We start from the raw sequence: 47098 nt of genomic DNA, 5'->3' as shown, positions 1-47098 counted from the left end.
CTCATCCGCGCGCAGGCTGCTTCGTTGGAGTCCGAGCACCAGGCCATCGTCCGCGATGTGCTGGCTGCCGGTGACTTCTGGGGTGGCGCCGGTTCGGTGGCTTGCCAGGAGTTCATCACCCAGTTGGGTCGCAACTTCCAGGTGATCTACGAGCAGGCCAACCAGCACGGCTCGAAGGTGCAGTCGGCCGGCAGCAACATGGCCAGCACTGACAGCGCCGTCGGGTCCAGCTGGGCCTAAGACCACACAACAGCGGGGCCGCACACCAAACCGGTGTGCGGCCCCGTTGTTGTGTGGCAGCAGGCCCATGTCTTATCCGGGCCTTTTCTGGCCGCGCTGCCCGGCTACCGGCGAACGCGGAATCAGCGAGGCGCGGAACCCAATTCGCTGAACTGTCCGCACCGCTGCCCGGTCGTCCTCAGTAGTCCGCAGTTGACTCTGCACCTCGTGGAGCTCAATGTTGAACGGTTAGCGGCACCAAGGGGCTCGGCCCCGAACGACCGTTCGGACGCCTCGCCGTCGTGTCGCCGCCTACAATTCCATCCGCCTCGATCCGCCGTTGGAACCAAATCCGGTCAAGGAGCGCGACCCGCCATGTCCCTCGAAGAACAACAGCGAACCTATTCCGGCGCCACCCATCCGCTGGATCCACTGACCGCCGAGGAAATCGTGGGCGCGGTCGCGACGCTGAAACGCAACGAGGCGCACGCCGAGAGTTTCCGCTTCGTGCAAGTCACGCTGAAAGAGCCGCCGAAAAGAGAGTTGCGGGAGGCGCCGGCGTCGGTGGGCCGCCACGCGAGTGCGGTGTTGATCGACCGCGCGACAGGCCACAGCTACGCGGCCACGGTGGACCTGGTAGGCGACACGGTGGTGGCCTGGCAACAGCTGCCGCCGGGCTCACAGCCGCCGATCATGCTCGACGAATTCGACGAATGCGAGGTCAACTGTAAGCGCGATCGCCGCGTGGTGGAAGCGCTCGCCGGGCGTGGCATGACCGATCTCGACCTGGTCTGCATCGAACCGTGGTCGGCGGGCTACTACGGCGGAGACGATCAAGGTCGTCGGCTGATAAGGGCACTGGTGTACGTGCGCAACGACGCCGACGACAACCCCTATGCCCATCCCGCCGAGGGCCTTGTTCTCATCTACGACCTCAACCGGGGTGCAGTCGCTGAAGTCGAGGACAACGGATTCGTGCCTGTGCCTCACCAAACCGGGAACTACCTGCCCAAACATGTCGGGCCAGCGCGCAGCGACATCAAGCCGCTGGAAATCCTGTCACCGCAGGGACGCTCGTTCCATGTAGAGGGCCACCACGTTACGTGGGCCGACTGGAGCTTCCGCGTGGGCTTCACCCCTCGCGAGGGACTGGTGCTGCACCAGCTCGCTTTCCGCGACAAGGGCCGTAGCCGATCGGTGCTCAACCGTGCGTCGCTGGCCGAGATGGTGGTGCCCTATGGCGATCCCTCTCCCGTGCAGTACAAGAAGAACGCGTTCGACGCTGGTGAGTACAACATTGGCGTGCTGGCCAACTCGCTGGCCCTGGGCTGCGACTGCCTGGGCGAGATCCGCTATTTCGATGCGGTGGTCAGTGACAGCCACGGCAATCCGCGGACCATCAAGAACGCGGTCTGCATGCACGAAGAAGACGACTCAATCATGTGGAAGCACTACGACTTCCGTCGGGATACCACTGAGGTACGCCGATCACGCAAGCTGATCATTTCGTTCATCGCGACGGTGGCCAACTACGAGTACGGCTTCTACTGGCACCTTTATCTTGACGGCACCATCGAGTTCCTGGTCAAGGCCACTGGCATTTTGTCCACCGCCGGCCAGGTCCCCGGCACGAAGTCGCTTTACGGGCAGACGCTGAACAACGACGGGTTGTATGCGCCGATCCACCAGCACCTCTTCAATGTACGGCTGGACTTCGAGCTAGACGGTCCGGAAAACGCCGTCTACGAGGTCGACACGCTGATCCCCGAGGACAACCCAACGCGCAGCTGCTTTTACACCGTCGATCGGCTCCTGGAACGCGAGCAAGACGCGGTGCGCCGGGCCGACGCTAGTAAGTACCGCTTCTGGAAGATCGCCAACCGCCACAGCCGCAACCTGGTCGACGAGCCGGTCGCCTACCGGCTGCACCCCAGCGACGCGATTACCTTGTGCGCCAAGCCCGACTCGTGGGTGGCCAAACGAGCCGGTTTCGCGACGAGCAACTTCTGGGTCACCGCCTACGATGAGAACGAACGCCATCCCGCCGGGGATCCCAACCAGTCCCGGGGCGGCGACGGTCTGCCTCGGTGGATTTCGAGAAACCGCAACATCGTCGATGAGGACATCGTCGTCTGGTACACCTTCGGTGTGCATCACGTTGTGCGGCTTGAGGATTGGCCGGTAATGCCCCGCCAGCACGTCGGCTTCACCCTGCAGCCGCATGGCTTTTTCGATCAGAACCCCACACTCAATCTGCCCCGCCCCGAGCCCCACGCCTGTGATGGCACACACTGAAGCATCGCTCGTTTACCTCGGTTAGCGCGACAATCAAGCGCCGGTTACCCGGCGACGGGCGAATGCGGAATCAGCGAGGGGCGAAACCCGATCCGCTGAACTGCACCCCCGGGCTCGCGCCCGACCATGGCCCCCAACGGCAGCTTGGAGACAGTGCCGGTTCCGGCCGACGGCATCGCGCCCCACCCACCCGGCATGACGTTGGCGTCGAGTACGGGCGCCGGTGTAGCCACCGACAGCGCGTCGGCCCAGCTCGGCGGCACCGATAACGTACAAAGCGAGGCCGCTTGACCCAGCCCGGCCGCTGTGTCTCCCAAGCCCGGGGCCCCCTGGGCGCCCAAAATCGAATCCGCGCCCTGGAAGTCCAGCGACAGGCCGTACGCGTCGAAACCGAGGCCACCGGCGTCGGCACCGAAGCCCGTTCCATCAGAGCCCAGGCCGATCACATGGGAGCCCAGGCCGAGCGTGTCGGTCAGGCCGGCCGAATTCCCGCCCTGCGCCGACGCAAGGTTGGTCACCAGGCCGGGTAAGGTCCCCAGCCCAGCGCTGGCGCTCTTGGTCGCGGTTTTGCCGGACGTGCCGGTCAGACTCGACAGGGCACTGATCGGGGCGGAGACCCCTGACGAACCCGGTGACGCCGCGCCGGGGGTTGCCAGACTCTGCAGGGCCTGGGGCATTGAGCAAATCAACTGCGCCGTCGTCGTCTGCACCTTGCTGGCCGCCTCGGCGCCGGCCGCCCGGGCGATGGCACCGGCCTGCGCGACAAGCCCGCTCGGATTCGTCGTTTGCGGCGGCGAGGTAAATACCTTGAAGGCCGAGGCGCTGGCCGCACTGGCGGCATAGTTGTACATCGCCGAGGCATCCTGAGCCCACATCTCGCTGTACTCCGCCTCGGTAGCCGCGATCACCGGCGTGTTCTGCCCCAGAAAGTTGGTCGCGATCAGCGTTGCCAGCCGAACGCGGTTGGCCACGATCGCGGGCGGCGGCACCGTCATCGCAAAGGCCGTTTCGTAGGCGGCCGCGGCGTCGGTGGCCCGGGTGGCGGCCTCCTCACACTTGGCGGCCGCGGTCCTCATCCACTGCAGGTATGGCGTTACCGCGGCCACCATCGACACCGACGAAGGACCGGTCCAGGATTCGTCGGTCAGGCCCGTGATCACTGCCTGATAGCCGCCGGCGGCACTGAGCAGTTCGGCGGCCAGCGAATCCCATCCCGCGGAGGCGGTCAGCAGGGTGGCGGGCCCTGGACCCACATACATCCGGCCGGAGTTGACCTCTGGCGGCAATGCTCCAAAATCCATCGTGCGTCCTTATCTGATGGTGAGTTTGCTGGCCCCGTGACATCGGCGTCGCATCAACGGCATGGGCCGCCGCGGGTCAACACAGAGATCGAAACCGTGGGCGGTTGCGTGCGGCTCCGCGGACCGCGGGTCCCCGGGTGCGGAAAACCGTGACGCGGAACTCACCGAAACCTCATAGACGGCTGTGACCGTCGACCTGCGGAGGGAGATGGAACTCTTACATCTCGGGCGGCGCCCGCGGAGCCGACAGGAACGCGGTGTCGCCACGCGTCATCCGGCCCGCCATCCGCCGCCGCTGACATCCGTGGTTGTGCGCACACAGGTCGTGTTACGAAAACCATTGACTTTCCCGGTAATTCGTAACATCACGTAACGTCGCGTTAACGGGGGGCGGGAAATCCTCGCCCGCAACCGTCCTGCATCGTTTCTGGGCCGCGACGGCGACCGCTGAACTGCGGCCTCTGGCGCTCAATGAAATCCGTTCTTACACTGTCGATTAGAATAAGCAGGTCTCGGAACTGATCGGTTGCCTGGGATCAAATTCACTGTCTTCCAGTATTTTTGGGAATGCCACAGATCTCAACCTGGCAGAGGAAACACATATAAAACGCATATATGTCCAGGCTGCGGAGCGCGGCCGCGATCGGCGGCCAGATTTGAGATTCATATGAACTCTGTGACATGCTCATGTGCGGTTGAAAGAATCGGGAACATGACCGCAATGACGGGATACGCCGGTAGCCAGCGGCCGCGCCAAGCCATTCTTGGGCAGCTGCCCCGGATTTATCGCGCCGACGGTTCTCCGATCCGGGTTTTGCTGGTTGACGACGAGCCGGCATTGACCAACCTGGTGAAGATGGCGCTGCACTATGAGGGTTGGGCCGTCGAAGTCGCCAACAACGGGCGCGAGGCGATCGCCAAGTTCGAAAAGGTCAACCCGGACGTCCTGGTCCTCGACATCATGCTTCCCGACGTGGACGGGCTGCGAATCCTGGAGCGCGTCCGCGAGTCCGACACCTACACCCCCACGCTGTTCCTCACCGCGCGCGATTCGGTGATGGACCGGGTCACCGGCCTGACCGCCGGCGCCGACGACTACATGACCAAGCCGTTCAGCCTGGAGGAGCTGGTCGCGCGACTCCGCGGGTTGCTGCGGCGCTCCACCCAACTCACCCCGCCTGCCGCCGAGGCGCTCAGCGTCGGCGATCTCAAAGTCGACAGCGCCAGCCGCGAAGTCACCCGCAACGGTGAGCCGATTTCGCTGTCCTCGACCGAGTTCGAGCTGCTTCGCTTCCTCATGCGCAATCCGCGCCGGGCCCTGAGCCGCACCGAGATCCTCGACCGGGTCTGGAATTACGACTTCGCCGGGCGCACGAGCATCGTCGACCTATACATCTCGTATCTGAGGAAGAAGATCGACTCCGGCAGGGAGCCGATGATCCATACGGTCCGCGGCGTTGGGTATATGCTGCGGCCACCGGAATGAGCCGCGAGCAACATACCCAGTCCAGGAACATTCCCTGGTGGCTACCCCGTTCATTACGCCACCAGTTGCTGTTAGGCGTGCTGGTTGTCGTCAGCGTGGTGCTGACGGCCGTCGGTGTCGTCTCCGTACTGAGCCTGCGCGGCTATGTCACCGCGATGAACGACGCAGAGGTCGCCAAATCCCTGCACGCGTTCACCCACTCGTACGACCGATACCGCAACGGCGAACATACGTCAGCGCATGCCGGCACTCCGCCGGTGGCCCAGGCGCTGCTGGAGTTCACCGGACAAACGCCGGGAAACTTGATCGCAGTGCTCCACAACGGTGTTGTGGTCGGATCGGCGGTGTTCTCCGAAGACGAACCGCGACCCGCCCCGCCCGACGTGGTGCGCGCCATCGAAGCGCGGTCATGGCCCGACGCCCCGCCGCGCACCGAAAAACTGGGCAGCCTGGGCTCCTACCGGATGGACTGCGGCTTCGAGGGGCCCGACACCCTGGTCGTCGGGGTATCGCTGAACCTCGCCAACCGGATCATCGCGCGCAAGAACATCACCACCACGGCGCTGGTGGCGAGCGCGCTGCTGGTCACCGCGGCCCTGACGGTGTGGGTGGTCGGCTACACCCTTCGGCCACTGCGCCGGCTCGCCGCGACCGCCGCTGAGGTCGCCGCGATGCCGCTCACCGGTGACGACCACCGGATCAGCGCACGAGTGGCCCCGCAGGACACCGACCCGGATAACGAGGTCGGGATCGTCGGAAACACGTTGAATCGGTTGCTGGACAACGTGGATAGCGCGCTGGCCCATCGCGCCGATTCCGACCTGCGCATGCGCCAATTCATCGCCGACGCCAGCCACGAGCTGCGCACCCCGCTGGCCGCGATCCAGGGTTATGCCGAACTCACTCGCCAAGACAGTTCGGCGCTGCCGCCGACCACCGAGTACGCACTGGCCCGCATCGAGTCCGAAGCGCGCCGTATGACCTCACTAGTCGACGAGCTGCTGCTGCTCTCCCGGCTGGGCGAGGGCGAAGATCTGCAGACCGAAGACGTCGACCTCGCCGATGTCGTCATCAACGCGGTAAACGATGCGGCCGTCGCGGCCCCGACCCACCACTGGATCAAAGACCTGCCCGACGAGCCGGTGTGGGTGCGTGGGGATCATGCCCGGCTGCACCAACTCGTCAGCAATCTGCTCAGCAACGCGCGGGTGCACACACCGCCCGGCGTCACGGTAACGACGGGAATCGCCCGGCACCGCAGCGGCCCCGACGCGCCCTACGCGGAACTGACGGTCGATGACGATGGCCCCGACATCGACGCGGACATTCTGCCCCTGCTCTTCGAGCGGTTCGTCCGCGCGGACAAATCCCGAAGCAATGGGTCGGGCAATGGATTGGGCTTGGCGATCGTCAGTTCGATCGTCAAGGCACATCACGGCTCGGTCAGCGCCGAGTCCGGCGACGGCAGAACGGTGTTTCGGGTGCGGATCCCGATGATCGAGAAATCCGATCAAGGATAGCGCGCAGCCCGGGAGGCCGGCACCCATTATGTTCGGCGACTTCCGGAGGATGGCCGCTTTCCATGGTTGGCGCTTTTCTTCCGGCGAGCCCGCTTCTTGTCGGCTCGTTTGGACATCCCGTCGCGTCCTATCTTTATCGGGTCTTGGTCAGCGCAAGCGCTGACTCGACGAGGTGAGCGCTGAGTTTCGCCAGCCGGTTTCGGGCGCGCGGGTTCTCGACGAGCGCCGCGGCCGTGGCGAGCCTCAGGCCGTCGTAGTAGCCACCGTCCACTACGGGATATGTCGGCGACGCGAGCGTGCTCAGGATAGGTGCGGCCTCCTCGGCCGGTCGGCCGACGCGGTCGTAGATGGGCAGCAGCCGGGTTCCGAACACACCGGGATGAACGCTGAGCGCGGTGAACGAAACGCCGCCGGCCTCAGCCAGGGACCTGGTGTACATCGTCAGGGCGAGCTTGGACTGTGCGTAAGCCGCCAGCGGCCAGTACTGGTCACCAGCCAGGTTGTTCCAGTTGATGTTTCCGCCGCGGTGCATCACCGACGACACGTTGATGACTCGTCCCCCGGCGCTGGCGAGCCGCGGGACCAGTTTCGTGGTCAGCAAGTACGGCGCGAGGTAGTTCACCTGGAATGCCAGCTCCGGGCCATCGTGCGTGTAGGTGCGTCGCTCGGGTGCGGCGATCGCCGCGTTGTTGACCAGCACATCCAGCGCCGGCAAGGTCGCGGCGAGCGTGTCGGCGAGTCCGGCGACCTCATCCAGGCGGGTGAAGTCGGCGACGACCAGGTGCAGGCGCAGCGGTTCCGCGCCGCCGTTCACCAGGCGGGCCATCGCCTTTTCACCGCTGTCTTGGTCCGGGGCGTGCAGATACACGGTCGCGCCCTCATCGACAAACCGACGGGCCGTTTCATAACCGATGCCGTCGGTGGCGCCGGTGACGAGAACTGTAGGAGAGGTGGAAACGAGTTCGGACATAATAACTTTCACAACTGGAGGTACGACTGCAGACATCGATACGACGTGGCAGCGAATGCAATCGAAATCGGATAGGAATAACGCGAATCGAGAAGGGTCTGAACCGTCGAGCGGCTAAACAGCCCGGCTCAGAGGCTGATTCGACTGCGCGACGGCGGTTCGTCCGCCCAGCCCACACCGTAAAGCGCTAGCACCGATGGCACTGGCAGAGCAACAACGGTGGTGTGGGTCATGGGACGCATTGCAGCACCCCGCGATCGATGCAGGCAATGCACGCTACGAGTTCTTGACGCGACAGGCGAATTCCTTAACGTTTTTTTGACGCCGCGACGTGCATCGTCATGGCCGTACTAACGTCTCGAACAACTGCTTAGCTGTCGCCCTGTGAGAACCGAAACTTCCCGCCACGACCACGTGGGCGGAACGTCGATCAATATTGCGTCAATTGTAGAAGGATCTGACGTAGGGATTGCGTACCGGCCCGCATGTCTGGACCACATGCGACGTAGGTTCTCCTCGGAGAGGTTGGGTCTGGACTAAGGAGCATTCCCATCGACAATCCATCTCTGTGGGCAACGGCGGCCTGGCTGCAGGTCGCCGCCGTTGCCGCTTTGGTCGTGATCCTGCACGTGCCGCTGGGCGATTACATGGCCAGCGTCTATGCCGATACGCGGCATTGGCGTCTGGAAAGGGTGCTCTACCGGCTGATCGGGGCTCAACCCGACGACCGGCAGCGGTGGATGAAATACAGCACATCGGTGTTGGCGTTCTCCGCAATCAGCGTGCTGTTCCTCTACGGGCTGTTACTAGTGCAGACGCGACTGCCAGAGCCATGGGGGCACAAGGGTATGACGCCTGCGCTCGCGTTCAACACCGCAATCTCGTTCGTCACCAACACCAGTTGGCAGAACTACCCCGGCGAAACCACACTCGGACACGTCGGGTTGCTGGCCGGACTGGGCGTTCAGGCGTTCGCCAGCTGCGCGGTCGGAATGTGTGTCGCTGCGGCATTGATCCGAGGACTTGCGCAGTACGAGAGCGAGCAAATCGGCAACTTCTGGGTCGACCTAGTGCGAATGGTGGTACGCATTCTTGTTCCGCTGTCGATCATCGTCACGCTGATCTTGCTCGCGCTCGGGGTGGTCAACAATTTGCATGGCGCACAGCACATCACGACCCTTGCGGGCGAAGGTCAGACCATTGTTGGCGGCCCCGTGGCCACGTGGGAATCAATCAAGCTGATGTCCGGTGACGGCGGTGGCGCCTTCAACGTCAACAGCGCCCATCCTTTCGAGAACCCGACACCGGTCACCAACGTTGTAGAAATCGTTGCGATGCTGTTGATTCCGGTCGCATTCATCAGAACCTTCGGGGTGATGGTCCGCGACAAGAAACAGGGTTGGGCGCTATTTGCGGCAGCCGCAATCCTGTTCGTGATTGGCACCGCGGCGATCACCGCGGCGGATCTCGTGCCAAACGGCACCGTGATCCACGCCGTCGGAGCCGCGACCGAAGGCACCGAGACCCGCTTTGGCGTCCCCGGCAGCGTCATGTTCGGTCAGGCCGCGACCGCTAGCGCCGACGGCGCCGCAAACTCCTCGTATGACAGCTACGCCAGCGCCGCCGGAGCGGTGCTGATGCTGAACATGATGCTTGGCGAAGTGGCGCCAGGCGGTCCGGGCAGCGGGCTCTACGGTCTGGTGATGATGACCCTGCTCGCGGCCTTCCTCGGCGGCCTGATGATCGGACGAACACCGGAATACCTCAAGCAGCGGCTCCATTCCCGCCACATGAAGCTCATCAGCCTCTACATATTGACCCTCCCCGCGGCGGTTCTCATTGGAACCGCCGTGGCCATGGCGCTGCCTGGTGAACGCGCCGCCATGCTCAACGCCGGCCCCCACGGGCTCTCCGAGGTGCTGTACGCGTTCACCAGTGCCGCGGCCAACAACGGCAGCGCCTTCGCCGGTTTTTCCGGCAACACCACGTGGTACAACATCGCACTCGCACTCGCGATGGTGGCAGGCCGGTTCCTGCCGATCATCGCCGTGCTCGCGATCGCCGGGACATTCGCGGCCCAACGGGCCGGTGTCATCACCGCCGGAACCTTGCGCACGCACAGTCCTACGTTCGTTTTCCTCATCGCCTTTGCGACCCTGATCGTCGTCGGGCTGGAGTATCTGCCCGCGCTGGCGATTGGCCCGGCTGCCGACGCACTGCTGAGGTAAGCGGTTCGCGAACGGATCGGCGCCGAAAGCTATCGCGCTGGGATCAACTGGATTCCACCCAGTCTTCGCCGATGAAAGGCCGATGAAAGGCCGTGGCCTTACCGCGGGTGCGGCAGACGGTGGCGTGGAGTCTGCTGTATTACCTTCGTTTCAACCCCGTGCCATGCGGTGGTCGGCGACCAGGCCAAGATTCTGAGCGGGATCGCCCTTGTCCCTTCCGGCCCAAGTACCAGACGGTCATCAAGGTTGATGCCGCGGCGACGGCTAGGGGAATCTGTGACACCGCGTTAGACATGGGTGCTCCCTTCGAGACGGTCGTAAGCTTCCCGCCAGGTGGCCTCGTGCTCGACTGGCGAAATCGCATCTGTTGTCAATAGGTTGTCGGCGCGGATCAGCATATGGACGAGGGTTTGCCATTCGGTGTACCTGGATAGCTCGTGCGCGTCGGCGGTTTCAGCCATGAGAACGACCGACATGGACCTCACGCGCATGCGGGCAGGCCCGCCCAGCACGAAGAAGAGCGCGCCGACACTCACGTAGGCAACCAGGGCGACTGCCAACACCGCATCGGGTGAGGACACCACGTTGCCGAGCAGCATGACCGCGATGAGTCCGAGCACGGCGCCACCCACCGGCCACCCCCGCCATAGACGCGCCAGCCGCCGCTCGGCAGTGGTGTTTCCAGCCGGGTAGATGATCAACCGACAGCGCCGAACACCGTAGCGGCCGACTGTGGCATCAAACGATCCCCACGGATGGGCGCCGTCGAGCAGCCGAGACCACAGACCCGGTGCCGGCGATCCCTCCGGGGTCAGTTCGGTTACACCCCGTTGAACAGTGCGACGTTGGGTGCTTGGCATGGACTCAGGTGTACGCCGAGTTCGTGATGCCGGATGCAACCCAAACGGCATCCATACGCTTAAGGCACCAACATTTACGCAAACTTATCGCCCCGGCGGCGAACATGCGCCAGTGGGCGGCGTCGATCCCACCCGGGTGGGGCCCGCATCTCCTGGTGCGGTCAGCAGGCACAACTTGCGCTCATCGCGGTTAGTCAGTTGGATATCCGCCGTGGTGGTGAACGCGATGTTGTCCGTTCGGCGGGCGGCTGCACCGAGGTGATGCCACGGCTCGGCGTGGCGTGGCCACAGTGGCAGCGAGAAGAGCTGCGAACCAATTTGTGGTTGGTCCCGTCCACCTTGATACTCGGTGCGCTCGGGCTTTTCGCGCTTACCCTCCGGCTCGACCAAGGTGCTTACCACGGTCAGTTCCGGCCCCCTGCCTGGGTGATCAGCGGCAGCGCCGACGCGGCGCGTCAGGTCCTGAGCTCGATCGCGGCGTCGGTGATCACCGTCATCGGCATCGTCTTTTCCATCACGATCGTCACTTTGACGCTGGCGTCGACGCAGTTTGGTCCGCGGATGCTGCGCAATTTCATCCGGGACCGTGGCACCCAGCTGACGCTGGGAACGTTCGTGGCAACGTTTGTGTATTGCATCGTGGTGCTGGTGTCGATCGGACCCGGCGATCGGGGCGAGTTCGTCCCCCCCATATCTCGATCACGACCGCTTTCGGTCTGGTGCTAGTCGATCTCGCGGTGCTGATCTATTTCATTCACCACATCGCCACCCAGATCCAGCTGCCACAGGTGATCGCCGGAATCGCCAAAGACCTGGCCCACGCCGTTGCGCTGCAGAGCGCCGACCAGCCGCGGTTCGCGACGCGAAAGCCTGCGCAAGGTCCCGCACTTGACGAGCTGCTCGCCAAGATCGAAACCTCCGGCAGCGTCATTCGCACCCCCAAAAGCGGCTACCTGCAATTCATCCGCCACCAGACGCTGATCCGCATTGCCACCAAGGCGGACGCGGTGATCCGGCTGCCCTATCGCCCCGGGCACTTCCTCGTCGAAGGCCGTGAACTGGCCAGCGTGTGGCCCCCCGACGCCGCCGAGCAGGTGGCCGAATATCTGGCCCGCGCTCAGGCGACCGGACCGCACCGCACCCTGACCCAGGACGTCGCGTTCGGCGTCGATCAGCTCGTCGAAATCGCCATCCGAGCGCTATCCCCGGCCGTCAACGACACCTTCACAGCACTAACGTGCATCGACTGGCTCGGCGACTGCCTGTGCAAGATCGCACCGGTATGGACGCCCACCCAGGTTCATCGCGACAATCGCGGAGTAGTCCGCGTCATCTCCGATCAGGTCAGCTACGAGGGACTGGTGCAGCGAGCCTTTGAAAAGATTCGCCAAGCCAGCCGGGGGATGCCGGCGGTGATGATCCGCCAACTCGACGCGTTGACGACAATCATGGAACAAACGACCGACCCGCAACGCGCGCAAGTCCTGATGGATCAAGCGGCCATGATCTTGCGCGCGAACGTTGAATCGGTTCCCGATGAATCCGATCGCGCCGACGTCGGTCGCCGATACGTCGCATTGCGAGCCGTGCACGAACTCCTCAACGAATAACATCCCCTGTCGTGCGCGCTGTGCTACTGCGTGTCACGGCGCCCCGTTAAGAAAACGTAAAGGTGCACTGCGACGCCGTTAGGAAAGTGTCAACCAAAGGCCCTACCGACCCGGCCCCAACTAATTTCAAGCTGACCTTGCCTCCGAGGCTGCGCTGTGGCTGACTCGATGAGGTTTTTTCGTATGCACGTGACTGGCGCCGAACGGAGACAAGATGGGCGTGTTCGTATATATCGTGCTGACGGTGGCGGTGTTCGCCGTGCTCGGCCTGACGCAGAAGTTGATCGAGCGGCTATGAACTACGAAAACATCGTCGGCTTGGTGCTTTCCATACTCCTTGCGCTCTACCTCGGGGGCGCCCTGCTGTTCCCGGAGAGGTTCTAGTGAGCACAACAACAGCGGGGATCATCTTCCTCGTCTTCCTAGTCGCGGCACTGGTGCTGGTGCATGTGCCGTTCGGCGACTACATGTATCGGGTGTACACATCGGACAAGGACTTGCGTGTCGAGTCGGTGATCTATCGGCTGATCGGCGTTGATGCGCGCTCGGAGCAGACCTGGGGCGCCTATGCCCGAAGCGTCTTGGCGTTCTCGTCGATCAGCATCCTTTTCCTGTTCGTGTTCCAGCTCGTGCAGGACAAGTTACCGTTGCATCTGCATGATCCGGCCACAGCGATGACCCCTGGTCTGGCGTGGAACACCGCGGTCAGCTTCGTTACCAACACCAACTGGCAGGCCTACTCCGGTGAGTCCACCGACGGCCATCTCGTGCAGATGGCCGGGCTGGCGGTGCAGAACTTCGTGTCGGCCGCCGTCGGCATGGCCGTGGCGATCGCGCTGGTGCGCGGGTTTGCCCGCACGCGCACCGGCGATCTGGGTAACTTTTGGGTCGACCTGGTGCGCACGGTGCTGCGGATCCTGCTGCCTATTGCGATCGTGGGCGCGATCCTGCTGGTCGCAGGCGGCGCGATCCAGAACTTCCACCTGCACGATCAGGTCGTGACTACGCTGGGCGGCGCCCAGCAGACGATCACCGGCGGCCCGGTGGCCAGCCAGGAGGTCATCAAGGAGTTTGGCACCAACGGTGGCGGGTTCTACAACGCGAACTCCTCGCACCCGTTCGAGAACCCGACGACGTGGACCAACTGGCTGGAGATCTTCCTGCTGCTGGTGATCAGCTTCTCGCTGCCGCGCACGTTCGGGCGCCTGGTGGGTAGCACAAAACAGGGCTATGCGATCGCATCGATCATGGCGACGCTGTATGCGATCAGCGTGTCGTTCATGCTGTGGCTCCAGTTGCAGCACCACGGCACGGTGCCGACCTCGATCGGCGCGGCAATGGAGGGAGTCGAGCAGCGGTTCGGCATCGCCAACTCGGCGGTGTTCGCCGACTCGACGACGCTCACCTCCACCGGTGCCGTCGACTCGTTCCACGACTCCTACACCAGCCTCGGCGGGATGATCGCGCTGTTCAACATGCAGCTCGGGGAAGTCGCCCCTGGCGGCACCGGCTCTGGCCTGTACGGCCTGCTGATCCTGGCGGTGATTACCGTCTTCGTCGCCGGACTGATGGTCGGGCGCACACCGGAATACCTCGGCAAGAAGATCAACCCCCGCGAAATCAAGCTCGCCGCAAGCTATTTCCTGGTCATGCCGGTGGTCGTGCTGATCGGCACCGCGATCGCGATGGCGCTGCCGGGCGAACGCGCGGGCATGCTCAACAGCGGCCCGCACGGGCTGTCGGAGGTCTTGTACGCGTTCACCTCCGCGACCAATAACAACGGGTCGGCATTCGCCGGAATCAGCGTCAACACCGACTGGTACAACACCGCCCTCGGGCTCGCCATGGCCTTCGGCCGATTCCTGCCGATGGTGCTGGTGCTCGCCCTGGCCGGCTCGCTGGCCAAGCAGGGTCACACGCCGGAATCGGTGGGCACACTGCCCACCCATCGGCCACAGTTCGTCGGAATGGTCGCCGGCGTCACGGTGATCCTTGTTGCCCTCACTTTCCTGCCCATGCTGGCGCTTGGGCCTCTCGCTGAAGGAATCCACTGATGACCGCGACCACCATCGACCCGGCGGAGCAGACGCAGCCTGCAACCCCAGCTAGCACGAAACGGGTTCAGGGCGGCTTGCTCGATCCGAAGATGCTGTTGAAGTCGACGCCCGACGCGCTGCGCAAACTCGACCCGCGCACGCTGTGGCGCAACCCGGTGATGTTCATCGTCGAAATCGGCGCCGTCTGGAGCACCGTGTTGGCGATCATCAACGAATCATGGTTCGCGTGGTTGATCGTGGTCTGGCTATGGCTGACCGTGCTGTTTGCGAACATCGCGGAGGCGGTGGCCGAAGGCCGCGGCAAGGCCCAGGCGGAGACGCTGCGCAAAGCGAAAACCTCCACCGTGGCCCGGCGGCTCAAGAACTGGGAACCGGGCGCCCCTGCCATTGAGGAAGAAGTCGCTGCCCCGCTGCTGCAGCAGGGCGACGTGGTGGTGGTCGAGGCCGGGCAGGTAATACCGGGCGACGGCGATGTGGTGGAAGGCATTGCCTCGGTGGACGAATCGGCGATCACCGGCGAGTCGGCACCGGTGATCCGCGAGTCCGGCGGTGTCCGCTCGGCGGTCACCGGCGGCACCACCGTGCTGAGTGACCAGATCGTCGTGAAGATCACCCAGAAGCCCGGAGAAAGCTTCATCGACCGGATGATCGCGCTCGTCGAGGGCGCCAACCGGCAGAAAACCCCCAACGAGATCGCGCTGAACATCCTGCTGGCCGCCTTGACGATCATCTTCGTCTTCGCCGTCGCGACCCTGCAGCCGCTGGCGATCTACTCCAAGATGAATAACCCCGGCGTCCCAGATAGTCAGGCGCTCAATACAAGCGGCGTCACCGGGATCGTGATGGTCTCGCTGCTGGTGTGCCTGATTCCCACAACGATCGGCGCGCTCCTGTCGGCCATCGGCATCGCCGGCATGGACCGGCTCGTGCAGCGCAACGTGCTCGCGATGTCGGGTCGTGCGGTGGAGGCCGCCGGCGACGTGAACACGCTGCTGCTCGACAAGACGGGCACCATCACCCTGGGCAACCGGCAGGCCGCGGCATTCATCCCGCTCGACGGAGTCACCAATGAGCAACTGGCCGACGCCGCGCAGTTGTCCAGCCTCGCCGACGAAACGCCGGAAGGACGCTCGATCGTTGTGTTCGCCAAACAACACTTCGGGCTGCGCGCGCGCACGCCGGGCGAACTCGCACACGCCCAATGGGTGGCCTTCTCGGCCGCCACCCGTATGTCGGGTGTCGACCTCGACGGGCACCTGTTGCGCAAGGGCGCGGCCAGCTCGGTCGCGGAGTGGGTACGCGGCCGCGGCGGCAACGTCCCACCCCAGCTCGGCGTGATCGTCGATGGCATCTCGGCCGCCGGCGGCACCCCCCTTGTCGTCGGGGAGAGCCGCGACGGCGAGGCGGCGGTGCTGGGAGTCATCCACCTCAAGGACGTCGTCAAGCAGGGCATGCGTGAGCGGTTCGACGAGATGCGGAAGATGGGCATCCGGACGGTGATGATTACCGGCGACAACCCCTTGACCGCCAAGGCGATTGCCGACGAGGCCGGTGTCGACGACTTCCTCGCAGAGGCGACGCCCGAGGACAAGCTCGCGTTGATCAAGCGTGAGCAAGAGGGCGGCAAGCTGGTCGCGATGACCGGCGACGGCACCAATGACGCGCCGGCGCTGGCTCAGGCCGATGTGGGCGTGGCGATGAACACCGGCACGTCGGCCGCCAAAGAGGCCGGCAACATGGTCGACCTGGACTCCGACCCCACCAAGCTCATCGAGATCGTCGAGATCGGCAAGCAGCTGCTGATCACCCGCGGAGCGCTGACCACCTTCTCGATCGCCAACGACATCGCGAAGTACTTCGCGATCATTCCGGCAATGTTCGTCGCACTGTTCCCCGGGCTGGACATGATCAACATCATGCGGCTGCACAGCCCGCAGTCGGCGATCCTGTCGGCGGTGATCTTCAACGCGATCATCATCGTGATGCTGATCCCGTTGTCGCTGCGCGGCGTGCGTTACACGCCGAGCAGTGCATCAAAACTGTTGAGCCGCAACCTCTATGTGTACGGGCTCGGCGGCATCGTGGCCCCGTTCATCGGGATAAAGCTGATCGACCTGATCGTCCAATTCGTCCCCGGGATGTCCTGACATGAAGTTCTCCAATTTCGCCCGCATGCACTGGGCAGCCTTCCGCGCGCTGCTGGTGCTGACCGTAATCGTCGGTCTCGCCTACCCGCTGTTGATCTGGCTGGTCGCGCAGATTCCGGGACTGCACGACAAGGCCGAAGGGTCGATCCTGACCGCCAACGGAAAACCGGTCGGCAGCAGGCTGATCGGGCAGCTGTTCACCGACAAGGACGGCAACCCGCTGCCACAGTACTTCCAGAGCCGCCCCTCGGCGGCCGGCAACGGCTACGACCCGCTGTCGACCAGCGCGAGCAACCTCGGGCCGGAAAGCATCATCGACACACCCGCCGATCCGTCACAACTGGCGGCCGGCAAGTCCGCGTCGGACGCCGGCTTCAAGCCGAGCCTGCTGACACAGGTGTGCACGCGCAGCGCCGCCGTGGGCCAACTGGAGGGTGTGGACGGGTCACGTCCGTTCTGCACAGGCGGCGGCGTGGGCGCGGTGCTGTCGGTGATCGGCCCCCGCGACGCCCGCGGAAACGTCGTCCACCCCACCCGGGTGGTCAGCGTCAACGAGCCGTGCCCGACGACGCAGACGCCGTTCCTGACCATCTACCAGGGTGTGCGGGTCGAGTGCGCCAAGTACGGCGAGGACTACTCGATCGGGCAGATCGTGCCTATCCGCGGCGCCGCACCCGCCAACCCCGCCGTGCCTGCCGACGCGGTCACCGCCAGCGGCAGCGGCCTCGACCCGCACATCTCCGTGGCCTATGCCGAGCTTCAAATCACGCGGGTCGCCAAGGCGCGCGGCGTCAGCGCCGACCAGGTGCGCGCCCTGGTCCGCGCCAATCAAGACGGACGGGACCTCGGGTTCATGGGCGAGGCCCGGGTGAACGTGCTGCAGCTCAACCTCGCGTTGGACCGCAGCTATCCGGTCAACCGTTAGCCGAGGCGGCAGCTGCGCACATATCCCTCATTCCCCGGCAATGACCCGGCAATGACACGGGTCTTGGTCATCGATGACGAGCCGCTCCTGCTGCGGACGCTGCGGATCAACCTCGCCGCGCGAGGCTATCAGGTCGTCACCGCCTGCACCGGAGCTGCCGGGTTGCGCGCCGCCGCCGCGCAGCACCCCACCGTGGTGGTCCTCGATATCGGCCTACCCGATATGTCCGGGCTAGAAGTGCTTGCGGCCCTGCGTAGCTGGATGACCACACCGGTGCTGGTGATGTCGGGCCGCACCAAAGCCCTTGACAAGGTGGAAGCGCTCGACGCCGGTGCCGACGACTACCTAACCAAACCCGTTGATATGGAAGAACTCCTGGCCCGGCTGCGCGCAGCGGTCCGGCGCGCCGCCGCACCGGCCGAAATCGCCGAACCGGTCGTCGAAACCGCCGCCTTCACCGTTGACCTCTGGGAAAAGAAGGTGATCAAAAACGGATGCGAGGTACACCTCACGCCCACCGAGTGGGGCATCCTCGAGGTGCTGGTACGTAACCGCGGAAGGCTAGTGGACCGCGAGTCGCTGCTCAACGAGATTCGCGGCCCTTTACACGAGGCCGCCAAAAACTACCTGCGCGTCTACCTGGGCCAACTACGGCGCAAGCTTGAAGACGACCCTTCCCACCCCACTCACCTGCTCACCCAGGCGGGCATGGGTTATCGCTTCCAACCGTGAGGCGCGACGACAGCTATCCGGTCACGAACTAGCACACATGAGAGGGATGATGGTTGACGTGAGCACCCTCGACCACCCCCCAAAACGCGGGGAGCTGCGCATCTACCTCGGTGCGGCTCCCGGTGTCGGCAAAACGTACGCGATGCTCGGCGAGGCACATCGGCGCGTGGAACGCGGCACCGACTTGGTGGCCGCGGTGGTCGAGACCCACAGCCGCCGGAAAACCGCTGAGCTCATTGAGGGCATCGAGGTCATCCCGCCCCGCTACATCGACTATCGGGGCGGCAGCTTCGCCGAACTCGACGTGCCGGCCGTCCTGGCGCGCCACCCGCAGGTGGTCCTCGTCGACGAACTCGCCCATACCAACACACCGGGCAGCAAAAACCAAAAGCGGTGGCAGGACGTCGAGGAGCTGCTCGACGCCGGCATCACGGTGATCTCCACCGTCAACATCCAGCACCTGGAAAGCCTCAACGACGTCGTCGCCCAGATCACCGGCATCGAACAGAAGGAGACGATCCCGGACTCCATCGTGCGGGCGGCCGCACAGATCGAGCTGGTCGACATCACGCCGGAGGCGCTGCGCCGCAGGCTGTCCCACGGCAACGTCTACACCGCAGAAAAGATCGATGCGGCGCTGTCCAACTACTTTCGCCGCGGAAATCTCACCGCACTAAGGGAATTGGCGCTGCTGTGGCTGGCCGACCAGGTGGATACCGCACTGGCCAAGTATCGCGCCGAGAACAAAATCACCGATATGTGGGAGGCGCGCGAGCGCGTCGTGGTGGCGGTCACCGGCGGTCCGGAGTCGGAGACGTTGGTCCGGCGGGCATCCCGGATCGCGTCGAAGTCCAGCGCCGAGCTGATGGTGGTACACGTCATCCGCGGTGACGGACTGGCCGGCCTGTCCGAGACCCGGATGACCAAGGTTCGCGAGCTGGCGAGCAGCCTGGACGCTTCGGTGCATACCGTGGTCGGTGACGATACTCCGACGGCCCTACTCGATTTCGCCCGCGAGATGAACGCCACCCAACTGGTGATCGGCACCTCCCGCCGGTCCCGGTGGGCGCGCATCTTCAACGAGGGTATCGGTCCGGCTATTATTCAGCAGTCCGGCAAGATCGACGTGCACATGGTCACCCACGACGAAGCCAAACGCGGCTTCCGATTAACGTCGCTCGCGCCCCGGGAGCGACGCGTCGCGTCCTGGCTGGCGGCCGTCATCATCCCGTCGGTCATCTGCGCCGTCACGGTGACCGTGCTGCACCCGTATCTGGACACCGGCGGCGAGAGCGCACTGTTCTTCGTCGGGGTGCTGCTGGTCGGCCTCTTGGGAGGCGTTGCCCCGGCAGCACTTTCGGCGGTGCTGTCCGGGTTGCTGCTGAACTATTATCTGATCGCTCCGCGACACGGCTTCACCATCGCCGAACCCAACAGTGCTATCACCGAACTGGTTTTGCTGCTCATCGCCGTCGCGGTCGCGGTCCTCGTCGACGGTGCCACCAAACGCACCCGGGAAGCCCGGCGCGCCTCCCAGGAGGCGGAGTTGTTAACGCTGTTCGCCGGCTCGGTGCTGCGCGGCGCTGATCTCGAGACGCTGCTCGAGCGCGTGCGAGAAACCTACTCGCAGCGCGCGGTCAGCATGTTGCGCGAGCCCGAGGACGACGACCGCGCCAGCGTGAAGCACAGAGGCTACATCGTGGCCTGCGTGGGCAAAGACCCTTGCGTGACGGTCGATTCCGCCGACACGGCGATCGAGGTGGGCGATGACGAGTTCTGGATGTTGCTGGCCGGCAGGAAGCTCTCCGCGCGTGATCGACGGGTGCTCACCGCGGTGGCCAAGCAGGCCGCGGGTCTGATCAGGCAGCGCGAACTGGCCGAAGAAGCCAGCCGGACCGAGGCGGTCGTGAAGGCCGACGAGCTGAGGCGCTCCCTGCTCTCAGCGGTCAGCCACGATCTGCGGACGCCGCTGGCGGCCGCCAAGGTCGCGGTGTCCAGCCTGCGCGCCGAAGACGTCGCCTTCTCCCCCGAGGACACCGCCGAATTGCTGGCCACCATCGAGGAGTCCATCGACCAGCTCACCGCACTGGTCGGAAACCTGCTCGATTCGTCGCGTCTGGCCGCCGACGTGGTTCGCCCGGAGCTACGCCGGGTGTATCTGGAGGAAACGGTGCAGCGCGCGTTGGTCAGTATCGGCAAGGGCGCCACCGGCTTCTACCGATCGGCCATCGACCGGGTCAAGGTCGACGTCGGTGACGCCGTGGTGATGGCCGACGCCGGGCTACTCGAACGAGTCCTGGCCAACCTGATGGACAACGCGCTGCGATACGCGCCCAACAGCCTGGTCCGGGTCAACGCGGGCCAGGTGGGCGATCGCGTCCTGATCAATGTCATCGACGAAGGCCCCGGAATCCCGCACGGCACCGAGGATCAGCTCTTCGAATCCTTCCAGCGGCTCGGTGATCACGACAACACCACCGGTGTGGGTCTGGGAATGTCGGTGGCACGCGGCTTCGTCGAGGCCATGGGCGGCACCATTGCGGCCGGCGACACACCGGGGGGCGGACTCACCGTGGTGGTGGATCTGGCTGCCCCGCAAGGATACGGTGAACGATGACCCGCGTGCTGGTGATCGACGACGAACCGCAAATCGTGCGCGCGCTGCGAATCAATCTGTCCGTCCGGGGCTACGAGGTCGTCACCGCTTCGACGGGTGCGGGGGCGTTGCGCGCCGCGGCCGAACACAAACCCGACGTGGTAATCCTCGACCTCGGCCTGCCCGACATATCGGGTATCGAGGTGCTGGGTGGTCTGCGTGGCTGGCTGACCGCACCCGTGATCGTGTTGTCGGCGCGCACCGACTCGTCGGACAAGGTCGAAGCCCTGGACGCCGGCGCCGACGACTACGTCACGAAACCGTTTGGTATGGACGAGTTCCTGGCCCGGCTGCGCGCCGCGATCCGTCGCAATGCCGCGGCGTCCGATACGGACCAGCCGGTTGTCGAAACCGACGCGTTCACCGTCGATCTGTCCGCCAAAAAGGTCACCAAGGATGGCGCCGAAGTGCACCTCACCCCGACCGAATGGGGCATGCTCGAAGTGCTGGTCCGCAACCGCGGCAAGTTGGTGGGCCGCGAAGAACTCCTCAAAGAAGTGTGGGGGCCGGCGTACGCCACCGAAACCCATTACCTGCGTGTCTATTTGGCGCAGTTGCGGCGCAAACTCGAGGACGACCCGTCGCATCCCAAACATCTGTTGACCGAATCGGGCATGGGCTACCGCTTCGAGGCTTGAGTCACATCTGCCACATCAGCCTCTCCGGGAGGCGACACCCTTTTTGCCCGCCTCCGAGCGACAATCGGCTGTTTCACGCAAAGTCAGCACGCGCTGATGAATCCGATATTCGGTGCCACGCGGCATGGACCCGGGTCCATAAAGACCCCTGCCAAGCCGGCGCACTCGGCCACGCCCGATCTCCCAACGCAGCGCATCCGATACCGCTTTCCCAGACATATGGGCTCTACCGCGGACCGCGGAAGCCATGCCAGCCGAGCGCTTCGATCAGTTCGGTGATGGTTGCTGGTCCATGGACGGATAGGTGCATTGCGAGCACGTACCGTATCTCGATTCCTTGCAGGTTCATCGTCGAACAATCGCATGCGGGTACGACATCGACGTTGTCGCTGTGAGGCGGGCAAAAAGGGTATCCCTCGGCGCGGATACGCGTGTGGCGGATGTGACTCAACAAGCGATCGATAGGGCGATACCGTCCAGGATGTCGTGTTCGCTGACGGTCAACTCATCGATGCCGGCCCGGTTGCGCAACTCGCGAGCCAACTCCTGGACCACGATCGCCCCGCCGCCGATCACGTCGGCCCGACCCTCATGCATCGGCGCCAGCGCGGCACGCTCCGATCGCGTCATCGCGATCAAACGGCCACAGACGGCCAACAGATCAGTCTCGGCGACCCGCGAAAGGTGAATGGCCGCAGCATCGTACGCCGTCATGTTGTGGGCCAGCGCGGACAGCGTCGTCATCGTCCCGGCGAGCCCCACCCAGGTCCGAGCTCCTTCAACCGGCACCGCGCGCAGTGCGACCTCGAGCCGCTCGCGTACCACCCGGCGAGCCGCCTCCACCTCCTCGGGTGTCGGCGGATCCGAGTGCAGACAGCGTTCGGTCAGCCGGACACAGCCGATGTCGGCCGAGTAGCTCGCCGCTACGCTGTCACTGCCGAGCACGATCTCGGTCGAGCCGCCACCGAGGTCGACCACGACGAAAGGCGCACCGGCACTGTCTAATTCGCCGACAGCACCGCGGAACGACAGTTCTGCCTCCCGCGCGCCGGAAATCACCTCCGCAACGGCGCCGGGGACCACCGCGCCCAGCACCTCGGCCGTCATCGCAAAGAAGACATCACGATTGGCCACATCGCGGGCGGCCGACGTGGCGACCATGCGCACCCGCTCGACACCGTGGGCACTCATCAGCGCAGCGTAGTCGGCCAGCGCTGCCCGGGTCCGGGCAAGCGCGTCCGGGGCAAACTCACCCGTCGCGTCGACTCCCTGACCCAGCCGCACAATCCGCGTCTCGCGATGCACATCGCGCAGCTGCCCGCCCTCTAAGTAGGCGATCAGCAACCGAATCGAGTTGGTGCCGCAGTCGATAGCGGCGACCCGAGTCACCATTGCCCGGCCTGCAAGACCAAGGCCATCGAAGGCTCGCCGGCGAGCAGCGCAATGGCCTCATCGCCCAGCGGGTTCACGCCTGGACCCTTGGCCAGCGAATGCGCGATCAGCACGTGCAGGCACTTGACCCGCTCGGGCATGCCTCCGGCGGAGACCCGGGTCCCCAGTGGCTCGATCGCGTCACGCTCGGCCAGATACGACTCGTGCGCCCGCCGATATGCTGCGGCCAATTCGGCGTCGTGCCTTAGCCGCTCGGTCATCTCGCGCATCAGACCAGTCGTCTCCAGCCTGCTCGCGGCCGCCGTGAGCACCGGATGAGTCAGGTAGTACAGCGTCGGAAAAGGCGTGTCGTCAGGAAGTTTCGGCGCCGTCTTCACCACGCCGGGCTCACCGTTAGGACAACGGTAGGCGATTTCGAGCACACCGCGAGGCTCGCGGCCGAGCTGGCGCGCGATCGCTTCGAGGTCGGCATCATCAACCACCGGGCGGTGCGGGCGCGGGTGACGGAGTGGCGGCCGGCGGCAGGTGCGGGGCGTCGGCGATGGTATGCCACAACGACGTGTACCAGGGGTCGTTGTTCGCCGGTTTCGCCGCATCGCCGCCCGGCTGCGCGGCCGTCGCCGCCCCCGGCGGGAGCTGGACCTGAAACGGGATATCGCCGGGCTTCACGAAGCCGAGGCGCTCACGCGCCTGCGCCGCGATATAGGCCGGGTCGTCGAGCTTGCCCTTCTGCTGCTCGAGGTCGGCGATCTGATGGCGCAGCGCTGCCTCGGTCGCAGCCAACTGCTCCATCTCGGTGCGCTGCGCGAAGTAGGTGCGCACCGGCCCGGCGATGGTCAGCGTCAGCACGCAGACCACCGCGGCCAGGACCGCCGCGCGCCGCGCGGTGAAACCCAGCCGCTGATCGGACCGCTGCTCGACGGACTCGGCGATCGAGCGCTTGATGGGCTCGACGACATGCTCCGCCAGCGTCCGCGTGGGGCTGCGGGCGGCGTGGGTTGCGATCTGCGACGGCTTCGTCGGCTTACGTCCCCGAACCGAGCCGCCCGCCTTCCCCGGGCGTGATGCCGGGGAGCGGCGTTTCGGATCGGGCTTGCCGGCCAACCTATTTCAACCTATTTCGAGTCCAGCGCATATCGCGGGAAGGCCAGATCACCGGCATAGCGGGCGGCGTCGCCGAGCGCCTCCTCGATCCGCAGCAGCTGATTGTATTTGGCGACACGCTCGCTGCGGGCCGGCGCACCGGTCTTGATCTGGCCGCTGCCGACGGCCACCGCCAGGTCGGCGATCGTGGTATCTTCCGTCTCGCCGCTGCGGTGGCTGATCATGGTGCGGTATCCGCTGTGGTGCGCCAGCGCCACCGCGTCGAGTGTCTCGGTCAGCGTGCCGATCTGATTCACCTTGACCAGCAACGCATTTGCCACACCCCGTTCGATGCCGTCCTCGAGCCGCTCGGGATTGGTGACGAAGATATCGTCGCCGACGATTTGCACCCGGTCGCCGATCGACGCCGTCAGGGCCGCCCAACCATCCCAATCGCCTTCGAACAGCGGGTCTTCGAGGGACACCAGCGGATACGAGCCGAGCAGGCCGGCATAGAACTCTGTCATCTGCTCAGCGGTCCGGGACTGGCCCTCGAAGGTGTATCCGTCGGCGTCATTGTGGAACTCGTTGGCGGCCGCGTCGATGGCCAACGCCACGTCGACGCCGGGCTTGAAACCCGCCGACTCGATGGCCGAGCTGATCAGATCCAGCGCTGCCTTCGTGCCGGCCACATCCGGAGCGAATCCGCCCTCATCACCCAGGCCGGTGCTGAGGCCCTGCTTTTTCAGCACGGACTTGAGCGCGTGGTACACCTCGGCACCCCAGCGCAGCGCCTCACTGAAGCTGGGGGCGCCGATCGGCGCCACCATGAACTCCTGAATATCGACGGCGGTGTCGGCGTGCGCACCGCCGTTGAGGATGTTCATCATCGGGACGGGCAGAATATGCGCATTCGGCCCACCGATGTAGCGGAACAGCGGCAGCTCTGCGGAATCGGCGGCCGCCTTCGCGACTGCCAATGAGACACCCAGGATCGCGTTGCCGCCCAGCCGGGACTTGTCGGGCGTGCCGTCGAGGTCCACCAGCGCCTGATCGACTAACCGCTGATCGTCGGCATTGAGCCCGATGACCGCCGGGGCGATCTCGTCGAGCACGGCCTGTACTGCGTTTTTCACGCCTTTCCCGCCGTAACGATCGCCGCCGTCACGTAGCTCGACGGCCTCGTGCTCCCCGGTCGAAGCACCGGATGGCACGGCCGCGCGGGCAAACGTTCCGTCAATCAACGCCACCTCGACCTCGACCGTCGGGTTGCCGCGGGAATCGAGGATCTCACGGGCTCCGACCTGCTCGATAATCGGCACTGGGTTCTCCTTGCCTAACTTGCTGTAGCTGTTCCGTACCCCTGGGCCGCCCTTTAGGGTAAAGCCTGGGTCACGGATTCATCCTGCTACAGATCCTGCTACAAGGGCCGACCCTTCGCGTAGGCGGTTGCCCAGTCCCGCACGGCGCGCGCGTAGACGCCGGAGTTGTTGTAGGCCCGCAGTGCGGTTATCCACCCTCGCGGTGTAGCGAGATCCTTTCCGCGCCAGCACAGATAGCCCGCCGCCGAGAGCGCGGCGTCGTCGATGTTGTCCGGGCTGACGATGCCGTCGTTGTTGGCGTCGACCCCGTACAACCGCCACGTTTCCGGGATGAACTGCATCGGTCCCATCGCGCGCGCCACCCCGCCGTCGGCGTCCGTTGTGTCCCCCATTGCGTCCGAGTCGCCCACGATGCGCAGGTTGTTGCCGGTGCCGTCAAGGCGGACACCGCGAATGGGGGGACTGACGTCGCCGTTGGGTGCCAGCGCCGCGCCCCGGTAGGTGCCGTGATGACTCTCCACCTGTCCGATGCCCGCCAGCGTTGTCCACGCGATATGGCACTTCGGGTTCTCGACCTCGGCGACCCGGGCGGCGTAAGCGTAGGCCTCCAGCGCAATAACCGGAATTTCCAAGACCTGCGAGCGCTTTTCCGCCCAGTCACGAAGCTGATCCGCGGGCCGGCCACTGACATGCGTGTCCACCGGCGGCACCGGATCTCCCGCCGGCGGCGGCACGCCTTCGGGGATAAAAAGGCTGAGCTGCCAGGTACAACTGGACGCCAAGAGCATCGCGGTCGCCCCTATCACGGCGACGGTCCGCAACCAACGTCTCGGCGACACGACACTCCCCTACACCCAGTTCAGCCCCGTTCATCGTCCCACGGGGTTTGCGACTACCCCCGCAAACACTGTAGTAGTCGCCGGCCTTAGCGTCGGCCCTTGCGCTTCTTGGAGCCCGCCGACGCCGTGGGCGCTTCGTCCGGCACCACATCGAGGACCGGTGCACCGGATGGCCAGTGGGCGCGCCACTCCTCTTCGGTGATCTCACCCAGCGGCGTCACATCGAACTCGTCTGGAACACTGCCCCCCCGGCGCGCGGCGGCAATCGCCTTCTCGACATCGCGTACCGTGTCAGCTAACTCCAAAACTTTTGTGCGCAGCGAATTTTCGGCGTCGACATGGGCCGACACGGAGATCGAGGTGATCTCGGCGGGGATCAGGTCGGCAGGCAGCCCGGCTTTGCCGACACGTTCAATCACCCTCTGCGCCAGCGCTAAAGCCGGTTGACCGGTATGAACGTCGTCCATCACCGAGTACCGCGGCTTTTCGGCGGCCTTGCGCGCCTCCCACTGAGCCAGCTGATCTTCAAGCGAAATCGTCTTGCCCGCAAGCACTTCCGGCACCCTGTTACCGAGCTTTCGCATCAGCGTGGCGGCGACGTCGTCGATGGTGAAGGGAAGCTGCGCCGCATCCTCGGCGATGCGGGCGTGGAAGAGCACCTGTAGCAACAAGTCACCGAGTTCTTCGCGCAGCTGGTCGGCATTGCCGCTGCGCACAGCGTCCAGCAACTCGTAGGTCTCCTCCAGCAAGTACCTGCGCAACGAGTCGTGGGTTTGCTCACTCTCCCACGGTCCGGCGGTGCGCAGTTTGTCCATCATCGCGACGGCGTCGACCAGGCGTTCCCCACGCGGCGATTCCGGCGCCGAAATAAGCCGCGCGCCGGCGGCCAATCGCGCGGTGACGGCGGGGTGATTCGGGTCCGACGAGAGCAATACCGGCGCGTCCTCTCCGGTGTGAACCGGACGCGCCGCAGGCAGCGACCAGGGCACCGCGACCGGCATCTCCTCGGTGTATTCCACCTCGCCGCTGAGGTACTCGATGGCTTCGATGGGGGCCAGCGACGGGCGGCGGGGGTCGAACAAGACGACGATCATAAGCACCACTCCTCCTCATCGCTTCGCTCTGCATCGTCGCCGGCGCGGATCATCGCACTTCTCGCTCCTGAGCAATACCAATTTCCTGCTGCGGTTTTCCCTGAAGTGCCGTCACCAGGTTGGCCACCATCTGGACTAACTCGACATCCCGGATGCGCGGCGCACCTACCCCACCTGAGGAGCCACCGGACCGCGGGATGGGCACCTGCACCGTCGACGTCGTGGCACGGTACTGCGCGCCCGGATAGATCCGCTTGAGCCGCACCTGGGCGGAGTCCAGCAGCGTGATCGGCGAGAGCCGGATGGTGGCCTCGGATGGGGCGCTCACTTCGGTGATACCGGCGTCGCGGCACAGCAACCGCAGCCGAGCGACCGCCACCAGCCGCTGGGCCGGTTCGGGCAGCGCGCCGTAACGATCGTTGAGCTCGTCGACAACAGCAGCCACGGCCGCGTCGTCACAGGCGGCCGCCAGCCGCCGGTAGCCCTCCAGGCGAAGCCGATCGCTGGCGATGTAGTCCGGTGGCAGGTGCGCGTCCACCGGCAGGTCAATCCGCACATCCTTGGGTTCCTCGGGGCTGGTCACGGTTTGACCGTCGGCCGCCAGCCGGTAGGCCTCGACGGCCTCGCCCACCAGCCGCACGTACAGGTCGAACCCCACTCCGGCAACGTGCCCGGACTGCTCCACGCCGAGCACGTTGCCCGCACCGCGGATCTCGAGGTCCTTCAGCGCGACCGCCATACCGGCGCCGAGCTCGTTGTTCTGCGCGATGGTCGCCAACCGGTCGTAGGCCGTCTCGGTCAGCGGCGCGTGGGGCGGATAGAGGAAGTAGGCATAGCCGCGTTCGCGGCTGCGACCGACCCGGCCGCGCAGCTGGTGCAGCTGGGACAGCCCGAAGGTGTCGGCGCGCTCGACGATCAGCGTGTTGGCGTTGGAGATGTCCAGGCCGGTCTCGACGATCGTGGTGCACACCAGGATGTCGTGTTCTCGGTTCCAGAACCCCTGCACGGTGCGCTCCAGCAGGTCCTCGGGCATCTGCCCGTGCGCGACGGCAACCTTCGCTTCGGGCACCAGCTCGCGCAGCCGGGCGGCGACGGAGTCGATGGAGCTGACCCGGTTGTGCACATAGAAGACCTGCCCCTCGCGAAGCAGCTCACGGCGCAACGCCGCGGCGACCTGCTTGTCATCGTGCGGACCGACATAGGTCAGCACCGGCAACCGGTCCTCGGGCGGCGTCAGGATCGTCGACATCTCGCGGATCCCGGCAAGGCTCATCTCCAGGGTCCGTGGGATCGGGGTGGCGCTCATGGTCAGCACGTCGACGTGGGTGCGCAACGACTTGATGTGCTCCTTGTGCTCGACGCCGAACCTCTGCTCCTCGTCGACCACAACCAGGCCCAGATCCTTCCAGCGCACCCCGGTCTGCAGCAGCCGGTGCGTGCCGATCACGATGTCCACCGACCCGTCGGCCATGCCGTCGATCACGGCGCGCGACTCGGCGCCATCGGTGAACCGGGACAGGCCCTTGACGACCACCGGGAAGCCGGCCATGCGTTCCCGGAACGTTTCCAGATGCTGGTCGGCCAACAGCGTGGTGGGAACCAGCACGCCAACCTGCTTGCCGTCCTGCACCGCTTTGAAGGCCGCCCGCACCGAGATCTCCGTCTTGCCGTAGCCGACGTCGCCGCAGATCACCCGGTCCATCGGCACCGGCTTTTCCATGTCGGCCTTGACCTCGGTGATCGCGGTCAGCTGGTCGACCGTCTCGGTGAAACCGAACGCGTCTTCCATCTCGGCCTGCCAGGGGGTGTCCGGCCCGAACGCGTGTCCGGCGCTGGCCTGCCGTTTGGCGTACAACGACACCAGCTCGCCGGCGATCTCGCGCACCGCGCGACGCGCCTTGGTCTTCGTGTTGGCCCAGTCGCTGCCGCCGAGGCGGCTCAGCGCCGGCGCCTGCCCGCCCACATACCGCGACAGCTGATCCAGCGAATCCATCGGGACAAACAGCTTGTCGGAACCGCCGCCCCGTCTACTCGATGCGTACTCCAGCACCAGGTATTCGCGCCGTGCTCCGCCGACGGTACGTTCGACCATCTCCACGAACCGCCCGATGCCGTGCTGGTCGTGCACCACGAGATCGCCCGCCGCCAGCGCCAGCGGGTCGACGGTGTTGCGCCGCTTGGCCGCCAGCCGCTTGCCGTCGGCGGACGTCCCCCGATTGCCGGTCAGATCGGTCTCGGTGATCACCACGAGGTCGGCGCCCTCAATCACGACACCGTCGTGCAGCGGGCCCTTGAGCACCCCGACAATCCCATGTTTCAACCCGGCCCAAGGCGCCGCCCCGGGTTCCAGCATGACCGCGGCGGTGTCGGACTCGGCCAGCCGCTCCACGACGCGATGCGCGGTTCCGGTCCCGGGCGCGACCACCGCGGCGTACCCGCCGGTGCTGACGTGCGCGCGCAGCATCGCGAAGATGTCGTCGATGTCGCGCTGATGCCCCCGCGCCGACGGCGCCGCCCGGATGTCGAGCTCCATGGCCGACTCGTCGGACAGCTGGCTCAAGGTCCACCACGGGTGACCGGACCGGCGTGCCGCGGCGCGCACGTCGTCCAGTTCGACGAATCCCGACCCGCCCAGCTGCTCGACGTCGACCGGTGCCGGGTCACCGCCCATGGCGGCGACCGACCAGGACGCCTCGAGAAATTCCCGCCCGGTCTTGATCAGGTCGGCGGCCCGGGTGCGGACCTTCTCTGGGTCGCACACCAACAGCGGCGTGCCTTCGGCCAGCTGATCGGTGAGCAGCACGTAATCGCCGGGACGGAGGACCGGAAGGAGCGCCTCCATGCCGTCGACCGGGATGCCCTCGGCCAGCTTGGCCAGCATGTCGGTGACGGTGCCGGTGATGGCCCCCTCGCCCGCCGGATGGGCAGCGGCCAGCTGGGCCGCCCGCGCCCGCACGTCGTCGGTCAGCAGCAGTTCACGGCAGGCGACGGCGACCAGCGTGTCGATGCCGACCTCCGGGATGGAGCGCTGATCGGCGACCGAGAACATCCGCATTTCGGTGATCTCGTCGCCCCAGAACTCGACACGCACCGGGTGCTCGGCGACGGGGGCGAAGATGTCGAGGATCCCGCCGCGCACGGCGAACTCCCCGCGCCGGCCGACCATGTCCACTCGGGTGTACGCCAGCTCGACGAGCCGGGCGATGATGCTCTCGAAGTCGACTTCCTGGCCGACGCTCAACGTGACCGGCTCCACCAGCCCCAGCTGCGGCGACATCGGCTGCAGCAGCGAGCGCACCGACGTCACCACCACCTGCAGGGGCGGGCCCAATCGCGCGTCGTCGGGATGCGCCAGCCGGCGCAGCATCATCAGGCGGGTACCGACCGTGTCGACTCCGGGTGAGAGCCGCTCGTGCGGCAGGGTCTCCCAGGACGGGAACATCGCGACCGCGTCGCCGAAGACGCCTTTCAGCTCGGTGGTCAGGTCGTCGGCTTCGCGTCCGGTCGCGGTGACCACCAGTAATGGACCCTGCCGCGCCAGCGCGCTGGCCACGAACAAGCGCGCGCGGGCCGGTCCGACCAGGCTCAATTCGGCAGGCCGCTCGGCCGTGCACTCGATGAGCTGGCCAAAGGTGGGCGCGGTGAGCGCCAATTCGACGAGCCCCGCGATCGGGGAATCTGGGCGACCCGGCCCCGGTGCGGTCATGATGCGCCCATTCTAGGGGGGCCAACGGGAAGGCCTAGAAAAAACCAGGTGGGGCTCACGTGCGCTCCAACTCGTCAATATTGCGCCCGGGGCCGTCAAGGGATCGTAAGAATTGCGGCACCCGACCCAGGCCGGGCGCATTTTGAAGTCATGACATTGCTCGATATTTTGCCGTCTCTCGGAAAGGCGGCGCCCTCGCGGTTCGATTCCGCGATCTGGCCGGTCACTACACATTCCGACGAAGACGGCCGACTCTGCGTTGGTGGCGTACCCCTCAGCGACATCGCCGACGAGTTCGGCACCCCGACCTACGTGATCGACGAGACTGACTTCCGCCGCCGTGCCCGGCGTTACCGCAAGGCGCTGCGCGGTGTTGAGGTCGTCTACGCCGGCAAGTCGTTGCTGACCACCGCTGTGGCGCGCTGGGCCCGCGACGAGGGGCTCGGCGTCGACGTCTGCTCAGCCGGTGAGCTGGCCATCGCCCAGGCGGGCGGGGTGGACCCGGCCCGCATCATCATGCACGGCAACGCGAAATCGCCCGACGAGTTGCGCGAGGCGACCAGGGTCGGGGTCGGGCGCATCGTGCTGGATTCGTTCATCGAGATCGCCTACCTCGCGGGCCTGGCGCGCAAGCGCCAGCGGGTGCTCATCCGGGTGACCCCCGACATCGACATCCACGGGCACCGCGCGGTCACCACCGGTGTCAGCGACCAGAAGTTCGGGTTCACGCTCGCCGGGGACCAGGCCGCCGACGCGGTGAAGCGGGTGCTCGCGCATCCGATCCTCGACCTGGTCGGGTTGCACTGCCATATCGGCTCGCAGGTGACCGACCCGGCCCTGTACGGCGAAGCGATTCACCGGATGATCGCCGCGATGGCCGACATCCGCGCCAGGCATGGCGTCATCCTGACCGAACTGAACATCGGCGGTGGCCACGGGATCCCCTACGTCGCCGGTGATTCCGAACTCGACCTCGACAAACTCGCCCGCATCATCGACGACGCGCTCGACGAGGCATGCGCCGCGGAGCATTTCCCACGGCCGACCATCGTGGTGGAACCCGGCCGGGCCATCAGCGGCCGGGCCGGCGTCACGCTGTACCGGGTGTGCTCGGTGAAAAGCCAACCCGGCGGCCGGACCTTCGTCGCGGTAGACGGCGGCATGAGCGATAACCCGCGGGTGTCATTGTACGGCGCGCAATACGCGGTCACGCTGGCCAACCGGCATTCGCTGGGGGTCAAACAGCTGGTCACCGTCGCGGGCCGGCACTGTGAGGCCGGCGACGAGATCGCCCGCGATATCCAGCTCCCGGCCGACGTGCATCCCGGCGACCTGCTGGCCGTGGCCTGTACCGGCGCCTATCACCACAGCATGGCGTCGAACTACAACATGGTCGGCCGTCCGCCGCTGGTGGCGGTCAAAGATGGCCGGACTCGCGAGCTGATCCGCCGCGAAACGATCGCCGACCTGCTATCGCGCGACTGCGGGTAGTGGCGATCGCAAGCGCGGCGTAGCCGGGCGCAGCGGGTCGCCACCATCTGGCCTAGGCGGTGGCGATCGCAAGCGCGGCGTAGCCGGGCGCAGCGGGTCGCCACCATCTGGCCTAGGCCTTGCGCCGCGCGGCTTTACCAGCCCATGGATCGCCACGCGTAGAAGGCGCCGTTGTCGGTGTCGTGCACGCCGTAGTAGTCCCAGTAATAGTCGTGGCAGACGCCGGTGTCCCAAGGGACGGGCCTGCCCGCCGGGTTGGGTTGGCCCGGGCACCAGGTGGTGCAGGACTTACCGGGCGGGCATGGCGCGGCCTGAGCCGAAGGCGCGGCCAGTTCGGCGCCGCACCACAGCAACAGGGTCGCCGCTACCCCCAGCAATGCGGAAAATCGTGTGGTTCGTTTCATGGTGGCTCCTTCGGTGCCGGTTGTAGCCCCTCGCACGGCAAGTGGATACCGGCCGCACTGCTACCAATCCCAACACCTGGGCCTTGCGTACTTCTTGCGTTTCGGCAGCTGCCCAGCCCGCGGGCGCTCGGGAATGTAAGCGCTACTCGTCCTGCAAACGGGGATCGGCTTCCAAGCCGATCAGGCCATTCCACATCAGGTTGACCAGATGCGCGGCGACCACTTCTTTCTTGGGCTCCCGCGTATCGAGCCACCATTGCGCCGTCATCGACACCGAGCCCACCAGCGCCTGGGCGTACAGCGGGGCCAGGTCAGGGTCCAGCCCGCGGCGGGCGAAGTCGCCGGCCAGGATGGAGCTGACCTGGCTGACAGCGTCGTTGAGCAGGCTGGAATAGGTGCCCGAGCTGATCGAGGCCGGCGAGTCGCGGATCATGATCCGGAAGCCATCGGTGCGCTCTTCGACGTAGGTGAGCAACGCCAGCGCGACCCGCTCGACGCGCACCCGGGACCGGTTGTTGGTCAACGACGAGGTGATGCCGTCCAGCAGCGCCGACATCTCCCGGTCGACCACGACGGCGTACAGGCCCTCCTTGCCGCCGAAATGCTCGTAGACGACCGGCTTGGACACGTTGGCCCGCTGCGCGATCTCTTCGATCGAGGTCCCGTCATAGCCTCGTTCGGCAAACAGCGAGCGCGCGATCCCGATGAGTTGGTGCCGGCGCTCGCTGCCCGTCATCCGGGCGCGCGGCGCCCGCACTTCTTTGTCTGCTTTGTCAGGCTCCCGGTCCAGCACCGCCACGTCAACAAGGGTATCGGTTTGGATGCTTCGACTAGAGTCACTTGGTGGCGCGGGCCGGACTGCCCCGCCGTGGGTATGCAATCCGTCGTGGTGTAATCGGCAGCACATCAGATTTTGGTTCTGAGAGTTCAGGTTCGAGTCCTGGCGACGGAGCTTCGGCTGTTTGCCGCGAGCGTGCACGAAATGACACGCTGGACGGCGTGTCGGCGATCAGACACGCACGCTCCGCCTGGTGGGCCAAATAAGGGAGAGTCGATGACGGTTCGGGGTGATACCGCGGTCCTGGTCTTAGCCGCCGGGCCCGGGACCCGGATGCGGTCGGACACCCCGAAGGTGCTGCACCCCATCGCCGGTCGCAGCATGCTGTCGCACTCGCTGCACGCGATCACCAAGCTGGCACCGCAGCACGTGGTCACGGTACTGGGCCACGATCACCAGCGCATCGCGCCGATCGTCGCCGACCTGGCCGACGCGCTCGGACGCACGATTGACGTCGCGCTGCAGGATCGCCCACTCGGTACGGGCCACGCGGTGCTGTGCGGCCTGTCCGCGCTGCCCGATGACTACGCCGGCATCGTCGTCGTCACCTCGGGCGATACCCCGTTGCTGGATGCCGACACCCTGGCGGATCTGATCGCGACCCACAGCGCAGCGTCGGCTGCGGTGACGGTGCTGACCACGACGCTTGCCGATCCCTCCGGCTACGGCCGCATCCTGCGCACCCAGGACGACGAAGTGATGGCGATCGTCGAACACACCGACGCGACGGCGTCGCAACGCCAGATCCGCGAGGTCAACGCCGGCGTGTACGCCTTCGACATCGCCGCGCTGCGGTCGGCGTTGAGCCGGCTGAGCTCCAACAACGCCCAACAGGAGCTCTACCTCACCGACGTCGTCGCGATCCTTCGGCAAGACGGCCGGACCGTGCATTTCCGGCACGTCGACGACAGCGCGCTGGTGGCCGGCGTCAACAACCGTGTCCAGTTGGCCGAGCTGGGTGCCGAACTCAACCGCCGTATCGTGGCCGCTCACCAGGTGGCCGGCGTGACGATCGTCGACCCCGCGACCACCTGGATCGACGTCGACGTCATGATCGGCCGCGACACCGTCGTCCACCCCGGAACCCAGCTGCTCGGGCGCACCCAGATCGGCGGTCACTGCGTGGTCGGCCCGGGTACTTCCCTGACCGACGTCAGCGTCGGCGACGGCGCCTCGGTGGTCTGCACCCACGGCGCGTCGTCGTCGATCGGTGACGGCGCCGACGTCGGCCCCTTCACGTACCTGCGGCCCGGCACCGTATTGGGCTCCGACGGCAAGCTCGGCGCGTTCGTCGAGGTGAAGAACTCGACCATCGGCACCGGGACCAAGGTGCCGCACCTGACCTATGTCGGGGACGCCGACATCGGCGAGCACAGCAATATCGGCGCGTCCAGCGTGTTCGTCAACTACGACGGGATATCCAAGCGGCGCACCACCGTCGGCTCGCACGTCCGGACCGGGTCGGACACCATGTTCGTGGCTCCGGTGACAGTCGGCGACGGCGCGTACACCGGCGCCGGCACGGTGCTGCGCGACGATGTCCCGCCCGGGGCGCTGGCGGTGTCGGCGGGACCGCAACGCAACATCGAGAACTGGGTGCAGCGCAAACGTCCGGGAACTCCGGCTGCCGAGGCGGCCGAGGCGGCCGAAAAAGCCGCACACCAACCGAAACCAAACAGACCCGAATAGACCCCGAATAGACATTGTGAATTTGTTATCTGGCAACCGGTACCCTTCGCTACGTACGATGAGGCCACCATTTCGAACGGCGAGGGCAGCACGTGAGCCACGACTGGACCGATAATCGCAAAAACCTGATGCTGTTCTCTGGCCGCGGTCACCCCGAGCTGGCCGAGCAGGTCGCCAAGGAACTCGACGTCCACGTCACCGCGCAGACGGCGCGCGAGTTCGCCAACGGCGAGATCTTCGTGCGCTTCCATGAGTCGGTGCGCGGCTGCGACGCGTTCGTCCTGCAGTCGAATCCGGCGCCGGTGAACAACTGGCTGATGGAACAGCTGATCATGATCGACGCGCTCAAGCGGGGCAGCGCGAAGCGGATCACCGCGGTGATGCCGTTCTATCCCTACGCTCGGCAGGACAAGAAGCACCGCGGCCGCGAACCGATCTCGGCACGGCTGGTTGCCGACCTGCTCAAGACCGCCGGCGCCGACCGGATCGTCACCGTCGACCTGCACACCGACCAGATCCAGGGTTTCTTCGACGGTCCCGTCGACCACATGCGCGGCCAGAACCTGCTGACCACCTACATCAAGGACAACTACCCCGACGGCAACATGGTGGTCGTCTCCCCCGACTCGGGCCGGGTGCGCATCGCCGAGAAGTGGGCCGACGCACTGGGCGGTGTTCCGCTGGCCTTCATTCATAAGACCCGTGACCCCCGGGTGCCCAACCAGGTGGTCTCCAACCGCGTCGTCGGCGAAGTCGAAGGCCGCTGTTGCGTCCTGATCGACGACATGATCGACACCGGCGGCACCATCGCGGGCGCGGTGAAGCTGTTGCGCGACGACGGCGCCTGCGACGTGATCGTCGCAGCGACCCACGGCGTGCTGTCCGACCCGGCCGCCGAGCGGCTCGCCGCATCCGGCGCCCGGGAGGTGATCGTCACGAACACGCTGCCGATCGGCGAGGAGAAGCGCTTCCCCCAGCTGACGGTCTTGTCCATCGCGCCGCTGCTGGCCAGCACCATTCGCGCGGTATTCGAAAACGGCTCAGTCACAGGGCTATTCGACGGAGACGCGTAGATGGCGGGCAAGGACGGCACCGTCATCTACCACAATCCCAAGTGCAGCACCTCCCGCAAGACACTGGACCTGTTGCGGGACAATGGCTTTGAGCCCACCGTTATCCAGTATCTGAAGACGCCGCCGTCCCGGGACGAGCTGGTACGCATAATCCGCGACGCGGGCATCGATGTGCGTACGGCCGTGCGCAAGCGTGAACCGCTCTACACCGAACTGGGGCTGGCCGACGCGAGCGACGACGAACTGCTCGACGCCATGGCCCAACATCCCATCCTCATCGAACGTCCGTTTGTCGTCACGGCGAAGGGAACTCGGCTGGCCCGGCCGATCGACGCGGTCCGCGAGATTTTGTGAGATCTGCCCTTTTTGGCGCGGCCGCCGCCGCGCTGGCCGCGTTGGCGGTGTCGGCCGTGGCCTGCGCACCGAAACCCCCGGACTTCCAGTCGATCTTGACGACGACGGCGACCAGCGCCGCGACGACCGCGGCCCGGCCCATCCCGTTCGCGAAGTACCTCGAAGGTATCGGCGTCACCGGGGTGCCGGTGGCACCGAACACCCTGACCGACCTGACCGTGTCAATCCCGACACCACCGGGCTGGGCGCCGTACAGCAATCCGAAGCTCCCCCAAACCACGCAGGTGATCTCCAAGGGCGGCAAGTATCCGGCGGCCATGCTGACGGTGTTCACGCTGCGGGGCGCCGATTTCAACGCCGCCGACGCGGTAAAGCACGCCAATGCCGATGCCCAGCTGGTCCCGAACTTCACCCAGCTCGACGCTTCGACGGCCGACTTCAACGGATTTCCCTCGTCGATGATCCAGGGCAGTTACGACCAGGACGGCATGCGGATGCACAGCTATAACCGGATCGTGTTGCCTACCGGCTCGCCGCCCGGCAAGCAGCCCTACCTGGTTCAGCTCACCATCACCAGCCTGGCCAACGAGGCGGTCGCGCAAGCGTCCGACATCGAGGCGATCATTCGCGGATTCGTCGTCGCCGCCAAATAGGCCGGGGCGAGCAGACGCAGAATCGCACTCTGGAAGCCTCCCCGATGCGATTCTGCGTCTGCTCGCGGCCTTACGTTTTTTGTCCGCCAGTGAGCGACAACTGGACGAGCTGCACCCGGGAGGTCAGGCCTAGCTTGGCGTAAACGTGGGTCAGGTGAGTCTGCACCGTGCGCGGTGAGACGAATAGCCGCGCACCGATGTCCTTGTTGCCCAGCCCTTCCCGGACCAGACGTACCACATCGTTTTCCATGGGTGTCAGTGATCCCCAGCCGCTGGTGGGGCGCTTGCGCTCGCCGCGGCCCCGCTGAGCGTAGGCGATCGCCTCCTCGGTGGACAGGGCCGCGCCCTCGGCCCACGCGGCGTCGAAATCGCTCTGCCCTAACGCTTCCCGTACTGCCGTAACTGCGGCGTCGTAATCGGCTTGATACATCGGGAAGCGGGCATGCCCCAGGCGCTGCCGGAAACCGTCCGCCGCGCCCAGCAGACGCGCCGCGTACGCGTGGTTGGCGTCGTCAGCGGCCAGGCGGGCCAGGCATTCCAGAGTGTCGGCCACCCGCAGATATCCCTGGACGCGGGCGGCGACCACAAGCGCGTCATGAGCGTCGCGCTCGGCCTGTTCCGGCTCACCCAGCGCGATCGCCACGAAGGCCCGCACCGTCAAAGCGGCCACTTTCCACCAGCCGGGCACCACCGCGACGGCCTCATCAGCCAAACGGCGCGCGGCGTCCAAATCCCCACATGCCAGTGCGGCCTCGGCTGCCGGGGCGGCGCCCCTGGTGAACACTTCACGCACGGGAACGGTGTGCTGCAAGGCTTTCTCCGCCGCCTGCGTGGCCGCCGCAGCGTCACCGCCAGCGAGGGCGGCCAGGGCGAATACGGAGTACAACGCGTCTTTGGAGATCGCGCCCACTTCCGTTGCGGCCGCGAGGGCGGATTCCGCTGCGGCGTGCGCGGAAGTCGGCTGCCCCTGGTATGCAAGCGCAGCGCCGTGAACTATATGGCCCAACATTCTCTGGATGGGGTCCGCGGCCGTCTCCGCCTCGTCGGCCACGGCTCGGCCCACTCGGATAGCGTCCGCGAGATCTCCCTGGAGCGTCAACGCGGTGCCCAGCCACGCTCGGTTGTTCCGTGAGAAGTAGCTGTCGCCAAGCGCATCGGCAAGGTCACGCCCGGCCTCGGCGGCCGCCCGCGCAGCGATCGGTTCACCAGCCATGACACCCACCGCTGCCTGATGACTGAAGATTTGGTACTGGCTCCACTGATCACCGGCTACGCGGACCAGATCGATGGCCTCGGCGAAGTATTGCTCTGCCGCCTCGGGGTCGTAGAAGGCGAGCATCCCGCACGCGATGAGGGCTTGGGCGATCAGTGCCGGATCCTCGAGCCGACGTGCGATGGCCAGCGCCTCCTGCGCCCGACTCGGCTCTGTGGGGATGCCAATCGACGCAGCGATGATGCTCTGGTGGGCCACCGCGCCGGCCCACACCGCCGGTGCTATTCCCGGGTCAGCCAAGATGGCGTCCAACCGGGCCAGTGCCTCCCGGACCCGGCCGCCGCGCAACCACAACGGCCGCAACGACAAAATGAGCTGCAGGGCCATCTCGAAGTCGGAATTCTCGCGGCTCCACGCGAACGCGGCCCGCAGATTGTCGAACTCGGTTGCCGCCCAGTCCAGCAGCAGCTCATCGCCGGAGTAGCCGGGTGATTCCAGCTCGGCGGCCGTAGCCGTGTAATAGTCGCGATGGCGGGTCCGGACCTCGTCGGCTTCGCCGGATTCGCCGAGCCTTTCCTGCGCGTACTGGCGCACCGTCTCCAGCAGCCGATATCGCATCCCGGCGCCGGAGTCGGTGCTGGTTTCGAAGGCGACCACCAAGGACTTATCCACCAAAAGGCTCAGTTGATCCAGCAGCTGGTAACCCTCCACCTTGCTGCTGGCCCCGACGGCGTGGGCGGCATTCAGATCGAATCCGCCGGCAAACGCCGCGAGCCGCCGAAACAACACCCGCTCGGGTTCGGTGAGCAGCGTGTGCGACCAATCCACCGAGGCCCGCAGTGTCTGCTGGCGGCGCACCGCGGTGCGCGCACCCCCGGTCAACAACCGGAACCGATCATGCAGACTGTCCACGATTTGACGCAACGACAGCGCCCGCACCCGTGCCGCGGCAAGCTCGATCGCCAACGGCATGCCGTCGAGGCGTTCGCAGATCTCTTGAACCAGTGCGGTATCACCCTCGCCCACAACAAAATTCGGCCGGGCGCGCCGGGCTCGGTCGGCGAACAGCTCGACGGCCTCGTCGGCAAGCGGCAACGACGGAACCCGCCAGCTCAGCTCACCGGGCACACCGAGCGGCTCACGGCTGGTGGCCAAGATCGCCAAATGTGGGCAGGCCGCGAGCAGCTCGACGACCATGCTCCCGCACGCGTCGAGCAGATGCTCGCAGTTGTCGAGCAGCAGCAATATTTCTTTCTCGCCAAAGAACTCAAGTAGCAGGTCCATGGTGGAGCGGCCCGGCTGATCGGGCAGGCCCAGTGTGCGCGCGACAGTCACCGGCACCACAGCGGGATCAGTGACCGGTGCCAGATCCACGTACCACACGCCGTCGGAGAATTCGGTGGTGAGTTGAGCGGCGACTTCGACGGCAAGTCGCGTCTTGCCGGCCCCGCCTGCGCCGGTCAACGTCACCAATCGGTTGTCCGTGACCATCCGACGCAGCTCAGCCATTTCTCCCTGGCGCCCAACGAAACTCGTCAACTGAGTCGGCAGGTTATGCAACGCCACCGATTGGCGCACCCGAAGCGGTGGGAACTCGTTGCGCAGATCGTGATGGCACAACTGGACCACCCGCTCGGGCCGCGGCACGCCACGCAACGGATAACTACCCAGCTCCGTCAGCCATACCCCGTCAGGCAACCGGTCCGCCACCATCGATTCAGTCGCACCCGACAGCACGGTCTGCCCACCGTGCGCGAGATCGCGCAGCCGCGCGGCGCGGTTGATCGTGGGACCCGCGTAGTTGGACTCATCACGCAGCTGGATCTCACCGGTGTGCACGCCGATGCGTATCCGGATCGGAGCCAACGGCGCCCGTTGCAACGCCAGCGCGCACGCCACCGCATCGCTGGCGCGCGCGAATGCGGCCACGAAACTGTCGCCCTCGCCCTGCTCGAGCGGGCGCACGCCCTCGTGGGCGGCGATGGCCTCGTTCACCGTCTTGTTCAGCTGCCCCAGCGCGGCCGTCATCTTCTCGGGCTGGGTTTCCCACAACCGCGTCGAACCCTCGACATCGGCCAGCAGCAACGTCACCGTTCCAGTCGGCAGCAACTCGCTCAAACTCCAGTTCAGCGGCGGCATCTCCGCGTGTTGGCTCATGGTAGCCAGCATCGCGGCCGGCACTACGCAAAAACATCGGCGAAATAGCGCGGTTTACGACCGCAGGCCCGCGCAAATTACGACACCTACCGCGCAAATCTCCGCGTTATGGCGGATGGTCTGCGCGTTTTGCGACCGGATAGTCAACTGCCATGACGACTCTGATCAGGGACTGCCCGAGCGTCTTCGACGCCGGATTGCCCGTGTTCCGCTACGACGACCTCACCGATCCCGACGAGGCGCTCCGCGTCATCGCCGACGCCCGACGACAGGCCCCGATCGCGATCGGCCCGTACGGACCTGAAGTGTTGAGCTACGACTTGGTCCGCACGGTCCTGCGCGACAACCGATTCATCACCGCAAAGGGCCTGGCACTAGACGTGAAAGGCATCACCTCGGGTCCACTTTGGGACCGGGCGACCCGCAGCCTGCTGAGCCTCGACGGCGCCGTGCATCATCGGCTGCGCCGGCTGGTGTCGAAGGCGTTCTCGCCCCGCGCTGCCGAGCGGCTGCGCAGCCTGGCCGCGGAAATCATCACCGGATTGGTCGAACCAGTCACCTCCGTCGGGCGCTGCGACGTCGTCGCCGACATCGCCCGGGGCTATCCAACGCCCGTGATCTGCGCGCTGCTGGGCGCGCAGCCCGAGGATTGGCAACTCTTCTCCCGCTGGATTGACGACATCAAGAAGGTTTTCGAGTGGAACGTCGTCAACGACGCACCGACGATCCTGGCGGCGGCTCAACAGCAAGACGCCTATCTCGAGGAGTTGATCGCGCGCCGCCGGGAATGCCTGACCGACGATCTGATCTCCGATCTGATCTCCGATCTGATCCGCGCCGAATGCCCGGCCTATCCAGGCGATCGGCTCACCCACGACGAACTGCTCATGCTGAGCGCCGGCCTGCTCGGCGCCGGCACCGACACCACCCGCAACCAGCTCGCTGCGGCGGTCCAGGTGTTGTGTGCCCACCCCGATCAATGGGACTTGGTTGCCCGACATCCTGAATTGGCACCCGACGCGGTTCACGAGCTAATGCGTTACCGTCCAATCATTTTCGGCACGATCCGGCGCGCAGCCGAAGACATCGAACTCGCCGGAGTCCGCATTCCCGCCGGCACCCTGGTGGCCGCCAACACCGCCTCCGCCAACCGTGACCCCGATGTCTATGACGACCCGGAACGTCTCGACATCACCCGTCAAAGCCCGGCGGCCATCCTCAACTTCGGTGGCGGCGTGCACTATTGCCTCGGCGCCCACCTGGCGCGGCTGGAATTGACCGAGGCTCTTCGGGTCATCACCCAACGCATGCCCAACCCCCGCCAGACCGGACCAAGCCCATGGAAAGGCATGGCGGGAATAGCCGGACCCCTCACCGTGCCCCTGGAGTTCGACCCCGGGCACTAGGCTTGTCGGGCATGACCGACTGGACCGCCGCGGACCTGCCGTCGTTCGCCGGGCGCACCGTCATCATCACCGGCGCCAATAGCGGGCTGGGCGCAGTGACCGCCCGCGAGTTGGCCCGAACCGGCGCCAAGGTCATCATGGCCGTCCGCAACACCGGCAAAGGCGAGGCCGCCGCACGGGAAATGGCGGGTGACGTTGAGGTCCGTCAACTCGACCTGCAGGACCTGTCGTCGGTCCGGAGGTTCGCCGACGGCATAGACCAGGCCGACAGAGGCGACATCCTGATCAACAACGCGGGCATCATGGCCGCCCCGTACGCACTGACCGTCGACGGCTTCGAGAGCCAGATCGGCACCAACCATCTCGGTCACTTCGCGCTGACCAACCTGCTGCTGCCCAAGCTCACCGACCGGGTGGTATCGGTATCGTCTTTCGCGCACTGGCCGGGACGCATCAGCCTCAACGACCTCAACTGGAAGACCCGGAGGTACTCCCCTTGGCTGGCCTACAGCCAGTCGAAGCTCGCCAATCTGCTGTTCACCAGCGAGTTGCAGCGCCGACTCGATGCGGCCGGCTCGCCGTTGCGCGCGCTGGCGGCCCATCCCGGCTACTCCCACACCAACCTGCAGGGAGCCTCGGGCCGCAAGGTGGGCGACGCGCTGATGTCGGCCGCCACCCGGGTGATCGCGACCGACGCCGACTTCGGTGCCCGGCAAACGCTGTACGCGGCGTCGCAGGACCTGCCGGGCGACACGTTCGTCGGCCCCCGATTCGGCTATATCGGCCGCACCCAGCCGGTCGCACGCAGCCGGGCGGCGCGAGACGCGGCCACCGCCACCGCGCTCTGGGAGCTGTCCGAGCAGCTCACGGGTACCAAATTTCCGCTCTGAGCTGCTCTCCCACAACTGCCGTTGTCGCTCACTCGAAGGCGGGCAAAAAGGACATCGCCTGAACGAGAGACGCGTGCGACAGATGTGACGATCGCCCGAACACCAATTTCCGCTCTGAGGTGCAGATGCGCTAACCTGACCGGGCGTCACGGCGAGGGTGGCTGGATTTCCCAGAACACCGTTATCGACGGAGACCGACGAGTTTGTCGCGCTCCTGGCCGTGGCCGGAACCACACAGGAGCGACATCATGGCTAAGTCCGCAGTCAACCAGCTGACCGTCTCGGTCCGTACCCAGACCGGCAAGGGCGCCTCGCGGCGAGCCCGGCGCGACGGCAAGATTCCCGCCGTCCTCTACGGTCACGGCGAAGACCCGCAGCACGTGGAGTTGCCCGGACACGACTTCGCGGCCGTGCTGCGGCACTCGGGCACCAACGCGGTGCTGACCCTGGACATCGCCGGCAAGGAACAGCTGGCGCTGACCAAAGCGCTCGACATCCACCCCGTCCGCCGCAACATCGTGCACGCCGACCTCCTGGTCGTCCGTCGCGGCGAGAAGGTGGTGGTCGAGGTCAACGTCATCGTCGAGGGCGAGGCCGCACCCGACACCCTGGTGACCCAGGAGACCAACGCCATCGAGATCGAGGCCGAGGCGCTGTCGATTCCCGAGCAGCTGACCGTGTCCGTCGAGGGCGCCGCGCCGGGAACCCAGTTCACCGCCGCGCAGATCACCCTGCCGGCGGGCGTCAACCTGATTTCCGACCCCGATCTGCTGGTAGTCAACGTGGTGAACGCACCGACGGCCGCGGACCTCGAGGAAGAGGGCGCCGGCGAAGCCGCCGAAGCCCCAGCAGGCGAAGCAGCCGAAGAAGAGGCCGGCGAAGCCGGGGCCGCCGCGGACGAGTCCGAGTAGCACGACGTGGCCGATCCTCTCTTGGTGGTCGGCCTGGGCAACCCGGGAGAAAACTACGCCCGCACCCGGCACAACCTCGGGTTCATGGTTGCCGACCTGCTCGCGGCGCGGCTGGGCTCGAAATTCAAGGCGCACAAGCGTTCTGGAGCCGAAGTCGTCACCGGCCGGTTAGCGGGGCACGCGGTGGTGGTGGCCAAGCCGCGCTGCTACATGAATGAGTCCGGCCGGCAAGTGGGTCCGCTGGCCAAGTTCTACTCGGTAGAGCCGGCCGACGTCATCGCCATCCACGACGACCTGGACCTCGAGTTCGGCCGCATCCGGCTCAAGCTCGGCGGCGGCGAAGGCGGTCACAACGGGCTGCGCTCGGTGGCCGCCGCGCTGGGTACCAAGGACTTTCAGCGGGTGCGCATCGGGATCGGCCGGCCGCCCGGACGCAAAGACCCGGCGGCGTTCGTGCTGGAGAACTTCGCCGCCGCCGAACGCACCGAAGTCCCCACCATCTGCGAGCAAGCCGCCGACGCCACCGAGTTGCTCATCGAACTGGGTCTGGAGTCCGCGCAAAATCGCGTCCACGCCTGGTAGGCCCGCGGCCAAAATCAGCCCGCCACTACATCGTTGGTTCGCTGCCGATAGGTGGACGGCGTCTCGCCGCAGAACTGGGTGAACGCGCGGGTAAACGCGCTCAGACTGTCGAAGCCGACCGCCGTGGCGGTCTGCTGCACCGACTGACCCGGCGCGGCGAGCAGAGCCATCGCGCGCAGCATCCGCGCGTGCAAAAGGTATGTGCGCCAAGACATGCCGATCGCCTCGTCGAACTGGCGCCGCAACGTCCGCTCGGAGACCGCGACCGACCGGCTGACATCGGTGACGGTCGTCGACTGCAGATGCGCCTTGGTGTAGCTCATCGCGGCGGCCACGATCGGATTGGTCGAAGTCGGAAGGCTCAGCGGCGCTTCGTGATCTCCCCCAGTTTCTAAAGCCTCAAAGACCAGATGACCGAGGGTTTGGAAGAATCCGTCGGAGACCGGGTCGCTGTCGGCCCGGTCGATCGGCCAGCGCAGCGCGTAGATCATCATCTGGCGGATCAGCGGCGAGACGGCCAGGATCCGCGCCCGGTTGTCGACCGGCGGAAGCAATTGAGGATCGAACATAACCGCCACGCTGCGGACATCGGGGGTCATCGTGGCCTGGTGTTCCAACCCAACTGGGATCCAGGCGGCCTGCTGCGGCGGCAACAGATAGTGCGCGGCTCCGGTCTCGACCTCGACCACCCCGCCGATCGCGTACTGAATCTGATGCAGATCGTGGGAGTGCCAACCGGTCACCAGTCCACCAGGCTGGGAACGCCCCTCGTAGAGGTAACTGCCGGCGCGGGCGCGGCCACCATGGCGTAGCTCGACCCGGCCGATATTTTCTGAATTGGCCGATCTAGATAAAATTCTGGCCGAAGATGCGGAGACGGTCACGAGAGTCCAGGGTACAAGTGGAGGCGTGAATATCGACGACTTGATCTTGGTGAGCATCGACGACCATGTCGTGGAACCACCCGACATGTTTCTGCGCCACGTTCCGGCCAGATATAAGGACGAGGCGCCGATCGTCGTCACCGACGACAAGGGCGTGGACCAGTGGATGTTTCAGGGCAGGCCGCAGGGTGTGAGCGGCTTGAACGCGGTGGTGTCGTGGCCCGCCGAAGAGTGGGGCCGTGACCCCGCTGGCTTCGCCGAGATGCGCCCCGGCGTCTACGACGTCCACGAACGCGTCCGCGACATGAACCGCAACGGCATCCTCGCGTCCATGTGCTTCCCGACGTTCACCGGTTTCTCGGCCCGCCACCTCAACATGTACCGCGAAGAGGTCACGCTGGTGATGGTGTCGGCCTACAACGACTGGCACATCGATGACTGGGCCGGGTCCTATCCGGGACGTTTTATCCCGATCGCGGTCCTGCCGACGTGGAATCCCGAGGCCATGTGCGCCGAGATCCGTCGCGTCGCCGCCAAGGGCTGCCGAGCGGTCACCATGCCCGAACTGCCGCACCTGGAAGGCCTTCCGAGCTATCACGACGACGACTACTGGGGTCCCGTGTTCTCGACGTTGTCGGAGGAGAACGTGGTGATGTGCCTGCACATCGGCACTGGCTTCGGGGCGATCAGCATGGCGCCCGACGCGCCGATCGACAACATGATCATCCTGGCCACCCAGGTCTCGGCGATGTGCGCGCAGGATCTGCTGTGGGGCCCGGCGATGCGCAAATACCCCGACCTGAAGTTCGCTTTCTCCGAAGGCGGCATCGGCTGGATCCCGTTCTACTTGGATCGCAGCGACCGCCACTACACCAACCAGAAGTGGCTGCGCCGCGACTTCGGCGACAAGCTGCCCAGCGACGTGTTCCGCGAGCACTCGCTGGCGTGCTACGTCACCGATAAGACGTCGCTGAAGCTGCGACACGAGATCGGCATCGACATCATCGCCTGGGAATGCGACTACCCGCACTCCGACTGTTTCTGGCCGGACGCCCCCGAGCAGGTGCTGTCCGAACTGAACGCCGCAGGCGCCGACGACACCGACATCAACAAGATCACCTGGCAGAACGCCTGCAACTTCTTCAGCTGGGACCCGTTCGCCCGCACGCCGCGCGAGCAGGCCAACGTCGGTGCGCTACGGGCCCAAGGCGCCGATGTCGACGTGTCGATTCGCCCGCGCAAGGAATGGGCACGCCGCTACGAGCAAAAGCAACTGGCCTGATCCGCCCGCGAGCAGTCCCCCGCAAGCGGGAGGTACCCCCTGCCAAAGCGCCTCGGACACGGCGTGTCGAGGCGCTTTTGTGTCTCAGTGTCAGGGTGACATTGCCGCGTTGCGGTGGTTGGGTCTGGATCACCTGGTGTTTGGCTCATTTTGTGTCTGTCGCCTTCGGGTTGGCTTGGAGCGGTAGTGCC

At 65.8% G+C, this 47098-nt stretch carries 39 protein-coding genes, 1 tRNA gene and 1 pseudogene; 25 read left to right on the top strand and 16 right to left on the bottom strand.

Features of this window, described 5'->3' with window-relative positions; translation table 11 throughout:
• Together ACLP9N_RS13315 and ACLP9N_RS13310 are read left to right on the top strand one after the other, a co-directional pair.
• Positions 1-240: WXG100 family type VII secretion target (locus tag ACLP9N_RS13315; RefSeq protein ID WP_442407844.1), on the top strand; the 240-nt coding region annotated here is incomplete at its 5' end.
• 354 nt (positions 241-594) lie between these two features.
• Positions 595-2514 (top strand): primary-amine oxidase, encoded by a 1920-nt coding sequence (locus ACLP9N_RS13310; RefSeq protein WP_442407843.1) that lies wholly within the window; start codon positions 595-597, stop codon positions 2512-2514.
• Between the two features lie 44 nt (positions 2515-2558).
• On the opposite strand, the gene ACLP9N_RS13305 is transcribed toward ACLP9N_RS13310, so the two are convergent.
• Positions 2559-3815, bottom strand: a complete 1257-nt coding sequence (locus ACLP9N_RS13305) for a PPE family protein (protein WP_442407842.1) — start codon at positions 3813-3815, stop codon at positions 2559-2561.
• Between the two features lie 712 nt (positions 3816-4527).
• On the opposite strand from ACLP9N_RS13305, the gene ACLP9N_RS13300 reads away from it, so the two are divergent.
• The gene (locus ACLP9N_RS13300) at positions 4528-5301 is read left to right on the top strand and encodes a response regulator transcription factor (protein WP_442407841.1); all 774 of its coding nucleotides are present in this window, start codon (positions 4528-4530) and stop codon (positions 5299-5301) included.
• Positions 5298-6821 (top strand): sensor histidine kinase, encoded by a 1524-nt coding sequence (locus ACLP9N_RS13295; protein ID WP_442407840.1) that lies wholly within the window; start codon positions 5298-5300, stop codon positions 6819-6821. The genes ACLP9N_RS13300 and ACLP9N_RS13295 overlap by 4 nt, the downstream gene beginning before the upstream one ends.
• Positions 6822-6847: 26 nt before the next feature.
• Here ACLP9N_RS13295 and ACLP9N_RS13290 read toward each other — a convergent pair whose 3' ends face one another.
• Positions 6848-6937, bottom strand: coding sequence for a 50S ribosomal protein bL37 (locus ACLP9N_RS13290; RefSeq protein WP_442407839.1), 90 nt, complete (start codon positions 6935-6937; stop codon positions 6848-6850).
• Positions 6938-6954: 17 nt separating this feature from the next.
• Positions 6955-7791, bottom strand: a complete 837-nt coding sequence (locus ACLP9N_RS13285; protein ID WP_442407838.1) for an SDR family NAD(P)-dependent oxidoreductase — start codon at positions 7789-7791, stop codon at positions 6955-6957.
• A gap of 566 nt (positions 7792-8357) precedes the next feature.
• Between ACLP9N_RS13285 and kdpA (ACLP9N_RS13280) the strand changes: the two genes are divergently transcribed.
• Positions 8358-10019: a potassium-transporting ATPase subunit KdpA gene (kdpA, locus tag ACLP9N_RS13280; RefSeq protein WP_442407846.1), complete on the top strand. Its 1662-nt coding sequence runs from the start codon at positions 8358-8360 to the stop codon at positions 10017-10019.
• A 287-nt stretch (positions 10020-10306) separates the two neighbouring features.
• Here kdpA (ACLP9N_RS13280) and ACLP9N_RS13275 read toward each other — a convergent pair whose 3' ends face one another.
• Positions 10307-10879, bottom strand: a complete 573-nt coding sequence (locus ACLP9N_RS13275; protein WP_442407837.1) for a DUF6611 family protein — start codon at positions 10877-10879, stop codon at positions 10307-10309.
• Positions 10880-11077: 198 nt separating this feature from the next.
• Here ACLP9N_RS13275 and ACLP9N_RS13270 point away from each other — a divergent pair, with 198 nt between their 5' ends.
• From ACLP9N_RS13270 to ACLP9N_RS13230, 9 genes are all read left to right on the top strand, one after another.
• On the top strand, positions 11078-11605 hold the full coding sequence (locus ACLP9N_RS13270; protein WP_442407836.1) for a DUF2254 family protein: 528 nt from the start codon (positions 11078-11080) through the stop codon (positions 11603-11605).
• Positions 11599-12489, top strand: coding sequence for a DUF2254 domain-containing protein (locus ACLP9N_RS13265; protein WP_442407835.1), 891 nt, complete (start codon positions 11599-11601; stop codon positions 12487-12489). Before ACLP9N_RS13270 ends, ACLP9N_RS13265 begins: the two co-directional genes overlap by 7 nt.
• A 294-nt stretch (positions 12490-12783) precedes the next feature.
• A complete protein-coding gene (kdpF, locus tag ACLP9N_RS13260; RefSeq protein WP_442407834.1) occupies positions 12784-12873 on the top strand; it encodes a K(+)-transporting ATPase subunit F in 90 nt (29 codons plus the stop codon).
• Positions 12873-14543: a potassium-transporting ATPase subunit KdpA gene (gene kdpA / locus ACLP9N_RS13255; RefSeq protein WP_442407833.1), complete on the top strand. Its 1671-nt coding sequence runs from the start codon at positions 12873-12875 to the stop codon at positions 14541-14543. Before kdpF ends, kdpA (ACLP9N_RS13255) begins: the two co-directional genes overlap by 1 nt.
• Positions 14543-16693: a potassium-transporting ATPase subunit KdpB gene (gene kdpB / locus ACLP9N_RS13250; protein ID WP_442407832.1), complete on the top strand. Its 2151-nt coding sequence runs from the start codon at positions 14543-14545 to the stop codon at positions 16691-16693. The genes kdpA (ACLP9N_RS13255) and kdpB overlap by 1 nt, the downstream gene beginning before the upstream one ends.
• A 1-nt stretch (position 16694) precedes the next feature.
• Positions 16695-17618: a potassium-transporting ATPase subunit C gene (locus ACLP9N_RS13245; protein WP_442407831.1), complete on the top strand. Its 924-nt coding sequence runs from the start codon at positions 16695-16697 to the stop codon at positions 17616-17618.
• Between the two features lie 51 nt (positions 17619-17669).
• A complete protein-coding gene (locus ACLP9N_RS13240; protein WP_442407830.1) occupies positions 17670-18350 on the top strand; it encodes a response regulator in 681 nt (226 codons plus the stop codon).
• A 46-nt stretch (positions 18351-18396) separates the two neighbouring features.
• Positions 18397-20967, top strand: coding sequence for an ATP-binding protein (locus tag ACLP9N_RS13235; RefSeq protein ID WP_442407829.1), 2571 nt, complete (start codon positions 18397-18399; stop codon positions 20965-20967).
• Positions 20964-21644 carry a response regulator gene (locus tag ACLP9N_RS13230; protein WP_442407828.1) on the top strand — a complete coding sequence of 227 codons (681 nt, stop codon included), beginning with the start codon at positions 20964-20966 and terminating at the stop codon, positions 21642-21644. Before ACLP9N_RS13235 ends, ACLP9N_RS13230 begins: the two co-directional genes overlap by 4 nt.
• A 15-nt stretch (positions 21645-21659) precedes the next feature.
• On the opposite strand, the pseudogene ACLP9N_RS13225 reads toward ACLP9N_RS13230, so the two are convergent.
• The 8 genes and pseudogenes from ACLP9N_RS13225 to mfd form a co-directional block, all read right to left on the bottom strand.
• Positions 21660-21993, bottom strand: a pseudogene (locus ACLP9N_RS13225) (hypothetical protein).
• A gap of 98 nt (positions 21994-22091) precedes the next feature.
• The gene (locus ACLP9N_RS13220; protein WP_442407827.1) at positions 22092-23036 is read right to left on the bottom strand and encodes a Ppx/GppA phosphatase family protein; all 945 of its coding nucleotides are present in this window, start codon (positions 23034-23036) and stop codon (positions 22092-22094) included.
• Positions 23030-23518, bottom strand: a complete 489-nt coding sequence (locus tag ACLP9N_RS13215) for a DUF501 domain-containing protein (RefSeq protein ID WP_442407826.1) — start codon at positions 23516-23518, stop codon at positions 23030-23032. The genes ACLP9N_RS13220 and ACLP9N_RS13215 overlap by 7 nt, the downstream gene beginning before the upstream one ends.
• A complete protein-coding gene (locus ACLP9N_RS13210) occupies positions 23511-24140 on the bottom strand; it encodes an FtsB family cell division protein (RefSeq protein ID WP_442407825.1) in 630 nt (209 codons plus the stop codon). Before ACLP9N_RS13210 ends, ACLP9N_RS13215 begins: the two co-directional genes overlap by 8 nt.
• A gap of 11 nt (positions 24141-24151) precedes the next feature.
• Positions 24152-25441: a phosphopyruvate hydratase gene (gene eno, locus ACLP9N_RS13205; RefSeq protein WP_442407824.1), complete on the bottom strand. Its 1290-nt coding sequence runs from the start codon at positions 25439-25441 to the stop codon at positions 24152-24154.
• Positions 25442-25539: 98 nt separating this feature from the next.
• Positions 25540-26280 (bottom strand): lytic transglycosylase domain-containing protein, encoded by a 741-nt coding sequence (locus ACLP9N_RS13200; protein ID WP_442407823.1) that lies wholly within the window; start codon positions 26278-26280, stop codon positions 25540-25542.
• 86 nt (positions 26281-26366) lie between these two features.
• Positions 26367-27374, bottom strand: coding sequence for a nucleoside triphosphate pyrophosphohydrolase (locus ACLP9N_RS13195; protein ID WP_442407822.1), 1008 nt, complete (start codon positions 27372-27374; stop codon positions 26367-26369).
• Between the two features lie 49 nt (positions 27375-27423).
• Positions 27424-31080, bottom strand: coding sequence for a transcription-repair coupling factor (gene mfd / locus ACLP9N_RS13190; protein WP_442407821.1), 3657 nt, complete (start codon positions 31078-31080; stop codon positions 27424-27426).
• 150 nt (positions 31081-31230) lie between these two features.
• Here mfd and lysA point away from each other — a divergent pair, with 150 nt between their 5' ends.
• On the top strand, positions 31231-32571 hold the full coding sequence (gene lysA, locus ACLP9N_RS13185; protein ID WP_442407820.1) for a diaminopimelate decarboxylase: 1341 nt from the start codon (positions 31231-31233) through the stop codon (positions 32569-32571).
• A gap of 134 nt (positions 32572-32705) precedes the next feature.
• Here lysA and ACLP9N_RS13180 read toward each other — a convergent pair whose 3' ends face one another.
• Complete coding sequence (locus ACLP9N_RS13180; RefSeq protein WP_442407819.1) at positions 32706-32975, bottom strand: hypothetical protein; 270 nt, start codon at positions 32973-32975, stop codon at positions 32706-32708.
• 142 nt (positions 32976-33117) lie between these two features.
• Entirely contained in the window at positions 33118-33711 is a 594-nt protein-coding gene (locus ACLP9N_RS13175; protein ID WP_442407845.1) for a TetR/AcrR family transcriptional regulator, read from the bottom strand.
• A gap of 144 nt (positions 33712-33855) precedes the next feature.
• Between ACLP9N_RS13175 and ACLP9N_RS13170 the strand changes: the two genes are divergently transcribed.
• From ACLP9N_RS13170 to ACLP9N_RS13150, 5 genes are all read left to right on the top strand, one after another.
• A tRNA-Gln gene (locus ACLP9N_RS13170) sits at positions 33856-33927 on the top strand.
• Positions 33928-34029: 102 nt separating this feature from the next.
• Positions 34030-35502 (top strand): bifunctional UDP-N-acetylglucosamine diphosphorylase/glucosamine-1-phosphate N-acetyltransferase GlmU, encoded by a 1473-nt coding sequence (gene glmU / locus ACLP9N_RS13165; protein WP_442407818.1) that lies wholly within the window; start codon positions 34030-34032, stop codon positions 35500-35502.
• A gap of 92 nt (positions 35503-35594) precedes the next feature.
• The gene (locus ACLP9N_RS13160) at positions 35595-36575 is read left to right on the top strand and encodes a ribose-phosphate pyrophosphokinase (protein WP_442407817.1); all 981 of its coding nucleotides are present in this window, start codon (positions 35595-35597) and stop codon (positions 36573-36575) included.
• Positions 36576-36929 (top strand): arsenate reductase (glutaredoxin), encoded by a 354-nt coding sequence (gene arsC / locus ACLP9N_RS13155; RefSeq protein WP_442407816.1) that lies wholly within the window; start codon positions 36576-36578, stop codon positions 36927-36929.
• Positions 36926-37582: an LpqN/LpqT family lipoprotein gene (locus ACLP9N_RS13150; protein ID WP_442407814.1), complete on the top strand. Its 657-nt coding sequence runs from the start codon at positions 36926-36928 to the stop codon at positions 37580-37582. Before arsC ends, ACLP9N_RS13150 begins: the two co-directional genes overlap by 4 nt.
• Positions 37583-37652: 70 nt before the next feature.
• On the opposite strand, the gene ACLP9N_RS13145 is transcribed toward ACLP9N_RS13150, so the two are convergent.
• Entirely contained in the window at positions 37653-40952 is a 3300-nt protein-coding gene (locus ACLP9N_RS13145; RefSeq protein WP_442407813.1) for a LuxR C-terminal-related transcriptional regulator, read from the bottom strand.
• 152 nt (positions 40953-41104) lie between these two features.
• Here ACLP9N_RS13145 and ACLP9N_RS13140 point away from each other — a divergent pair, with 152 nt between their 5' ends.
• From ACLP9N_RS13140 to pth, 4 genes are all read left to right on the top strand, one after another.
• The gene (locus tag ACLP9N_RS13140) at positions 41105-42358 is read left to right on the top strand and encodes a cytochrome P450 (protein ID WP_442407812.1); all 1254 of its coding nucleotides are present in this window, start codon (positions 41105-41107) and stop codon (positions 42356-42358) included.
• An 11-nt stretch (positions 42359-42369) separates the two neighbouring features.
• A complete protein-coding gene (locus tag ACLP9N_RS13135) occupies positions 42370-43248 on the top strand; it encodes an oxidoreductase (protein ID WP_442407811.1) in 879 nt (292 codons plus the stop codon).
• Positions 43249-43496: 248 nt separating this feature from the next.
• A complete protein-coding gene (locus ACLP9N_RS13130; RefSeq protein ID WP_442407810.1) occupies positions 43497-44159 on the top strand; it encodes a 50S ribosomal protein L25/general stress protein Ctc in 663 nt (220 codons plus the stop codon).
• Between the two features lie 6 nt (positions 44160-44165).
• On the top strand, positions 44166-44741 hold the full coding sequence (gene pth, locus ACLP9N_RS13125; protein ID WP_442407809.1) for an aminoacyl-tRNA hydrolase: 576 nt from the start codon (positions 44166-44168) through the stop codon (positions 44739-44741).
• A gap of 14 nt (positions 44742-44755) precedes the next feature.
• Here pth and ACLP9N_RS13120 read toward each other — a convergent pair whose 3' ends face one another.
• Positions 44756-45625 carry an AraC family transcriptional regulator gene (locus tag ACLP9N_RS13120; protein ID WP_442407808.1) on the bottom strand — a complete coding sequence of 290 codons (870 nt, stop codon included), beginning with the start codon at positions 45623-45625 and terminating at the stop codon, positions 44756-44758.
• 25 nt (positions 45626-45650) lie between these two features.
• Here ACLP9N_RS13120 and ACLP9N_RS13115 point away from each other — a divergent pair, with 25 nt between their 5' ends.
• Complete coding sequence (locus tag ACLP9N_RS13115; protein ID WP_442407807.1) at positions 45651-46907, top strand: amidohydrolase family protein; 1257 nt, start codon at positions 45651-45653, stop codon at positions 46905-46907.
• Positions 46908-47098 lie beyond the last annotated feature (191 nt).

This window comes from Mycobacterium sp. (assembly GCF_052144515.1).
In the GTDB taxonomy this organism is placed as follows: domain Bacteria; phylum Actinomycetota; class Actinomycetes; order Mycobacteriales; family Mycobacteriaceae; genus Mycobacterium.
The sequence above is the reverse complement of the archived record's forward strand: the minus strand, read 5'-3'. Positions and strand labels throughout refer to the sequence as shown.

Bases quoted from the DNA above. Each gene is read 5' to 3' on its own strand.
- ACLP9N_RS13285 (WP_442407838.1), bottom strand. From the start codon at position 7,791: ATGTCCGAACTCGTTTCCACCTCTCCTACAGTTCTCGTCACCGGCGCC.
- ACLP9N_RS13275 (WP_442407837.1), bottom strand. From the start codon at position 10,879: ATGCCAAGCACCCAACGTCGCACTGTTCAACGGGGTGTAACCGAACTG.
- ACLP9N_RS13135 (WP_442407811.1), top strand. From the start codon at position 42,370: ATGACCGACTGGACCGCCGCGGACCTGCCGTCGTTCGCCGGGCGCACC.
- ACLP9N_RS13295 (WP_442407840.1), top strand. From the start codon at position 5,298: ATGAGCCGCGAGCAACATACCCAGTCCAGGAACATTCCCTGGTGGCTA.
- arsC (WP_442407816.1), top strand. From the start codon at position 36,576: ATGGCGGGCAAGGACGGCACCGTCATCTACCACAATCCCAAGTGCAGC.
- ACLP9N_RS13310 (WP_442407843.1), top strand. From the start codon at position 595: ATGTCCCTCGAAGAACAACAGCGAACCTATTCCGGCGCCACCCATCCG.
- ACLP9N_RS13300 (WP_442407841.1), top strand. From the start codon at position 4,528: ATGACCGCAATGACGGGATACGCCGGTAGCCAGCGGCCGCGCCAAGCC.
- ACLP9N_RS13195 (WP_442407822.1), bottom strand. From the start codon at position 27,374: ATGATCGTCGTCTTGTTCGACCCCCGCCGCCCGTCGCTGGCCCCCATC.
- kdpF (WP_442407834.1), top strand. From the start codon at position 12,784: ATGAACTACGAAAACATCGTCGGCTTGGTGCTTTCCATACTCCTTGCG.
- ACLP9N_RS13245 (WP_442407831.1), top strand. From the start codon at position 16,695: ATGAAGTTCTCCAATTTCGCCCGCATGCACTGGGCAGCCTTCCGCGCG.
- ACLP9N_RS13175 (WP_442407845.1), bottom strand. From the start codon at position 33,711: ATGACGGGCAGCGAGCGCCGGCACCAACTCATCGGGATCGCGCGCTCG.
- ACLP9N_RS13220 (WP_442407827.1), bottom strand. From the start codon at position 23,036: ATGGTGACTCGGGTCGCCGCTATCGACTGCGGCACCAACTCGATTCGG.
- glmU (WP_442407818.1), top strand. From the start codon at position 34,030: ATGACGGTTCGGGGTGATACCGCGGTCCTGGTCTTAGCCGCCGGGCCC.
- ACLP9N_RS13305 (WP_442407842.1), bottom strand. From the start codon at position 3,815: ATGGATTTTGGAGCATTGCCGCCAGAGGTCAACTCCGGCCGGATGTAT.
- ACLP9N_RS13290 (WP_442407839.1), bottom strand. From the start codon at position 6,937: ATGTCCAAACGAGCCGACAAGAAGCGGGCTCGCCGGAAGAAAAGCGCC.
- ACLP9N_RS13240 (WP_442407830.1), top strand. From the start codon at position 17,670: ATGACACGGGTCTTGGTCATCGATGACGAGCCGCTCCTGCTGCGGACG.
- ACLP9N_RS13230 (WP_442407828.1), top strand. From the start codon at position 20,964: ATGACCCGCGTGCTGGTGATCGACGACGAACCGCAAATCGTGCGCGCG.
- ACLP9N_RS13145 (WP_442407813.1), bottom strand. From the start codon at position 40,952: ATGAGCCAACACGCGGAGATGCCGCCGCTGAACTGGAGTTTGAGCGAG.
- kdpB (WP_442407832.1), top strand. From the start codon at position 14,543: ATGACCGCGACCACCATCGACCCGGCGGAGCAGACGCAGCCTGCAACC.
- lysA (WP_442407820.1), top strand. From the start codon at position 31,231: ATGACATTGCTCGATATTTTGCCGTCTCTCGGAAAGGCGGCGCCCTCG.
- ACLP9N_RS13180 (WP_442407819.1), bottom strand. From the start codon at position 32,975: ATGAAACGAACCACACGATTTTCCGCATTGCTGGGGGTAGCGGCGACC.
- ACLP9N_RS13140 (WP_442407812.1), top strand. From the start codon at position 41,105: ATGACGACTCTGATCAGGGACTGCCCGAGCGTCTTCGACGCCGGATTG.
- ACLP9N_RS13130 (WP_442407810.1), top strand. From the start codon at position 43,497: ATGGCTAAGTCCGCAGTCAACCAGCTGACCGTCTCGGTCCGTACCCAG.
- mfd (WP_442407821.1), bottom strand. From the start codon at position 31,080: ATGACCGCACCGGGGCCGGGTCGCCCAGATTCCCCGATCGCGGGGCTC.
- ACLP9N_RS13235 (WP_442407829.1), top strand. From the start codon at position 18,397: ATGATGGTTGACGTGAGCACCCTCGACCACCCCCCAAAACGCGGGGAG.